The organism is Actinoplanes subglobosus (genome assembly GCF_042650585.1).
Taxonomy (GTDB): domain Bacteria; phylum Actinomycetota; class Actinomycetes; order Mycobacteriales; family Micromonosporaceae; genus Actinoplanes; species Actinoplanes subglobosus.
Map to the genome: position 1 here is coordinate 465,892 of NZ_JBHSBL010000020.1, position 55,909 is coordinate 521,800.

At 71.4% G+C, this 55,909-nt stretch carries 48 protein-coding genes (1 of these 48 cut by a window edge); 27 read left to right on the forward strand and 21 right to left on the reverse strand.

What is annotated here, in order from left to right:
• From ACFO0C_RS31330 to ACFO0C_RS31365, 8 genes are all read left to right on the forward strand, one after another.
• A protein-coding gene (locus ACFO0C_RS31330; protein ID WP_378070319.1) for an MFS transporter crosses the window boundary here: on the forward strand, positions 1–669 show its end. 705 nt of this gene lie to the left of the window's left edge; only the last 669 of its 1,374 coding nucleotides appear in the window; its start codon lies beyond the left edge, outside the window; its stop codon occupies positions 667–669.
• Between the two features lie 112 nt (positions 670–781).
• Positions 782–2,365 carry an ABC transporter ATP-binding protein gene (locus ACFO0C_RS31335; protein WP_378070498.1) on the forward strand — a complete coding sequence of 528 codons (1,584 nt, stop codon included), beginning with the start codon at positions 782–784 and terminating at the stop codon, positions 2,363–2,365.
• A gap of 168 nt (positions 2,366–2,533) precedes the next feature.
• Positions 2,534–4,264 (forward strand): ABC transporter ATP-binding protein, encoded by a 1,731-nt coding sequence (locus ACFO0C_RS31340; protein WP_378070320.1) that lies wholly within the window; start codon positions 2,534–2,536, stop codon positions 4,262–4,264.
• 1,636 nt (positions 4,265–5,900) lie between these two features.
• Positions 5,901–7,931 carry a bifunctional aldolase/short-chain dehydrogenase gene (locus tag ACFO0C_RS31345; RefSeq protein WP_378070321.1) on the forward strand — a complete coding sequence of 677 codons (2,031 nt, stop codon included), beginning with the start codon at positions 5,901–5,903 and terminating at the stop codon, positions 7,929–7,931.
• Positions 7,928–9,307 carry a rhamnulokinase gene (locus ACFO0C_RS31350; RefSeq protein WP_378070322.1) on the forward strand — a complete coding sequence of 460 codons (1,380 nt, stop codon included), beginning with the start codon at positions 7,928–7,930 and terminating at the stop codon, positions 9,305–9,307. Before ACFO0C_RS31345 ends, ACFO0C_RS31350 begins: the two co-directional genes overlap by 4 nt.
• A 2-nt stretch (positions 9,308–9,309) precedes the next feature.
• A complete protein-coding gene (locus ACFO0C_RS31355) occupies positions 9,310–10,044 on the forward strand; it encodes a (Fe-S)-binding protein (RefSeq protein WP_378070323.1) in 735 nt (244 codons plus the stop codon).
• A complete protein-coding gene (locus tag ACFO0C_RS31360) occupies positions 10,041–11,519 on the forward strand; it encodes a lactate utilization protein B (protein ID WP_378070324.1) in 1,479 nt (492 codons plus the stop codon). The genes ACFO0C_RS31355 and ACFO0C_RS31360 overlap by 4 nt, the downstream gene beginning before the upstream one ends.
• The gene (locus ACFO0C_RS31365) at positions 11,516–12,115 is read left to right on the forward strand and encodes a LutC/YkgG family protein (RefSeq protein ID WP_378070325.1); all 600 of its coding nucleotides are present in this window, start codon (positions 11,516–11,518) and stop codon (positions 12,113–12,115) included. Before ACFO0C_RS31360 ends, ACFO0C_RS31365 begins: the two co-directional genes overlap by 4 nt.
• Before the next feature lie 36 nt (positions 12,116–12,151).
• Here ACFO0C_RS31365 and ACFO0C_RS31370 read toward each other — a convergent pair whose 3' ends face one another.
• Both ACFO0C_RS31370 and ACFO0C_RS31375 read right to left on the reverse strand, forming a co-directional pair.
• The gene (locus ACFO0C_RS31370) at positions 12,152–12,961 is read right to left on the reverse strand and encodes an inositol monophosphatase family protein (RefSeq protein ID WP_378070326.1); all 810 of its coding nucleotides are present in this window, start codon (positions 12,959–12,961) and stop codon (positions 12,152–12,154) included.
• Between the two features lie 83 nt (positions 12,962–13,044).
• Complete coding sequence (locus ACFO0C_RS31375) at positions 13,045–13,419, reverse strand: response regulator transcription factor (RefSeq protein ID WP_378070327.1); 375 nt, start codon at positions 13,417–13,419, stop codon at positions 13,045–13,047.
• 53 nt (positions 13,420–13,472) lie between these two features.
• Between ACFO0C_RS31375 and ACFO0C_RS31380 the strand changes: the two genes are divergently transcribed.
• The 7 genes from ACFO0C_RS31380 to ACFO0C_RS31410 all read left to right on the forward strand — a co-directional run bounded on the left by ACFO0C_RS31380 (position 13,473) and on the right by ACFO0C_RS31410 (position 21,340).
• Complete coding sequence (locus tag ACFO0C_RS31380; RefSeq protein WP_378070328.1) at positions 13,473–15,782, forward strand: histidine kinase dimerization/phospho-acceptor domain-containing protein; 2,310 nt, start codon at positions 13,473–13,475, stop codon at positions 15,780–15,782.
• A 115-nt stretch (positions 15,783–15,897) separates the two neighbouring features.
• Positions 15,898–17,007, forward strand: coding sequence for an efflux RND transporter periplasmic adaptor subunit (locus ACFO0C_RS31385; RefSeq protein ID WP_378070329.1), 1,110 nt, complete (start codon positions 15,898–15,900; stop codon positions 17,005–17,007).
• A gap of 57 nt (positions 17,008–17,064) precedes the next feature.
• Positions 17,065–18,204, forward strand: coding sequence for an efflux RND transporter periplasmic adaptor subunit (locus ACFO0C_RS31390; protein WP_378070330.1), 1,140 nt, complete (start codon positions 17,065–17,067; stop codon positions 18,202–18,204).
• 2 nt (positions 18,205–18,206) lie between these two features.
• Positions 18,207–18,926 (forward strand): ABC transporter ATP-binding protein, encoded by a 720-nt coding sequence (locus ACFO0C_RS31395; RefSeq protein WP_378070331.1) that lies wholly within the window; start codon positions 18,207–18,209, stop codon positions 18,924–18,926.
• 1 nt (position 18,927) lies between these two features.
• On the forward strand, positions 18,928–20,100 hold the full coding sequence (locus ACFO0C_RS31400) for an ABC transporter permease (protein ID WP_378070332.1): 1,173 nt from the start codon (positions 18,928–18,930) through the stop codon (positions 20,098–20,100).
• 26 nt (positions 20,101–20,126) lie between these two features.
• A complete protein-coding gene (locus ACFO0C_RS31405) occupies positions 20,127–20,672 on the forward strand; it encodes a hypothetical protein (RefSeq protein WP_378070333.1) in 546 nt (181 codons plus the stop codon).
• A 140-nt stretch (positions 20,673–20,812) separates the two neighbouring features.
• Entirely contained in the window at positions 20,813–21,340 is a 528-nt protein-coding gene (locus tag ACFO0C_RS31410; RefSeq protein WP_378070334.1) for a hypothetical protein, read from the forward strand.
• Between the two features lie 51 nt (positions 21,341–21,391).
• Here the strand turns inward: ACFO0C_RS31410 and ACFO0C_RS31415 are convergent, their stop codons facing one another.
• Positions 21,392–21,652, reverse strand: coding sequence for a DUF3040 domain-containing protein (locus ACFO0C_RS31415; RefSeq protein WP_378070335.1), 261 nt, complete (start codon positions 21,650–21,652; stop codon positions 21,392–21,394).
• A gap of 85 nt (positions 21,653–21,737) precedes the next feature.
• Between ACFO0C_RS31415 and ACFO0C_RS31420 the strand changes: the two genes are divergently transcribed.
• Positions 21,738–21,917 carry a hypothetical protein gene (locus ACFO0C_RS31420; protein ID WP_378070336.1) on the forward strand — a complete coding sequence of 60 codons (180 nt, stop codon included), beginning with the start codon at positions 21,738–21,740 and terminating at the stop codon, positions 21,915–21,917.
• Here ACFO0C_RS31420 and ACFO0C_RS31425 read toward each other — a convergent pair.
• Positions 21,883–22,983 carry a M20/M25/M40 family metallo-hydrolase gene (locus ACFO0C_RS31425; protein ID WP_378070337.1) on the reverse strand — a complete coding sequence of 367 codons (1,101 nt, stop codon included), beginning with the start codon at positions 22,981–22,983 and terminating at the stop codon, positions 21,883–21,885. The genes ACFO0C_RS31420 and ACFO0C_RS31425 overlap by 35 nt on opposite strands.
• A gap of 96 nt (positions 22,984–23,079) precedes the next feature.
• On the opposite strand from ACFO0C_RS31425, the gene ACFO0C_RS31430 reads away from it, so the two are divergent.
• From ACFO0C_RS31430 to menC, 3 genes are read left to right on the forward strand one after another with little or no spacing between them, the layout of a single operon-like run.
• A complete protein-coding gene (locus ACFO0C_RS31430; protein WP_378070338.1) occupies positions 23,080–23,718 on the forward strand; it encodes a GNAT family N-acetyltransferase in 639 nt (212 codons plus the stop codon).
• A complete protein-coding gene (locus ACFO0C_RS31435; RefSeq protein ID WP_378070339.1) occupies positions 23,715–24,359 on the forward strand; it encodes a MurR/RpiR family transcriptional regulator in 645 nt (214 codons plus the stop codon). Before ACFO0C_RS31430 ends, ACFO0C_RS31435 begins: the two co-directional genes overlap by 4 nt.
• 4 nt (positions 24,360–24,363) lie before the next feature.
• Positions 24,364–25,455: an o-succinylbenzoate synthase gene (menC, locus tag ACFO0C_RS31440; RefSeq protein ID WP_378070340.1), complete on the forward strand. Its 1,092-nt coding sequence runs from the start codon at positions 24,364–24,366 to the stop codon at positions 25,453–25,455.
• Positions 25,456–25,532: 77 nt separating this feature from the next.
• On the opposite strand, the gene ACFO0C_RS31445 is transcribed toward menC, so the two are convergent.
• Complete coding sequence (locus ACFO0C_RS31445; RefSeq protein ID WP_378070341.1) at positions 25,533–26,387, reverse strand: isocitrate lyase/PEP mutase family protein; 855 nt, start codon at positions 26,385–26,387, stop codon at positions 25,533–25,535.
• 18 nt (positions 26,388–26,405) lie between these two features.
• Here ACFO0C_RS31445 and ACFO0C_RS31450 point away from each other — a divergent pair, with 18 nt between their 5' ends.
• Positions 26,406–26,915 (forward strand): NUDIX hydrolase, encoded by a 510-nt coding sequence (locus ACFO0C_RS31450; RefSeq protein WP_378070342.1) that lies wholly within the window; start codon positions 26,406–26,408, stop codon positions 26,913–26,915.
• Between the two features lie 16 nt (positions 26,916–26,931).
• Here ACFO0C_RS31450 and ACFO0C_RS31455 read toward each other — a convergent pair whose 3' ends face one another.
• Positions 26,932–27,585 (reverse strand): NAD(P)-dependent oxidoreductase, encoded by a 654-nt coding sequence (locus ACFO0C_RS31455; RefSeq protein WP_378070343.1) that lies wholly within the window; start codon positions 27,583–27,585, stop codon positions 26,932–26,934.
• 63 nt (positions 27,586–27,648) lie between these two features.
• Here ACFO0C_RS31455 and ACFO0C_RS31460 point away from each other — a divergent pair, with 63 nt between their 5' ends.
• Positions 27,649–28,008 carry a winged helix-turn-helix transcriptional regulator gene (locus tag ACFO0C_RS31460; protein ID WP_378070344.1) on the forward strand — a complete coding sequence of 120 codons (360 nt, stop codon included), beginning with the start codon at positions 27,649–27,651 and terminating at the stop codon, positions 28,006–28,008.
• Here ACFO0C_RS31460 and ACFO0C_RS31465 read toward each other — a convergent pair.
• From ACFO0C_RS31465 to ACFO0C_RS31485, 5 genes are all read right to left on the reverse strand, one after another.
• Positions 27,996–29,345 (reverse strand): transaminase, encoded by a 1,350-nt coding sequence (locus tag ACFO0C_RS31465; RefSeq protein WP_378070345.1) that lies wholly within the window; start codon positions 29,343–29,345, stop codon positions 27,996–27,998. The two genes, ACFO0C_RS31460 and ACFO0C_RS31465, sit on opposite strands and share 13 nt — an antisense overlap.
• 23 nt (positions 29,346–29,368) lie before the next feature.
• Positions 29,369–34,075 carry a beta-propeller fold lactonase family protein gene (locus tag ACFO0C_RS31470; RefSeq protein WP_378070346.1) on the reverse strand — a complete coding sequence of 1,569 codons (4,707 nt, stop codon included), beginning with the start codon at positions 34,073–34,075 and terminating at the stop codon, positions 29,369–29,371.
• A 691-nt stretch (positions 34,076–34,766) separates the two neighbouring features.
• Positions 34,767–35,009 carry a hypothetical protein gene (locus ACFO0C_RS31475; protein ID WP_378070347.1) on the reverse strand — a complete coding sequence of 81 codons (243 nt, stop codon included), beginning with the start codon at positions 35,007–35,009 and terminating at the stop codon, positions 34,767–34,769.
• Positions 35,010–35,890: 881 nt separating this feature from the next.
• Positions 35,891–37,231, reverse strand: a complete 1,341-nt coding sequence (locus tag ACFO0C_RS31480; protein ID WP_378070348.1) for a helix-hairpin-helix domain-containing protein — start codon at positions 37,229–37,231, stop codon at positions 35,891–35,893.
• Between the two features lie 170 nt (positions 37,232–37,401).
• The gene (locus ACFO0C_RS31485) at positions 37,402–38,772 is read right to left on the reverse strand and encodes an APC family permease (RefSeq protein WP_378070349.1); all 1,371 of its coding nucleotides are present in this window, start codon (positions 38,770–38,772) and stop codon (positions 37,402–37,404) included.
• 60 nt (positions 38,773–38,832) lie between these two features.
• Between ACFO0C_RS31485 and ACFO0C_RS31490 the strand changes: the two genes are divergently transcribed.
• A complete protein-coding gene (locus ACFO0C_RS31490) occupies positions 38,833–39,249 on the forward strand; it encodes a universal stress protein (protein ID WP_378070350.1) in 417 nt (138 codons plus the stop codon).
• A 13-nt stretch (positions 39,250–39,262) separates the two neighbouring features.
• Here ACFO0C_RS31490 and ACFO0C_RS31495 read toward each other — a convergent pair whose 3' ends face one another.
• From ACFO0C_RS31495 to ACFO0C_RS31505, 3 genes are all read right to left on the reverse strand, one after another.
• Entirely contained in the window at positions 39,263–41,125 is a 1,863-nt protein-coding gene (locus tag ACFO0C_RS31495) for an adenylyl cyclase (protein ID WP_378070351.1), read from the reverse strand.
• 191 nt (positions 41,126–41,316) lie between these two features.
• Positions 41,317–41,997 carry a class F sortase gene (locus ACFO0C_RS31500; protein ID WP_378070352.1) on the reverse strand — a complete coding sequence of 227 codons (681 nt, stop codon included), beginning with the start codon at positions 41,995–41,997 and terminating at the stop codon, positions 41,317–41,319.
• Positions 41,957–42,424, reverse strand: a complete 468-nt coding sequence (locus tag ACFO0C_RS31505) for a hypothetical protein (protein ID WP_378070353.1) — start codon at positions 42,422–42,424, stop codon at positions 41,957–41,959. Before ACFO0C_RS31505 ends, ACFO0C_RS31500 begins: the two co-directional genes overlap by 41 nt.
• 221 nt (positions 42,425–42,645) lie before the next feature.
• Between ACFO0C_RS31505 and ACFO0C_RS31510 the strand changes: the two genes are divergently transcribed.
• Both ACFO0C_RS31510 and ACFO0C_RS31515 read left to right on the forward strand, forming a co-directional pair.
• Positions 42,646–43,518 carry an ABC transporter ATP-binding protein gene (locus ACFO0C_RS31510; protein WP_378070354.1) on the forward strand — a complete coding sequence of 291 codons (873 nt, stop codon included), beginning with the start codon at positions 42,646–42,648 and terminating at the stop codon, positions 43,516–43,518.
• On the forward strand, positions 43,515–44,117 hold the full coding sequence (locus ACFO0C_RS31515) for a hypothetical protein (RefSeq protein WP_378070355.1): 603 nt from the start codon (positions 43,515–43,517) through the stop codon (positions 44,115–44,117). The genes ACFO0C_RS31510 and ACFO0C_RS31515 overlap by 4 nt, the downstream gene beginning before the upstream one ends.
• Before the next feature lie 33 nt (positions 44,118–44,150).
• Here the strand turns inward: ACFO0C_RS31515 and ACFO0C_RS31520 are convergent, their stop codons facing one another.
• Together ACFO0C_RS31520 and ACFO0C_RS31525 are read right to left on the reverse strand one after the other, a co-directional pair.
• Positions 44,151–44,618 (reverse strand): DUF2510 domain-containing protein, encoded by a 468-nt coding sequence (locus ACFO0C_RS31520; protein ID WP_378070356.1) that lies wholly within the window; start codon positions 44,616–44,618, stop codon positions 44,151–44,153.
• A gap of 113 nt (positions 44,619–44,731) precedes the next feature.
• A complete protein-coding gene (locus tag ACFO0C_RS31525; protein ID WP_378070499.1) occupies positions 44,732–46,222 on the reverse strand; it encodes a M28 family metallopeptidase in 1,491 nt (496 codons plus the stop codon).
• Between the two features lie 230 nt (positions 46,223–46,452).
• Between ACFO0C_RS31525 and ACFO0C_RS31530 the strand changes: the two genes are divergently transcribed.
• On the forward strand, positions 46,453–48,045 hold the full coding sequence (locus tag ACFO0C_RS31530; protein ID WP_378070357.1) for an alpha/beta hydrolase: 1,593 nt from the start codon (positions 46,453–46,455) through the stop codon (positions 48,043–48,045).
• 66 nt (positions 48,046–48,111) lie between these two features.
• Here ACFO0C_RS31530 and ACFO0C_RS31535 read toward each other — a convergent pair whose 3' ends face one another.
• From ACFO0C_RS31535 to ACFO0C_RS31550, 4 genes are read right to left on the reverse strand one after another with little or no spacing between them, the layout of a single operon-like run.
• On the reverse strand, positions 48,112–48,888 hold the full coding sequence (locus ACFO0C_RS31535) for an ABC transporter ATP-binding protein (protein ID WP_378070358.1): 777 nt from the start codon (positions 48,886–48,888) through the stop codon (positions 48,112–48,114).
• 11 nt (positions 48,889–48,899) lie between these two features.
• Positions 48,900–49,676, reverse strand: a complete 777-nt coding sequence (locus ACFO0C_RS31540) for an ABC transporter permease (protein WP_378070359.1) — start codon at positions 49,674–49,676, stop codon at positions 48,900–48,902.
• The gene (locus tag ACFO0C_RS31545) at positions 49,673–50,476 is read right to left on the reverse strand and encodes an ABC transporter permease (protein ID WP_378070360.1); all 804 of its coding nucleotides are present in this window, start codon (positions 50,474–50,476) and stop codon (positions 49,673–49,675) included. Before ACFO0C_RS31545 ends, ACFO0C_RS31540 begins: the two co-directional genes overlap by 4 nt.
• On the reverse strand, positions 50,473–51,432 hold the full coding sequence (locus ACFO0C_RS31550) for an ABC transporter substrate-binding protein (protein WP_378070361.1): 960 nt from the start codon (positions 51,430–51,432) through the stop codon (positions 50,473–50,475). Before ACFO0C_RS31550 ends, ACFO0C_RS31545 begins: the two co-directional genes overlap by 4 nt.
• Before the next feature lie 100 nt (positions 51,433–51,532).
• Here ACFO0C_RS31550 and ACFO0C_RS31555 point away from each other — a divergent pair, with 100 nt between their 5' ends.
• Positions 51,533–52,306 (forward strand): IclR family transcriptional regulator domain-containing protein, encoded by a 774-nt coding sequence (locus ACFO0C_RS31555; RefSeq protein ID WP_378070362.1) that lies wholly within the window; start codon positions 51,533–51,535, stop codon positions 52,304–52,306.
• Positions 52,307–52,402: 96 nt separating this feature from the next.
• On the opposite strand, the gene ACFO0C_RS31560 is transcribed toward ACFO0C_RS31555, so the two are convergent.
• On the reverse strand, positions 52,403–54,121 hold the full coding sequence (locus ACFO0C_RS31560) for a diguanylate cyclase domain-containing protein (protein ID WP_378070363.1): 1,719 nt from the start codon (positions 54,119–54,121) through the stop codon (positions 52,403–52,405).
• A gap of 306 nt (positions 54,122–54,427) precedes the next feature.
• Here ACFO0C_RS31560 and ACFO0C_RS31565 point away from each other — a divergent pair.
• Positions 54,428–55,909 (forward strand): diguanylate cyclase domain-containing protein (locus tag ACFO0C_RS31565; protein WP_378070364.1); only part of this gene is annotated, 1,482 nt, incomplete at its 3' end.

Sequence of the window (55,909 nt, forward strand, 5' to 3'; positions counted from 1 at the left end):
CTGTTCGTCGCCGTCGAACGCCGCTCCGCCGCACCGATGCTGGACCTCGCGCTGTTCCGGCGACCCGGGTTCACCGGGCTGATCATCGCCGCGTTCCTGTGCCAGGCGGCCGCGTTCGCCTACCTGCCGTTCACCACGATCTGGCTGCAGCGGGTCCTCGGGCACGGGCCGGTCGACGCCGGACTCCTCGGCGCCCTCCCACTGAGCGGCGCCGCGCTGCTGGTCGGGGCGCTCGCCGGACGGTTCCTCCAGCAGGCCCGGCCGTGGATCACGATCGGAGCGGGGCTGCTGCTGGTCGCGGCCGGCGACCTCGCCCAGTCGGCCGTCGGCGCGGACAGCGGCGGCGCGGTCCTCATCCCCGGGCTGATCCTGGTCGGGCTCGGCGTCGGCGTGGTGCTGCCGGTCCTGTCGTCGGCGGTGCTGAACGAGGTGCCGCACGAGCGCAGCGGCATGGCCGGCGGGGCACTCAACACGTTCCGCCAGCTCGGGTTCGCGTTCGGTGTTGCGATCTTCGGCACAGTCTTCGCCGACGTCTCCCCTCAGCAGAACGTGTACGCCGGCGGGCTGAGTGACGCGGTCGTCATGGCCGCCGGGTTCGCCCTGGTAGCGGCCCTGACAGTGGTGCTGCTGGCCCGTCCGAGGGCGGAACAGCCGGTGAAAATCGGGTGACACGCCCCAGCGGCGGTGCGGCAGCATGGCCGTCGTGGTGGAGACGCGGGGACCCGTTCGATATCTGTGGTGGCTGGCCCGGCAGGTGAAAGGCTGGGTGGCGCGCGGGGCGATGTTCGGGTCGCTCTGGTTCGTCAGTCTGGCCGTCACGCCGTACCTCATCTCCCAGGCGATCGACCGCGGCCTCGCGCCGCGCCGCGCCGGCGTCCTCTTCGCCTGGGCCGCGGTGATCCTGATCGTCGGCGCGGCCAGCGCGGGGCTCGGCATCATGCGGCACCGCAGCATGACCAAGCTCCGGCTGGCCGCCGCACTGAAGACCGCCGACCTGGTGATGACCCACGCCACCCGGCTCGGCGCGGCCCTGCCCCGCCGGGTCACCGCCGGCGAGGTCGTCACCATCGGCATCTCCGACGTCTGGACCGTCGGCCGCGCCATGAACGCCGGTGGCGTCGGCGTCGCCGCGGTCATCGCCTTCTGCGTCGTCGCGTTCCTGCTCGAACAGATCTCCGGCCTGCTCGCCGCGGTCGTCCTGATCGGCGTGCCGGTGCTGGCCCTGATCATCGCGCCCCTGCTGCGCCGCACCCAGCGGGCCGCCGGACGGTACCGCCACCACCAGGGCGAACTCAACGGCAGGCTGGTCGACGTGATCGGCGGCCTGCGCGTGCTCAACGGGCTCGGCGGCAAGGAGGCCCACCTGGAGCGCTACCGGCGTGAGTCGGCGAGACTGCGCGACCAGGGCTACCGGGTCGGCGGCCCGTCCAGCTGGATCGGCGCGCTCGGCGACGGCCTGCCGGTGGTGTTCCTCGCCGTGGTGATCTGGCTGGCCGCCCGGCTCGCCGTCGACGGCGACCTCACCGCCGGACAGCTCGTCGCGGTCTACGGCTACACCGCGATGCTGGTCATCCCGGTCAACGTGATGATCTTCGTCGGGTTCGACGTCACCCGGGGCATCGTCGCCGCCCGCCGCATCACCGACTTTCTGCGCCTGCCCGAGGACGACCCGGCCGGCGAGCCCGCCCCCGACGGCCCGGCCGCCCTGTACGACCCCGGGTCCGGGGTGCGCGCCGAACCCGGCCGGTTCACCGCCCTCGCCGGCGACCGGCCCGCCGACGCCGCCGAGATCCTCGACCGGCTCGGCCGCTACCGGCCCAGCGACGCCACCTGGGGCGGGCGGCCACTCGCCGGGATCGCCCAGCCCGACATCAGATCCCGCATCCTCGTCGCCACCCACGACGCCGACCTGTTCGCCGGACCACTGCGGTCGGTCGTCGCCGGCGCGGCCGACCCCGACGACGACCGCGTCCGCCGGGCCCTGGACACCGCCGTCGCCCACGACGTCGGCGACGACCTGGACCGGCCCGTCGACTGGGGCGGGCGCAACCTGTCCGGCGGGCAGCGGCAGCGGGTCCGGCTGGCCCGGGCCGTCTACACCGACCCGGAGATGCTGCTCGCCGCCGAACCCACCTCGGCCGTCGACGCGCACACCGAGGCCGCCATCGCCGATCGGCTCAGCGTCGCGCGTACCGGCCGCGGCACCGTCCTGGCCACCACCTCGCCGGTGCTGCTCGACCGCGCCGACACCGTCCACTACCTGGTCGGCGGCCGGGTCGCCGCCACCGGCACCCACCGGGAACTGCTCGCCGCCGTCCCCGGGTACCGCGCCCTCGTGGCCCGCGCGTTCGGAGACGACCTGTGACCGCCCCGCTCCCCGCCGTCGGTTCCCGTTCCGTCCGTGACCGCCGCGTTCCCCGTCGGTTCCCGCTCCGGAGGTCGTCTGTGACCACGCTGCTTCTCGTCGGTTCCGGCTTCGGAGGTCGTCTGTGACCACGCTGCTTCTCGTCGGTTCCGGCTTCGGAGGTCGTCTGTGACCACGCTGCTTCCCGTCGCCAGTCCTCGCGAGGTCGTTCTCGCCGCCCGCCGGCTGATCGCCGCCGACGGCCGGGCCGTCACCGGGATGCTGGTCCTCAGTTCGCTGGCCGCCGCGGCCGGGCTCGGCGGGCCGTGGCTGCTCGGCCGGATCATCGACACCGTCGCCGCCGGAGGCCGGGTCGGCGACGTCGACCGGCTCGCCCTCGCCGTCCTGCTCTGCGCCGTCGCACAGACCCTGCTGTCGCGCTACGCGCTGTCCGCCGCCTACCGGTTCGGCGAACGCACCGCCGCCCGCATCCGCGAGATCTTCCTCGACCGGGTGCTCGGCCTGCCCGCCTCCGTCGTCGAACGCACCCCCGCCGGTGACCTCGCCGCCCGCGGCAGCACCGACGTCGACGGCGTCGCCACCGCGCTGCGCGACTTCCTGCCACCGATCTTCGTCGGCGTAGTGCAGATGGTGTTCCTCATCGTCGCCGTGATCGTCCTCGACCCGCTGCTCGGCAGCGTCGGCGTCATCGGCTTCTCCGGCATCTGGTTCATCACCCGCTGGTACCTCCGCCGCGCCCGCAACGCCTACCTCACCGAAGGCGCAGCGACCTCCCAGCTCGCCGACGAACTCGCCGCCACCACCGACGGCGCCCGCACCGTCGAGGCGTTCGGCCTGCAGGAACGCCGCATCACCGCCGGCGGCGCGGCCCTCACCGAGACCCGGCGCACCCGGCTCGTCACGCTCGGCCTGCGCAGCGTGTTCTTCCCGCTCGCCGAAACCTCCTACGCGGTGCCGGCCGTCCTCGGGCTCGTCCTCGGCGGCCTGCTGCACCTCGACGGCCGGGTCAGCGTCGGCACCGTCGCCGCAGCCGTCCTCTACCTGCGGCAACTGGTCAGCCCGCTGGACACCATCCTGATCTTCCTCGACCAGATCCAGGCCGGCGGGGCATCCTTCGCCCGCGTCGAGGGCCTCGGCGCCGTCCCCAACCCGGGCCCCGTCTCCAACCTGACACCCGCCGACGAGCGCATCGAGGTACGGGGCGTCCGCTACGCCTACGACGAAGGCCGCGACGTGCTCCACGACGTCGAACTCACCGTCCGCCCCGGCGAACGCCTCGCCATCGTCGGCCTGTCCGGCGCCGGCAAATCCACCCTCGGACGGCTCGTCGCCGGCGTCGAACGGCCCACCGCCGGCACCGTCACCGTCGGCGGCGTCGCCATCGCCGAACTGCCACCCGACCAGCTGCGCCGCCACGTCGTCCTGGTCACCCAGGAACACCATGTGTTCCGGGAGACCCTGCGGGAGAACCTCATGGTCGCCGCACCCGACGCCGAACTCGAGGCCGCCCTGCACACCGTCGGCGCCGACTGGGCCGACGACCTCGACCGCGACCTCGGCGAACACCCCCTCGACGGCGCGCAGGCCCAGCAGCTCGCCCTCGCCCGGGTGGTCCTCGCCGACCCGCACACCGTCATCCTCGACGAGGCGACCGCCCTGCTCGACCCGACCGCGGCCCGGGCCGCGGAACGCTCGCTGGCGGCGGTACTGCACTCCCGGACCGTCATCGCCATCGCGCACCGTCTCCAGACCGCACACGACGCCGACCGCGTCGCCGTCATGGACGCCGGGCGCATCATCGAGCTCGGCACCCACGACGAACTCGTCGCCGCCGACGGACCCTATGCGGCGCTGTGGCGCTCATGGCACGGAGGCGAGAGCATGCCCGCCACCGCCTGATCCGGGGTGGCCGCCCACTTCCCTGCGGCGGCTTCCCCGCGGCGGCCTTTCGCGGCGGCTCCTCCGTGGCGGCCTCCCTGCGGCGGCCTTTCGCGGCGGCTCCTCTGCGGCGTCGCCCTGTGTCGGCGTTTCGCGGCGGCTCCTCTGCGGCGTCGCCCTGTGTCGGCGTTTCGCGGCGGCTCCTCTGCGGCGTCCGGCCTGCGGACCCGGGACCAGCCGACTTCCGGGCTCGGATAGACTCGACGCCGCAGCCGAACCCGGCGACCCGAAAGTGCCAGGGTGGTATGCCGAAGCGAGTTCGCATCGAGCGCCCGACCTCCCGTCAGCGCCAGCTATCACCCGCCGGCATCGCTGAGGCACGCGGGCGTGGGCGTGTTCCCGGACGTCACGCTCTGTCTGTCGGCTCCGCCTGAAAACCGACCACGTGCCCCCTCGGGCGGTGCCGTGTGTCCGCGCGGGCGGTGCTGTGTGTCCGCGCTGCCGGCACCTTCAAAATCGTCCCTCGCATGTCTCATGCCGCCCGGAACGTCGTTCAGCTTCCCGGTCTTCGGCGGCCATCGTGACAGTGACGGTGAGTTCACACAGCCCTGATCGTGCGACCTGGTGTCGTGGTTGGCGGCGCTGGGTGTGCCCGGTGGTTGTTTGGGGTTTTGTCTCGTCTTGTTTGGCGGGCGTTAGGCGTGCCCGGTTGTTGTTTGGGCGTTTCTGCCGTCGTGGTTGGTGGTGGTCGATTTGTTGATGGGGTTGGTGTTGGTGGGCGGCGGTTTTGCCCGGTGGGGTTGCTGGGTGGGGGTGCCGTCCTGGGTGGGGCGGTGGGGGCGCCCGGCGTGTGCCTGGGTGTAGGTGCTGGCTTGTGTGGGTGGGGTGGTGGTGGATTTGTTGATGGGGTTGGCGTTGGTGGGCGGCAGTTTTGCCCGGTGGGGTCGCTGGGTGCGGGTGCCGCCCTGGGCGGGGCGGTGGGGGCGCCCGGCGTGTGCCTGGGTGGGGGTGCCGTCCTGGGTGGGGCGGTGGGGGCGCCCGGCGTGTGCCTGGGTGTAGGCGCTGGCTTGTGTGGGTGGGTGGTGGTGGTGGTGGTGGTCGATTTGTTGTTGGGGTTGGTGTTGGTGGGCGGCGGTTTTGCCCGGTGGGGTTGCTGGGTGGGGGTGCCGTCCTGGGTGGGGCGGTGGGGGCGCCCGGCGTGTGCCTGGGTGTAGGCGCTGGCTTGTGTGGGTGGTGGTGGTGGTGGTGGTGGTCGATTTGTTGTTGGGGTTGGCGTTGGTGGGCGGCGGTTTTGCCCGGTGGGGTCGCTGGGTGCGGGTGCCGGCCTGCGTGGGGCGGTGGGGGCGCCCGGCGTGTGCCTGGGTGTAGGCGCCCGCTCGTGTGGGTGTGGTGGGCCTGTGGGTGTGGTGGCCCTGGTGGGCTGTGGGCGTTGTGGTGGGCCTGTGGCTGTGGTGGCGGTGGGCCTGGTGGCTGGGCGTGATGGCTGTGGGCGTTGTGGCGGCCGTGGTGGGTGTGGGCGTGATGGTGAGTGTGGTGGGTGGTCGGAGTGGGTCGGGGATGGGCCTTGACCCGGGTGAGCGGCCGCACGTAATCTACCGGTAACTCTGAAACGTTTCACGATTTGAACGCCGAACACGACGAAGAAGAGCGGATCTCCATGACCAACCCCGTAGTCTCCGAGCTCATCGCCCGCTCCAACCGCCTCGGGGCGGATCCGCGGACGACCAACTACGCCGGCGGCAACACCTCTGCCAAGGGGGCCGACATCGACCCGGTGACCGGGGACTCGGTCGACCTGGTGTGGGTCAAGGGCTCCGGCGGTGACCTCGGCACCCTCACCGGGAAGGGGCTGGCCGTGCTCCGCCTGGACCGGCTGCGGGCGCTCACCGGTGTCTACCCGGGCGTCGAGCGTGAGGACGAGATGGTCGCCGCTTTCGACTACTGCCTGCACGGGCGCGGGGGCGCGGCGCCGAGCATCGACACCGCGATGCACGGGCTGGTCGACGCGCCGCACGTGGACCACCTGCACCCGGATGCCGGGATCGCGATCGCGACGGCCGCCGACGGGCCGGCGCTAACCAAGGAGATCTTCGGCGACCGGGTGCTGTGGGTGGACTGGCGGCGGCCGGGCTTCCAGCTGGGGCTGGACATCGCCGCCGCGTACCGGGCGAACCCGCAGGCGATCGGCGTCATCCTGGGCGGGCACGGGATCACCGCGTGGGGTGCGACCAGTGACGAGTGCGAGGCGAACTCCAACGAGATCATCGATACGGCGGCGGCCTACATCGAGGAGCACGGCCGTGCCGAGCCGTTCGGCGCGACAGTGGTGACGGCACTGGAGCAGAACCGGCGACACGAGCGCGCCGCCGCCCTCTTCCCGGTGATCCGGGGGCTGGCCTCCACCGACCGTCCCCAGGTGGGCCACTACAACGACAGCGACGTGGTCCTGGAGTTCGTGGGCAGCGAGCGCCTGGCCGAGCTGGGCGCTCTCGGCACCTCCTGCCCGGACCACTTCCTGCGCACCAAGGTCAAGCCACTGGTCGTGGACACCGCCCCGGATGCGCCCCTCGACGACGTGGTCGCCCGGCTCACGGAGCTGCACGAGGCCTACCGGGAGGACTACCGCGGCTACTACGAGCGGCACGCCACCGCGGACAGCCCGGCGATCCGGGGCGCCGACCCGGCGATCGTGCTGGTCCCGGGCGTGGGCATGTTCTCGTTCGGCGCCAACAAGCAGACCGCGCGGGTGGCCGGCGAGTTCTACGTCAACGCGATCAACGTAATGCGCGGGGCCGAGGCGATCTCCCGGTATGCGCCGATCGACGAGTCGGAGAAGTTCCGCATCGAGTACTGGGCGCTCGAGGAGGCGAAACTTCAGCGCATGCCGAAGCCGAAGGCCCTCGCCACCCGGGTCGCCCTGGTCACCGGCGCCGGTTCGGGGATCGGCCGGGCGATCGCGCTGCGCCTGGCCGCCGAGGGCGCGTGCGTCGTGGTCAGCGATCGCGACACCGGGGCGGCGGCGGCCGTGGCCGCGGAGATCGGTGGGACGGATGTCGCCGTGGCGGTGAGCCTCGACGTCACCGACGAGAACGCCGTGGCTGCTGCCGTACAGCAAGGGGTGTTGGCCTTTGGCGGGGTTGATCTGGTCGTCAACAACGCCGGCCTGTCGCTGTCGAAGTCGCTGCTCGACACCACCGCCCGGGACTGGGACCTGCAGCACGACGTGATGGCCAAGGGCTCGTTCCTGGTGTCGCGGGAGACCGCGCGGGTGCTGATCGCGCAGCGCATGGGCGGCGACATCATCTACATCTCCAGCAAGAACTCGATCTTCGCGGGGCCCAACAACGTCGCCTACGGCGCCGCCAAGGCCGACCAGGCCCACCAGGTCCGTCTGCTGGCCGCGGAGCTCGGCCCGCACGGCGTCAGGGTCAACGGCATCAACCCCGATGGCGTGGTACGGGGTTCCGGCATCTTCGCCGGGGGATGGGGCGCCGACCGTGCGGCCGTGTACGGGGTGCCCGAGGAGAAGCTGGGTGAGTTCTACGCGCAGCGCACCCTGCTCAAGCGGGAGGTCCTGCCCGAGCACATCGCCAACGCGGTCTTCGCGATCACCGGTGGCGACCTGACCCACACCACCGGCCTGCACGTTCCCGTCGACGCGGGTGTCGCAGCGGCGTTCCTGCGATGAGCGAGGCGTTCGCGGCGGTGGATCTCGGCGCGTCCAGTGGGCGCGTCGTGGTCGGCCGCTTCCACGACGGCACCCTCGACCTGGAGGTCGTGCACCGGTTCGCCAACGAGCCGGTCCGTGTCGGCGGCACCCTGCACTGGGACATCCTGTCGCTGTACCGGGGGGTGCTCGACGGGCTGGCCAAGGCTGGTCCGGTGCGGAGCATCGGCATCGACTCGTGGGCCGTCGACTACGGGCTGATCGACGCCGACGGGGCGCTGCTCGGCAACCCGGTGCACTACCGGGACTCGCGGACCGACGGGATCGCCGAGCGGGTCAAGGACCTCTACAGCGTCTGCGGGTTGCAGAGACTTCCGTTCAACACGGTCTACCAGCTGCTGGCGGCCGAGCCGACGGCACAGTACGCGGCGGCCGAACGGCTCCTGATGATCCCGGACCTGCTCGCCTACTGGCTGACCGGGGAGATCGGGGCGGAGTACACCAACGCCTCGACGACCGGGCTGCTCGATGTCCGTACCCGCGAATGGTCCCTGCCGTTGATCTCCGAATTGGGCTTGCGGGCCAGGCTGTTGCCACCGGTGCGGCAACCCGGCGACCGGATCGGCCTCTTCGGCGGGACGCCGGTGATCGCCGTCGGGTCGCATGACACCGCCAGCGCCGTGGTGGCCGTGCCCGCGACCGGTGACGACTTCGCCTACATCTCGTGCGGCACCTGGTCGCTCGTCGGCCTGGAACTCGGCGAGCCGGTGCTGAGCGAGGCGTCCCGCGAGGCGAACTTCACCAACGAGGGCGGTGTCGACGGCACCATCCGCTATCTGCGCAACGTCATGGGCCTGTGGCCGCTACAGGAGTGCCTGCGCGAATGGGGCTCGCCCGGCCTGCCCGAACTCCTGCTCGCCGCGGCGGCCGAACCGGGTCTGGCGCACGTCGTCGACCTGGACGACCCGGTCTTCATGCCGCCCGGCGACATGGCGGGCCGGCTGCGCAAACTGGCCGGCCTGCCCGCCGACGCGAGCCGCGCCACCATCGTGCGATGCATCCTGGACAGCCTGGCGCTCGCGCAACGGCGCGCGGTGCGCCAGGCCCAGGAACTCGCCGGCCGGCACGTCGGCGTGGTGCACCTGGTCGGCGGCGGCGCGCTCAACGGACTGCTCTGCCAGCTGACCGCCGACGCCTGCGGGCTGCCGGTGCTGGCCGGGCCGGTCGAGGCCACCGCCATCGGCAACCTGCTCGTCCAGGCCCGCGCCGCCGGCGTCGTCGAGGGCGGGCTGGATGCGATGCGGGCGCTGGTGCGCGAGACTCAACAGATCGTGCTCTACACACCGGGCGGCTCGGCCGCCGACTGGGACGCCGCGGCCGCACGAGCAGGGAGGTGACCGTGCGGATCGCGTTCTTCGCCACCTGCCTGGCCGACACCCTCTTCCCGGAGGCGGCCAAGGCCACGGTGCGGCTGCTGGAACGGCTCGGGCACGAGGTCGTGTTCCCGTTCGAGCAGACCTGCTGCGGGCAGATGCACATCAACACCGGGTATCAGAAGGAGGCGTTACCCCTGGTCAGACGGTACGCCTCGGTCTTCGACCGGTACGACGTGATCGTGGTGCCGTCCGGGTCGTGCGCCGGGTCGATCCGGCACCAGCACGGCATTGTCGCCGCCACCCACGGCGAAGCCGGGCTCGCCGCCCGCAGCGCCTCGGTCGCCGCCCGTACCTACGAGTTGTCCGAGCTGCTCATCGACGTGCTCCAGATCGAGGACGTGGGGGCCTACTACCCGCACCGGGTCACCTACCACCCCACCTGCCACAGCCTGCGGATGACCCGGGTCGGCGACAAACCGCTGCGCCTGCTGCGGCGGGTGCGCGGGCTCGACCTGGTCGAACTGCCGGCAGCCGAGCAGTGCTGCGGGTTCGGCGGCACCTTCGCGATCAAGAACGCGGAGACGTCGACAGCGATGCTCGCCGACAAGATGACGAACATCGTGTCCACCGGCGCCGACGTCTGCACCGCCGGGGACAGTTCCTGCCTGATGCACATCGGTGGCGGCCTGTCCCGGCTGAGGACCGGCGTGCGGACCGTCCACCTAGCCGAGATCCTGGCCTCGACGGAGTACGCGTGACCACCTTCCTGGGGATGCCCGTGACGGCGCCGCGCGGCGTCGGTCACCTGCGCGGCGACCAGACGTTCCCCCGGGCGGCCCGGGACGCTCTGCAGAACTCGCAGCTGCGGCGCAACCTGCGACACGCCACCACGACGATCCGTGGCAAATCGGGCCGGGTGATCGCCGAGCTGCCCGACTGGCAGTCGCTGCGGGACGCCGGTTCGGGCATCAAGGCCGACGTCATGTCCCGGCTCCCCGAACTCCTGGTGCGGCTCGAGGAGCGGGTCGTCGCCGCCGGTGGCGTGGTGCACTGGGCGGCCGACGCCAACGAGGCCAACGCCATCGTCACCGAGCTGGTGAAAGCCACCGGCTCGGAACGGGTCATCAAGGTCAAGTCGATGGCCACCCAGGAGATCGGGCTCAACGAAGCCCTGGAAGCGGCCGGGATCACCCCCGTCGAGACCGACCTCGCCGAACTCATCGTGCAGCTCGGCGACGACAAACCCAGCCACATCCTGGTGCCGGCCATCCACCGGAACCGGTCCGAGATCCGGGAGATCTTCCTGCGGGCCATGCCCGGGGTCGACCCCGCCCTGACCGACGACCCGCCGGTCCTCGCCGCGGCCGCCCGGCGCTACCTGCGGGAGACGTTCCTGTCGACGAGGGTGGCGGTCTCCGGGGCGAACTTCGCCATCGCCGAGACCGGCACGCTCGGTGTCGTCGAGTCCGAGGGCAACGGGCGGATGTGCCTCACCCTGCCGGACACCCTGATCACCGTGATGGGCATCGAGAAGGTGCTGCCCACCTGGCGCGACCTGGAAGTCTTCCTGCAACTGCTGCCCCGGGCGTCGACCGGGGAACGGATGAACCCCTACACCACCATGTGGACCGGGGTGACACCCGGAGACGGGCCGCAGAACTTCCACCTCGTGCTGCTCGACAACGGGCGCAGCGCCGTCCTCGCCGACACCGTGGGACGGTCGGCGCTGCACTGCATCCGGTGCTCGGCCTGCCTCAACGTGTGTCCCGTCTACGAGCGGACCGGCGGGCACTCGTACGGGTCGGTCTATCCGGGGCCGATCGGGGCGGTACTGTCGCCGCAGCTCACCGGGGTGGCCGACAACGCCTCGCTGCCGTTCGCGTCGTCGCTCTGCGGGGCCTGCTTCGACGCCTGCCCTGTCAAGATCGATATTCCGTCGCTGCTGGTGCATCTGCGGGACAAGGCACCCCATCCGGTGGCCGAGAGAGCGGCCATGGCGGCCGCCGCACGGATCATGGATCGCCCCCGGTGGTACGCGTCCGCGCAGCGCGCCGCCAAGATGGCCCGTATCGCCGGGCGGCGGGGACGAGGGCTGCCACCGCCGTTGTCGGGGTGGACGGCGGGGCGCGATCTGCCGGAGTTCCCACAACAGACGTTCCGCGACTGGTGGGCCCAGCGACCAGCCGTCCCACCCGCGGGTGAGCCCTCCTCGGGTTCGGAGGAGGGACGGTGAGCTCACGTGACCTCATTCTCGGGCGGGTGCGGGCCGCGCTGCGTGACGCGCCCGTGGTACCGGAGGTGCCCCGTGGCTATCGGCCCGCCGGGAGGGACACGGCCGACCTCGAAGTGCTCGTCGACCGGCTCGTCGACTACAAGGCCGAGGTGTATCGGGTGACGTCCGCCGAGGTGGCCGCCACCGTCGCCGGCCTGGTCGGGAAGGGTGGGGCGGTGCTCGTACCCCCTGGTCTGCCCGAGGAGTGGCGCCCGGAGGGTGCCTTCGCCGACGACGACCTCGCGCCGGATCGCATCGCCGCCGCCGACGCCGTGCTCACCGCGGCGGCCGTCGCCGTCGCCGAGACCGGGACGATCGTGCTGGACGCCTCACCCGACCAGGGGCGGCGGATCATCACGCTGCTGCCGGACGTACATGTCTGCGTCCTGCGGCCGTCGCAGGTGGTCGCCTCGGTACCGGACGCGATCGCCCGCCTCGACGCCACCCGGCCGTTGACGTGGATCAGTGGGCCGTCGGCCACCAGCGACATCGAACTCAACCGGGTCGAGGGCGTCCACGGCCCGCGCCACCTGCACGTCCTGCTCCTGACCGACTGATCCGCCATCCGCGCCCGATCCACGGCGCGGGTGTGGTCAGTGGCTCCGGCCGGCGATCATGGCCAGCAGGTCGGCGTGGGTCGACGGGTCCGCGGCGGCGACCAGGCCGCCCCGGCCGCTGTGCGGCGGGTGGCCGTCGAGGTCGGTGACGATGCAGCCGGCCGCCTGGCACAGGGCGATCCCGGCGGCGAAGTGGACGCTGTCGCTCAAGTCGCCGTCGGTGACGTAGGCGGCCCGCCGCCCGGCCGCGACCCAGGCGACGGCGAGCGTGGTGGAGACGACCCGGGGGCGGAACCGGTCGATGAAGGCGTCGTCCGACAGCAACGCGGCTGCCAGGAAGTCCGGGCGGTTCGGGAACGGCGGATCCAGGTTCAGGTCGACCAGGCGTGACGCGCCGGACGGGGTGAGCGGCCGGTCCACGCCGCTGTGCCGGAGCCGGGCCGTGTCGCCGTCCGTCCAGAGGATCTCGTTGTTGAACGGGTCGGCGACGGCCGCCACGATGGTCCGGCCGTTGTCGCGCAGGGCCACGTTCACCGCGGTCAGCATGGTGTTGGCGGCGTAGTTGAGGGTTCCGCAGAGAGGGTCCACCAGCCACATCCGGGTGGTGTCGCCGATGCCGGTCCGGCCGGACTCCTCGCCGAGGATCGTGTCGCCGGGGCGGGCGGTGCGAAGGACGTCCAGGATCGCCTTCTCCGCCTCGATGTCGGCGACCGTCGCGAAATCGTCGCCGTCCTTGGCGAACCGTGCCAGCGCGGAACCGGCCAGCGAGGACTCGTAGCGGGCGCGGACGACGGCGGCGCCCGCGGATGCCGCCGCGATGGCCAGGTCCCGGTCAGTGATCGACATGCATGCACCCTACAAACGACCCGACGACGGCGACCCGGCGCGCTTTCGACGGGAATCGGGGCGGTGAACGCGAACCCTCGGCGTCACCGGGTCAGGGCCTCGACGTGGCGGACGAGGTCCTGGGCGGTGAACGGTTTGGTCAGGTAGTCGTCGGCTCCGGCGTCGAAGGCGGCGGCTACCTCCAGCCAGCGGCCCCGCTCGGTGATCAGCAGAATAGGCACGTCGGCGGTGTCCTCGGCGGACCGCAACGCCTGGCACAGGGCGGTGGCCGTCATGTCGTGGCCGGCCGCGTCGAGGGAGGCGTCCAGGACCGCGCAGTCCGGCGGGTGGGCGTGTGCGGCTCGGAGGGCGGACTGCCCGGAGTTGCGGGACGACACCTCCAGGCCGGCCGAGGTGAGGACCGTCTCGATGATGCGCAACAGTGTCGGATCGTCGTCGACCACGAGAACCGAAGCCACCCTCACCCCCAAAGCGCCCACGACGTCGTTGATCACTCCATACAGTAGGGGCCGTGCCGGAGATCGGGGACCGGATCTGGACCGTGGGACGGCTGCTGCGCGCCGGTGTGCTGCTCACGCTGGCCGTCGTCGTCGCCGTGGCGGCCACCGGGTTCGTGCGCAACAGCGAGAGCCTGCGGGCCTACGACGAGTTGCGGCGCTCCGGCGAGATCATGGAACGGATCATCCTGCTGCGGGCGGCGGTCGAGGACATGGTCGCGCCGGCCGCGCCGGCCGCGCCGGTGGGCGTTCCGGTCACGGTGCCGACCGGCGTGCCGGACGCGGCCGATCCGGAGGGGCCCACGAACCCGGTGGACCCCGTCGATCCGGCTGACGTGGCTGATCCGGTCGGTGCCGCGGCCGCCAATCCCGGACCGCTGAACACCGCCGACCTGGCGGGCGCGTCCCCCGTGGCGCCGTCCGCGCCGGCCGACATCCTCCGGTTCCGGGCGGCCGAGGTGGGGCGGCTGGCCGGGTCCGACCCGGTGCACCGTGAACTCCTCCAGCGGATCGACCCGGCCGCCGACATCACCGTCCTCCGCGCCGCCACCGACGAGATGCTCGGCCACGAGGAGACCCTGCTGGACCGGCGGATCGGCGACACCGGGGCGGTCGCCCGCAACAGCCGCTGGATGATCGTCTGGATCGCCGTGCTGGCCATCGGTCTCGTTCTGATCGCCGGCCACCTGCTGGAACGCCGCTTCACCCGGGCGGCCGCCGGACTGACCGGAGCCGTCCGCCGCGCCCGCGACGGTGACCTGTCCCGTCCCGCGGAGGTGCACGGCCCGCGCGAACTGGCCGAGCTGACAGCCGCGTTCAACGAGGGCATGGCGGGGCTGGCGCACGCCCGCGACGAGGCGAACGCCGCGACCGCGGCCGGTTCGGCGTTCCTGGACGCGATGAGCCACGAGGTCCGCACCCCGATGACCGCGGTGACCGGCATGACCGGGATGCTCCTGGAGACCGGCCTCGACGACCGGCAGCGCGAACTCGTCACCACCGTCCACGCCAGCGGCACGACACTGCTCACCGTCGTCGACGACCTGCTGGACCTGGCCCGGATCGAGGTCGGCGACCTGTCCCTGGACCGGCGGGCGTTCTCGCTGCGTGGGTGCGTGCGCCGGGCGATGGATCCGGTGGCGTCCGCGGCTGAGGCGAAGGGCCTGCATCTGGCCGCGCACCTGGCGGCCGGCTGCCCGGAGCGGGTCCGCGGCGACGACGTGCGGGTGGGCCGCATCCTGACCGCCCTGCTGCGGCGGGCCGTGGAGGACACCGAGCACGGGGCGGTCACGGTGAGTGTCTCCGCGCATTCCCATCCGGATGGTCTGGAGGTGCACTTCTCGGTCCGGGACACCGGGCTCGGCGTTCCGTCGGACCGCCGTCCCGACCCGGGTGTCCTCCTGGCCCGGCGGCTCGCCACGTCGATGGGCGGCGGTGTCGCCACCGAGAACCGGCCCGGCCAGGGCACGACGGTCACCGTCACGGTGCGGCTGGACGAGGCGCCACAGCCGGACCGGACCGGGCGCTCCCCGGTGGACGGCCGCAAGCGGCAACTGCTGGTGCTGGTCGCCGAGGACGATCCGGTGGACCAGCGTCTGACCCGGCGGCTCCTGGAACGCCGCGGCCATCGGGTGATCACGGTGGCCGACGGGGAGGCCGCGGTCGAGGCGGTTCAGCGTGACCGGTACGACCTGGTGCTCCTCGGGTCCGGTCTGCTGGTGCTGGACGGTGCCACGGCGGCGAGGCTGATCCACGCCGACCCGCCGCCGCACGGGGCGCCCCGGATCGTCGCGATCTGCTCCGACCCGGAGGAGAGGGGCGACTTCGTGACCGCCGGCGTGGACGGGATCCTGGCCCGGCCGGTGGACGTGGCCGAACTCGACGTGGTCCTGGCGACGGCTGCGGCGTACGCCGATGTCCGTCTCGCCGGTCTCGGACCGCTGCCCGGACCGGACGACGGTGAGCCCGCGATGATCCGTGCCTGTGCCGACGTGATCGCCGGACCGGGCGCCGAGCCGGAGGACCGCCGCCGTCTCGCCGAGATCCTGCACAACTTCGCCGACCGCCTGCCCGGCCTGCTGGACCGGATGGACGAGGCCGCGGCCAGCGGTGACACCCGCAACCTGGCCCGTCTCGCGCACAGCCTGAGGGCCTCGTCGGCGACGCTGGGCGCGAACCGTTTCGCCGCGCTCTGCGCCGATCTCGAGGCCCGGGCCGGCCGTGTCCCGGAGACCGCCGACGTGCTTCACGACCTGCACGAACGGGCCCGCGAGGTCAGTGACACGATGGAGACGATCTCCCGGCAGCTCACCCGGGCGTCCTGATCCGGCTTGATCCGCAATCCTGGCCGCGATCTCGGTAGTAACAGCGACAATCACCATCGTGAGCGAAAAAACAGGGCAAAACGCGAGTAAGCGTCGTATCCGGTGGATCGGTGCCGTGATCGTCGTCAGCGGGGCCGTGGCCGGTGGCGTGATCGGGGCCCTCAACCGGGACGGCGGTGACAAACCGGCGGCGATCGTCGTGGCCGTCGCCGACCGGGGCGCGGTCACCCTCGACGTGGCCACCACCGGCACCGTCGAGCCGGCGACCACGCGCAGCCTGTCGTTCGCCGTCGCCGGCACCGTCGAATCGGTGCAGGTGCGGGCCGGCAACAAGGTCAGCAAGGGGCAGAAACTCGCCGCCCTGGACGACACCGAGGCGGCCGACGACGTCAGTGACGCCGAGACCAGTCTCGCCGAGGCCCGCGACCGGCTCGGTGACGCCGAGACCGTCGGCGCCCGGGCCACCGCGAGCGCCACCACCTGCGCCCGGACCGGGCCGACCGTCGCACCGGCGGCCGTCGGGCCGGCGGCGGCACCGGCGGTGGGGATCCGGGCGGCCGTCGAGGGCCGCGTCGCGAGCCCGTGCGTCACCCGCGGCTACCCCGACACCGGCAGCGACCAGGTGCTCACCGCGCAACAACAGGTCAACCGGGCGGCCCGGGCGGTCGAGGCCGCCGAGAAGGCCCTCGACGGTACGGGCATCGTCGCGCCGATCGCCGGGACCGTCGTCTCCGTCGGGGGCAAGGTCGGCGATCAGGTCCGGGGCGGGTCGACGTTCATCAGCCTGGCCGACACGTACTCCATGCAGGTCCGCGCCGATTTCCCGGAGGCCGACGCGGGCGCGCTGGCCGCCGGGCAGACCGCGACGATCAGCCTGGCCGACTCCGACGACGTCTACGAGGCCGAGGTGGTCCAGGTGGACCCGGCCGGCACCTCCGACGGCACGCTGGTCCGCTACGGGGTGGTGCTGTCCTTCGCCGACTCGCCGGCCGACCTGCTCGTCGGCCAGAGTGCCCAGGTCAAGGTGCGTACCGGCGCGGTCACCAACGTGCTGCGGGTGCCGTCGACCGCGGTCCACGACGTGTCCGGCGGATCGGGCACCGTGCTGGTCCGTGCCGCCAACCGGTCGGAGGAACGCGTTGTGGCCGTCGGGCTCCGCGGGGACCAATACACCGAGATAACCGGCGGACTGGAGCAGGGCGACCAGGTGGTGCGTTCCTGGTAGCGGAGGGATTGCCGGAAGACAGCACGCCACGAACCGGCCGGAAGGCATGATGACGGTGTGAATGCGCTGCGTCGTCCCAGCACGGCCGTGAACGCCCTGCTGGCCCTCCTGATCGTCGGTGCCGGGTTCTGGGGCTGGGCCCTGCTGCGGGACACCTCGCAGACGACCCGGGCCAGCGCGGCCGGCGTCCGGACCGTCACCGCCACCCAGGGCACCGTCACCCGGACCGTGTCCGCCGACGGCGCCGTGGCCAGCGCGTCCACCGCCACCGCCACGTTCACCACGTCGGGCACGGTCACCGAGATCCCGGTCAAGGTCGGTCAGACGGTCGGCTCCGGCGCTCTGCTGGCCAAGGTCGACGCCACCGACGCCAAGCGCGACCTGGAGCTGGCGCAGGCCAACCTGGAGGCGGCCGAGGACGCGCTCGACCGGGCCGAGAGCGCGGGCACCGACACCGACAACGCGTCGAACGCGGTGACCGAGGCCGAACTGGCCGTCGACGAGGCGGAGGCGGCGGTCGCCGGCACCCGGCTGACCGCCCCGATGGCCGGCACCGTGGTCGCCGTCAACGGCACCCTCGGCGGATCGTCGAGCGTCGGCTCGTCGGCCTCCGGGGCGAGCGGCAGCTCGACCGGCGGGTTCGTGGACATCGCGGACCTCGGCAAGCTGCAGATCACCGCGGCCTTCTCCGAGGCGGACGCCACCGAGCTCAAGGAGGGCCAGAGCGCGACCATCGTCTGGAACGCGCTCCAGAACGCCGAGACCACCGGCGAGGTGGTGGCCGTCGACCCGACCGCGACCAGCGAGAACAGCGTCGTGACGTACGGCGTGACGGTCAGCCTGCCGAACCCGCCGGACGGCGCCAAACCCGGCCAGACCGTGACCGTGTCGGTGGTGACCGGCAGCGTGGAGAACGCCGTCATGGTCAACGCGGTGGCGGTCACCACCATCGGAAACCGGCGCACCGTGACCGTGCTGGACGCGGCCGGCAAGCAGGAGGTCCGCCAGGTGCAGGTCGGCCTGGAGGGTGACGACGCCGCCCAGATCACCTCGGGTCTGGCCTCCGGCGAGCGGGTGGTCATCCCGACCACCACGACGACGACCACGACCACCACCAACATGCGCGGTGGCGGTGCGGGCGGCTTCGCCGGTGTCGGCGGAGCGCCTCCGGGCGGCGGCGGGAACGGCGGGCGCTGATCATGGGCCGGCCGGTTCTGGACGTACGGGAGCTCACCAAGATCTACGGCGAGGGCGACACCGAGATCCGTGCCCTCGACGGCGTGAGCCTGCAGGTGGAGCGGGGCGACTACGTGGCCGTCATGGGCTCGTCCGGGTCCGGCAAGTCGACCCTGATGAACATCCTGGGCTGCCTGGACGTCCCGACGACGGGCACGTACCTGCTCGACGGGGTGGATGTCAGCTCGCTCAGTGACGGGCAACTGGCCCTGGCCAGGAACCGGCTGATCGGGTTCGTCTTCCAGGCGTTCAATCTCATCCCGCGGACCAGCGCCGTCGCCAACGTGGAACTGCCGCTGGCGTACTCCGGGATGAAGGCCGCCGAACGGCGCCGCCGCGCCATGTTCTCCCTGGACCTGGTGGGTCTCGCCGACCGGGCCGACCACGAGCCCAACCAGCTCTCCGGTGGCCAGCAGCAGCGGGTCGCGGTGGCCCGCGCGCTGGTCACCGAGCCGGCGCTGCTGCTGGCCGATGAGCCGACCGGCAACCTGGACAGTCACGCCACCGAGGAGGTGCTCGCCGTGTTCGACGATCTGAACGCGGTCGGTCGCACCATCGTGCTGATCACGCACGAGGAGGAGGTGGGTGCCCGGGCCGACCGGCTGATCAAGCTCTTCGACGGCCGGATCACCACCGACGCACGGCAGGAGCCGTCCGGACGGCACGCAGCTGCGGGAGTTTAGGGTGAATTTTACTGAAATTTTGAGATTTGCTCTTCGGGGGATCGGCGCGAACAAGCTGCGCTCGGTCCTCACCATGCTCGGCATCCTGATCGGTGTCGCGGCCGTGATCCTGCTGGTCGCGGTCGGCAACGGCTCGGCCCAGTCGATCGCCTCACGGATCGAGGCCCTCGGCACCAACACGCTGACCGTGATGAGCACCAGCCGGGGCAGCGGCGGCCTCACCATGCGGATCGCCGACTCGCTCGACGACCCGATGATCGCCCCCGACGTCCGCTCGGTCTCGCCCGTGGTCAGCACCTCGGCCACCCTCACCTACGAGGGCACCGAACACGAGATCAGCTCGTTCGTCGGCACCACACCCAGCTGGTTCGCCGCCTCCAACTTCCCGGTCGAGACCGGCGCGATCTTCACCGCCGACGACGAGGCGCAGGCCCGCCGGGTCGTGGTGATCGGGCAGACCGTGGCCGAGGAGCTGTTCCCCGGCGTCGATCCGGTCGGCCAGCAGGTCACCGTCGGCGGCGCCCTGTTCACCGTGACCGGTGTACTGGAGGAGAAGAGCTCGTCCGGCTTCCAGGATTCCAACGACACCGCGGTCGCCCCGATCAGCGCGGTCCGGCAGGTGCTCGCCGGCTACGGCTCGCTCAGCTCGGTGCTGGTGGAGGCCGCGGACCCGTCGATGGTCGACACCGTCCAGTCCGAGATCAGCACGATCCTCGACCGGAAACTGGACTCCGACGCCTACCGGGTGCAGAACGCCTCCCAGCTACTGGAGACGCAGACCGAGACCGCCGACACGTTCACCACCCTGCTCGGCGCGGTCGCCGCGATCAGCCTGCTCGTCGGCGGCATCGGCATCACCAACATCATGCTGGTGACGGTCACCGAACGGACCCGGGAGATCGGCATCCGCAAGGCCCTCGGCGCGCCCCGCCGGGTGATCCTCTCCCAGTTCCTGATCGAGGCCACCCTGCTCAGCGTCATCGGCGGCGGCCTGGGCGTCGCCGCGGCCGTGATCGGCAGCCGCTTCGAGATCGTCGGCGTGCAACCGGTGATCGTGCCCAGCTCGGTCGCGCTCGCCCTGGGCGTGTCCGTGCTGATCGGCCTCTTCTTCGGCGGCCTGCCCGCCGCCCGCGCCGCCCGCCTGCGGCCGATCGACGCCCTCCGCTACGAATGAGCCCCGCTACCGATGAGGAACACCCCGTGACTCCCACGAACCACGACACCGAGGTCCTGCCCCGCCCGTCCGGCACCCACTCGGAGCTGAACGAGGCCCTGGCCGCGGCCGCCCCACGCCGCTGGTGGAACCGCACCACGCTGGCCCTGCTCGGCGCGGCCCTGCTGGCCGGCGGATTCCTCGGCGGCGTCCAGGCACACGAACGCTGGGGGAGCACCGACAACCAGGCCGGGACGGGAGGTTTCCCCGGCGGCGCGGGCCTGCCCAGCGGCTTCGCCGGCGGACCGGGCAACGGTGCCTCCCGCGGCCCGGCAGAGGGCCCGACCGGCGGCGCCCAGCCGGCCATGGCGGCCGGCGGGACGAGCGGCACGGTCAAGATGGTCGACGGCACCACCCTCTACGTGCAGACCGCCTCCGGCGAGACCATCACGGTACGGACCAGCGACAAGACCACCGTGAAGGTCAGCCAGACGGCCAGTCTGGAGAGCATCACGTCGGGTGTGCCGGTGATCGTCGAGGGCGTGCCCGACTCCGAGGGCATCGTCACCGCGGTCGCGGTGACCGCCGGCTGACCGGCGCGGAGCCGGTCAGTTCCGGCCCGTCGCCAAGGCGGTGGCCAAGAAGCCGGCAGGAAGTCACAGGACTCCGGGCCGCCCGCCGATGTCTCCTGCCACGCGGGGGAACCCCTCCCGCCCGGACAGGGAAGACATCCATGACCACCATCAGCGGCGTCACCGCCTCGACCGGCTCCTACTCCTACTACTGGTCGCCGGCCATGCAGCGCCGGGAGAACCCGTTGGCCAGGGTCGCCGAGACACTGGGCCTCAGCACCGGCGAACTGAAGTCGCGGCTCGACACCGGCCGGAGCCTCAGCGACATCGCGACCGAGAAGGGCGTGACCCACGACGAACTGATCAGCGCGATCAAGGCCGGGATGCCGTCCGGGACGGCCGCGGCCGGTGATCCCGACGCCCTCGCCGAGAAGATCGCCGAGAGGACCCAGGGGAGCACGCCCCCGTCGCCACCGCCGCCCGGCGGCCCTCGTGGCGAGAACGCCGGCCTGCGCGACGAGACCAAACTCGCCGAGGTCGGCAAGCTGCTCCGGATGGACACCGGCGAGGTCACCGCGGCCGCGACCAGCGCCGCCGGCCTGGTCGCGCTCCTGCGGGACAAGGGTGTCGACCTGGGTTCGCTACGCGACGTCCTGACCAGCGGCGACCTGCTGGACGTCAGCGTCTGACCGTCGCGGCGCCCACCAGTTCGCCCGGCCCATCAGCGCCATGAGAACGGCTCAGCGGCGCAGGTAGCGGCGCACCAGGGCGACCGTGACACCGGCCAGGAACAGGTCGATCACCACGACCAGGCCCGGCCACCCGAACAGCAGCATCGCCGGTGGGACGGCGATGAACAGGGCGGCACCGAGCACGGCACCGACCGGGAACGGAGCGTCGGCGATCGGTGTGCCGTTCATCCGCGCGGCGAACTCGGGGTCGCTCATGTGGACGCAGCGCTCCAGCTCCGCGATCGTGCGCCGGTCGTCATCGTTCAACATCGATGCCCCTCCCGGAGAGTGCAGGCAGGCCTGGTACCCGGAGATTGGCGAGTCTAAACGACTCCGCAGGGGGAAATCTGTCCTCATGACGAAAGAGCCGACGAAAGACCCGACCGATCAGCAGCTCACGGTGGAGAGCCTGCCACGGCATCCGGCGGCGCGGGCCCGGGCCGAGGCGGACCGGGAACTCGTGCCGCCCGACGCCGATCTCGACGAGGAGCCGCCCGCCGTCACCCGGCAACCAGGCCGGTCAGGAGGGCGGTGAGCAGGGCGGTCCGTTCGGCGATGCCGGAGACGGAGACCCATTCGGTACGGGCGTGAGCCCCACCACCACGAGGAGCGAGGCCGTCGACCGTCGGGTGCCCCAGCGCACCCGTCGTGTTGGTGTCGGCGGCCCCGTCGGCGGGCCGCCCGTCGACCCGCTGGCCGATGCCGGCGGCGATCTCCTGGATCCGGTCCAGCAACGCGTCGCCGGGCGGGCCGGGGCGCCAGGTGGGGCGGTGCGACAGCAGCCGCGCCGCCACACCGGCCCGCGCCCGGATCGGCCGCAACCGGCGGAGCTCGCCGAGCACCGCCTCCTCGTCGGCCGGGTCGGAGAAGCGCAGCCCCAGGTCGGCGTGGGCGGCCCCGGCCACCACGTTGGTCCGGCCGCCGCCGGCGATCGTCCCGGTGTTCAGCAGGACCGGCCGGGCCGCGACCGCCGACCGGACCAGGAGCAGCTGGTCGACCAGTTCGTCGATGGCGCTGGCGCCGGCGTCCGGGTCGAGGGCGGCGTGCGCCTCCACCCCGGTCACCTCGATCCGGGCCCGGGTGCTGCCGCGACGGCCGGTCTTCAGATCGCCGCCGGGGTGTGGCGGCTCCAGGCCGAGCACCGCGCGGGCCCGTCCGGCCTCGGCGCGGACCAGGTCACCGGCGCTCGGGGAGCCGATCTCCTCGTCGGCGACGACGATCACCCGTACCTCCGGATGATGGTGATGGTCGATCTCGCCCGCCGCCGAGAGGAGGGCGGCGAGGCCCGCCTTGGTGTCGTAGACGCCCGGCCCGCGGATGACGTCGCCCTCGGCCGACCACGGCATGGTGGCCAGGGTGCCCACCGGCCACACCGTGTCGTAGTGGCTGAGCAGCAGGATCGGGCCGCCGGTCACCCCGCGGGCGGGCAGTGTCCAGATCAGGTGGTCGCCGGTCGGGTGCGTCTCGCGGGCGGTGTGGAATCCGGCCCGGGCCGCGTCGGCGTCGAGGATCTCGGCCAGGGCGGCCAGTGAGCGCGAGTCTCCGGTGGGTGACTCGCACAGCGTGTAACGGTGCAGTGCATCGAGCGCGGCAGTCGACATATGCGAAAGCTAAGTTGCGGCGATGGCGTTGTCAACGAGCGATGATGTTGCCAGGATGACGGTTATACGTTTCGTATCTTCTCCTCGGGAGGCGCTGTGGAGCTTGTCGTGCGGGAGCTGTACGGGCAGGCCGAACTGACCGAGGCCGCCCGTCTCTACCGTCGCGTGTTCGGCTACGACCAGCCGGAGCACGGCGTCAGCCCGCGCCTGCTCGCCGCCCTCCGGGAGAACTCCGGATCGGTCATCGGGGCGCTCGACGGTGACGGCACGATGATCGGTTTCTGCTACGGGTTCACCGGGGTCGAGTCCGGCGAGCTCTACCACTACTCACAGGCCGCGGTGGTCGCCGCCGAGGCGCAGGGCCACGGCGTCGGGCGCCTGCTGAAACAGGCGCAGGCCCGGATCGCGCGCGGCACCGGGGCGCGGACCATGCGATGGACCTTCGATCCGTACGCGGTGCGCAACGCCCATTTCAATCTCAACGTGCTGGGCGCCACCGGAGTCAGGTTCCTGCCCGACTACTACGGCGGCGACACCGACCGTGTCCTGGTCAGCTGGGACCTGTGGCACGCCCGCAAACCCGGCGCCCCGGCCGGCGCGGTGCGCTCCCCGGCCACCGACCGGGCCCGTCTCCGCGCCGGGCTGGAACGGCACTTCGCCGCCGGAGCCCGCTGGACCGGAGTCACCCGCGACGCCGGCGAGGTCACCTACACGTTCGAGAGTGACGAGTCGTGACGACACCCCGCTCCACCCCGTCCGAGCGGTTCGACCGCAACGTCCAGCGCCGCTCCGCGCAGGTCCTCAAACAGCGGGTCCTCGAACAGCAGCGCGAAGAGTTCGAGAAAGCCCTGGCCTGGGCGGCCGAGCAGGACGCGATCGAGCGGGCCGCCGCCCTGATCGTCTCGGCCCGGCGGAGATACCTGCTGGGGTACGGGAAGTCGCTCGCCTTCGCGTCGATGCTGGCCACCGACCTCAGCGCCGGCCTGTCCGGGGTGCACCTGGTCGGCGACGGCTCGCTACGGGCCCTCGACGTGCTCAGCGACATCCGGCAGGGTGACCTGCTCATCGCCGTGTCGATGTCCCGTTACCGCCGCGAGACCGTCGACGTCGCCTCCGCCTACGTGCGCCGCGGCGGCGAACTGGTCCTCGTCACCGACGCCGACGACGGCCCGCTCGCCGGCGTCGCCAGCACCAGCATCGTCATCGGCACCGAGAGCGCCTCCTACGCCAACTCGCCCACCTCGGTCGTGCTCGCCCTGCACCTGCTCGCCACCCTGACCATCGCCAGCTCCAAAGGCGCCGGCCGCCGCCTGCACCAGCGCGACGAACTGGCCGCCGAGCTCGGACTGTATGCGGAGACCAATGATCAAGATTGACCGCGTGGAGCTGCGCCGTGTCCGGCTCCCGCTCGTGCACCAGTTCCGGACCAGCTCCCACGCCAAACGCGGACTCGAACACATCCTCGTCACCCTGACCAGCACCGACGGCGCCGTCGGCTGGGGCGAGATCGCCTCACCGTCCGGGCCGTACTACTCGGCCGAGACCGTCGACAGCTGCTGGGCCGTCGCCGGGTCGTTCCTCGCCCCGCTCACGCTCGCCACCGGCTGGGAACACCCGTCCGAGCTCGCGGCCGCCCTCGCCAAGGTCCGCGGCAACCACTTCGCCCGCGCCGGATTCGACATGGCGGCCTGGGCACTCTGGTCCGGGACGTCCGGCGTGCCACTCGCCAAAGCACTCGGCGGCGACCGGTCCCGGGTCGAGGCCGGCGTGTCCCTCGGCATCGAACCCACCGTCGACGACCTGCTCGAACAGGTCGCCCTCCGGGTCGCCGACGGATACCGGCGGGTCAAACTCAAGATCGCACCGGGCTGGGACGTCACTCCGGTCCGCGCCGTCCGGACCGCGTTCCCCGACGTGCCGGTGCACGTCGACGCCAACGGCGCCTATCCGGTCGACGAGGTCGCCGTCTTCCGGCAGCTCGACCACCTCGGGCTCCTCATGATCGAGCAGCCGTACGCGCCACGCGCCCTCGTCGACCACGCCGCCCTCCAGGCCGTCCTGGCCACCCCGATCTGCCTCGACGAATCGATCGAGGAACTCGACGACCTGGTCACCGCGCTGCGCCTACGGGCCGGGCGGATCGTCAACGTCAAGGTGTCCCGGATGGGTGGCCTCACCCAGGCGGTCCGCGCCCACGACCTGGCCCTCGCCCACGGGGTACCGGTGTGGTGCGGCGGCATGCACGAGTTCGGCATCGGGCGGGCGGCGAACGTGGCGTTGAGCTCGCTACCGGGGTTCACACTGCCGTCGGACGTGTCGGGGTCCGCCAAGTACTACGCCCGCGACATCACCACCGAACCGATCGTCTGCTCGGCGGGCTGGGTCGACGTCCCTGTCGCCCCGGGCCTCGGCCGAGACCCGGACCTGCCCTTCATCTCGGCGAACACGCTCGCCCACCACGCCACCCCCTGACCGGTCGAGGTCCGGCAGAGCGGCCCGGTGGCATCACCGATGAGCCGAGCGCGGCCGGCTCGGGTGGATGGCCGGGCTCAGGGGCCGAAGACGGCTTTCACGTCGGCTGAGGTCAGGCCGCGGTCCCGGTAGGTGGTGGTGCCCGACTCCAGGAGCTCGCGGGCCGCGTCACGCAGCGCTCCGTAGGCCGCCCACGCCAGCGAACCGCCCGTCGACACCCGGCGCACGCCCAGGGCGGACAGCTCCGGGACGCTCGGTGTGCCGGGTAGCGCCAGCACGTTGACCGGGGCGTCCACGGCCACGACCACCCGCGCGATGTCGCCGGGGGTGGTCAGGCCGGGGGCGAACAGCACGTCCGCCCCGGCTTTCCGGTAGGCGACCAGACGGGCGATGGTGTCGTCGAGGTCGGCATGGCCGTACAGCAGATTCTCGGCTCTCGCGGTCAGGACCAAGTCGTGGCGCCGCGCCGCCTCGGCTGCCGCGCCCACCCGGTCGGCGCTGAGCGGCAGCGGCTGGACGCTGCCGGCGACCGGGTGGTAGTCCTCGATCGAGAGACCGGCCGCGCCCGCTTCGGCCAGCAGCCGGACGGTCTCGGCGATGCCCTCCGCGGTGTCGGCGAAGAGCCACTCCGAGTCGACACTGACCGGCACGTCGACGGCAGCGGCGACCGCGGTCACGTGCGCGACCAGCTCGTCCCGGGTGACCTGCTGGTCCAGCTTGCCGAGACTGGCCGCCAGCCCCGACGACGTGGTCGCGACCGCCGCGAAACCGGCCTGCCGCAGAACCCGGGCCGAGCCCACGTCCCACGCGTTCGGCATCACGAACGTCCCGGCCGCGTGCAACTCCCGAAAGCGTTTCCGCGCCGCATCCATGCCCCCACCCTGCCACATCCCGGTGCCGCCGCCGTGCCGGCCGGAAGTGCCGATCGACATGCCCTCTAGGGTTCGGGGGTGGCTGTTTCTGAGTACATCAAGCGGATGCGGGCTTCGATCGGGCACGAACTGCTCATGCTGCCGGGCGCGAGCGCGGTGGTGACCGATGACGACGGTCGGGTGCTGCTGGCGCGGCGTTCGGACAACGGGCGCTGGTCGGTGCCGGCCGGCGTGGTGGATCCCGGCGAGCAGCCGGCCGACACCGCGGTGCGGGAGGTCTTCGAGGAGACCGGGGTGCGTGCGGAGATCGTGCGGCTCGCCGGGGTCGCGTCGCATCCGGTGGTCTATCCGAACGGGGACCGGTGCGAGTATCTGAACGTGTGGTTCCGCTGCCGGGCCGTCGGTGGCGAGGCCGGCACGACCGACGACGAGTCCCTCGAGGTGGGCTGGTTCGCGCCGGACGAGCTGCCGGAGCTGGACGAGTGGTCCCGCCTGCGGATCGCGACGGCGCTGGACCCGGACGGCCCCACCTGGTTCGCGACAGCAGACGAGAAGCACCCGGCCCTGAACCGTCCCGACGCCCTCTGACCCGGCCGGGACGAGGTCAGTCGAAGACGGAGATGCGGGTGCGGTGGTGGCTCGGGCTCTCGATCTCGTCGATCACCGCGACCGCCAGGTCGGCGTAGGAGAGGGTGACGCCGCCCCCGGTCTCCCCGCCGGTGCGGTAGGTACCCCGCCGGGGCCCCTGTGGATCGAACTGGGCCGGCGGCGTCACCATCAGCCAGTCGACGGCGGTCCCGGCGGCCCGCAGCCGGTCCAGCCCCGCGGTGTGCGCGACCGCGAAGTCCCGGAACTCGGCGGGCAGCACCGACGGGTCGTCGTACAGTGGCTTCCCACCGCCGTCCACCAGGTTCGCGAAGAGTCCGATGACGATCAGCCGCAGGACCCCGGCGGCGGCGAGCCCGTCGAGGAGCGTGTCGGTGGCGGTGATGTAGAACTTACCGTCCAGGGCGCCGAGGGCCTTGAGGGCTTCCGGGTCGGAGGCGGGCGAGACGGCGTTCACGACGGCGTCGTGGCCGGTCACGAGGGCGGCGACCGATCCGGCGTCGAGGATGTCGCCCCGCACGACCCGGCCGGAGAGCTGATGCTTGGCGGGGTCACGGACGACGGAGGTCACCTGGAGGCCGCGGCGCTCGGCCTCGGCGGACACGGCCCGGCCGGCCCGGCCGCCGGCTCCGAAGATCACGATGCTGGTCATGGGGCGGACGCTAGCCGGGCAGGGCCTGGTTACCGCAACGATACCGGCGCTACGGTGGGCCTCGTGGAGACGCTGAACCCGGAGATGTTCGCGCCGGAGTGCCCGAACCGGCTGATGCCGATGCAGGTCGGTGACAAGTGGACGGCGATGGTCGTGATCTGCCTGGAGGCGGGGCCACGCCGGTTCGGCGAGTTGCTCGTCCCGTTGCGGTCGATCACCAAGAAGGTGCTGGCCGAGACGCTACGGGCGATGGAGCGCGACGGCATGGTCACCCGCCGCGAGTTCCCGGCCAACCCACCCCACGTGGAGTATGAGCTGACCCCGCTGGGGCGGAGCCTGCTCACCCTCATCGACGCCGCCCGCAACTGGTGCCACGAGCACCTGCCCGAGCTGATCGAGGCCCGCCGGGCTCACTCCGGCTGAAGCTCCTTGAGCGCCGCGTCGAAGATCTCGTGGTGCCGCGCCACGTCGGCCAGTGACGTCTCCGGGCACATCAGCGCCATGTTGTGGAAGGGGGTCAGCAGCACCCCACGGTTCGCCAGGTAGAGGTGGAGGAAGTCCTCCAGTTCACCGTTCGCGTTGGCGGCCGACTCGGTGCCGTTGCGCGGGGCGGGGCTGGCGAAGCGGTACTCGACCCGGGCGCCCAGACGGGAGACGGACCACGGCAGGCCGTACCCCTCGATGATTTTGATCAGTCCGTCGGCGAACGCCGACGCCGTCTCGATCATGGTGGCGAACGCGGCGTCGGTGAGGACCTCCTGCAGCGTGGCGCGGGTCGCGGCCATCGAGACCGGGTTTCCGGCGAGCGTGCCGCCGACACCGCCCATGTCGACCAGGTCCAGGTCGCCGCGGCCGCTCAGCGCGTCGGCGAGTTCGGCGCTGAGGCCGTACGCCCCGACCGGCACCCCGCCTCCGATGGCCTTGCCGATCGTCAGCACGTCGGGTTCGAGCCCCCAGAACGCGGTCGCCCCGCCCGGCCCCGCCGAGAACGTGTGCGTCTCGTCGTTGATCAGGTAGGTCCCGTGCCGCCGGGTCAGCTCCCGCACCCCGGCCAGGTAGCCGTCCTCGGGCAGCACGATCCCGATGTTCGTCAGCGCCGGCTCCATCAGCACCGCCGCCACGTCGCCGTGCGCCAGCTCCCGCTCCAGGCCGGCCAGGTCGTTGAACTCGGCGACCCGGCTGGTGAGCGTGACGTCGACCGGCGCGCCGACGTTGCCCTCCCGGCTCGTGCCGCGCCCGTCGGGACCGACGACGATCAGCGACTCGTCGACCGAACCGTGGTAGCAGTAGCTGTTGACCAGGATCTTCGGCCGGCCGGTGACGGCGCGCAGCAGACGGATCGCCCACCGGTTCGCGTCGGTGGCGGTCAGCGCGAAACTCCAGGCCGGCAGCCCGAACCGGCGGGCCAGCTCGGCACCGGCGATCGCGGCGTCCTCGGTCGGCATCATCGTCGCCAGACCACGCTGGACACGCTCGGTGACCGCGGCGACGACCGGCGCGGGGGAGTGGCCGGCCATCGCGCCGGTGTCGCCGAGAGCGAAGTCGACGAACGTGTTGCCGTCGACGTCGACGATCCGATTACCCTGCGCCTTCTCCAGGTAGATCGGGAAATCCCCGGCGGTCTTGTTCATCCACGTCATCGGGACACGACCGAAGAGATGATCCGACCGGGTGTACGCGGCCCGCGAACCCGGATGACGGTCGGCAAAGGTGGAGCGCTCCCGCGCCATGAGCGACTGCAAACGTGAATCCGTCGACATGGCGCGACGCTACCAGGGAATCATCACTCCTCGGTCGTTCTCAGCACGGTAACCGTCTTCCCTCGCCCATCCGTCACATACAGCCGGCGCCCGTCCGGAGAGATCGCGTTCACCCGTGGACTGTCACCGACAGCAACCGTCGACACCACCTTGCCATCACCGAGCGCGATGACCGACAGGTTGTCCGAACCCTCGTTGACGATGTACGCGTGCTTCCCGTCCGCGGAGATCATCACCGCCTGCGGTTCCTTACCCACGTTGACCTTGTGGACCAGGCGCTGATCGCGGGTGTCGTACACCTCCACCGTGTCGAGGTCGTAGTTCGTCACCACCAGCCGGGTGCCGTCCGGGGTGACCGCCAGCGCATGCGGCGACCGGCCGACCTTGAAGTTCTTCAGCACCAGCCGGTCCGCCGCGTTCACCACCGAGATCTGACTCGACTCGTGGTTCGCGGTGAACGCGGTCCGCCCGTCCGGGGTGAACACGATCCAGTGCGGGTTCGGCGGCACCGAGATCCGCGCCGCCTCGGTCAGCGACTGCGGATCGTAGATCTCCACCCGCGCCCCGTTGTGAATCGGCACCCACACCGTCCCGTCCGGCGCCACCGCCGGCTCGAACGGCCGCGGCCCGGTCCGGATCGTCTTCACCAGCGACTGCTTCGCCGTGTCGATCACCGCCAGCCCGTTCCCGGTGAAGTTGTTCTCGAACAACGTCACGTACAGCCGGCTGCCGTCCGCCGACAGCGCCAGGAACCGGGGCGTGTTCGGCACCTTCACCACGCCGACCTTCTTGGACGCCACATCCACGAAGTGGACGTCCTTCGAGTCCTGGTCGGCCACGTAGATCGTCTTGTTGTCCGGCGAGACCGCCACGCCCTCCGGCTCCCGCCCGAGACCGATCCTGTCCACCACCACCGGTTTCGTCAGACTCGGCGGCGCCGGAACCTCGGTCCCCGCCGGATCCGTCGCCGGCACACTCGTCCCGGCACCTGGCTGCGCGTCGGTCGTCTGCCCCTGCGTGGGCGTCGTCTGCGGCGCCGCCTCCGTCCGGTTGTCGGCCAGCGCGAACCGCACCCCGGCATACGTCCCACCGGCGAGCAGCGCGACCACCACGACGGCACCGGCGATCAGCGCGCCCTTCCGCCGCGTCTTCTTCCCTTCCGGTGGGTACGGGGGACCGCCCGCCCCCGGCGGATACCCCGTCCCGCCCGACCCGGCCCCCGAGTCGTACCCGTTCCCGACCGGGCCACCCGCATAGCCACCCTGGTAACCGGCCGGATACCCGGTCCGAGGCTGCTGCCGCGCCCCTTGATACCCGCCGCCGCTCTGCCCGCTTCCGCTCTGCCCGCCGCCGGGGTAGCCGGTGCCCGGCTGGCCGCTGACCGGCTGAGCCGGGTAGGTCGTGCCGTGACCCTGTGCGGCCGACCACGAGTCCGTTCCCGGCCACGCCGAAGCGGGAGACGTCGGCCAGCCGCTCCCCGGCGAAGTGGGCCACGATCCGCCGCCGGCCGGACCCGGCGCTTCCGGCCCGTTCGCGCCGGGCCACTGCTCACCGGGCCATTGCCGCGCCCCTTCGGGAACGACCGGTGTGGTCGCATCCGGGTCCTGACCGTCGGGCGCCGTTGTGGCCGTCCCCGTCGTCCCGGCTGTCCCGGCCGTTGTGGCTGTCCCGGCCGTTGTGGCTGTCCCGGCCGTTGTGGCTGTCCCGGCCGTTGTGGCCGTCCCCGTCGTTCCGGCCGGCTCCGCCGGTCCCGTCGTCTCAGGGGCGCGCGGTGACGGCACGTTGTGGACCGGATCGGCCGCCGCCGGGGCAGACACCGGCCATGGAACGCCCGAGGTCGGCGCAGCGTCATGCTCTCCCGGCCAGGCCGGGGCGGGCGTAGCTCCGGCAGGCCCACCGTTCCCGTTCTCCACCCTTGCGGGCGAGGCCCCCCACGGACTCGCCGACACCGGATGCTCGGCCCCACTCCACCCGGGAGCCGCCGCGGACCCGACGCCCGCCTCGACGGATCCCGCCGGCGTCGGACTGGTCTGGGCCGGCTCCTTCACCCACGGCGCGCTCGCATCGGCGGGCTGCCGGGGACCGGGAATCGCCACGCCCGACGCTTCGCTGCCGCTGGCTTCGCTGCCGCTGGCTTCGCTGCCGCTGGCTTCGCTGCCGCTGGCTTCGCTGCCGGTGGGGCCGGCTCCGGCGGGGTCGAGGTCAGACGCGTCGCCGGTCGTGGACCTCGGCGGATCGCCGGCAGGATCGTCCGGGGTATCCGCGGATGCGGGCGGTTCCTCCTCCGAGGCGGCAGCCTGTCCCGAGGCGGCAGCCTGTCCCGGCTTGCGCCCTGCCGAAGGCCAGACCCCATCCGGATCCGACCGCCCCCACACACCGGAACTCCCGCCCGGCCATGTCATGGCCCCAGCCGCCATACCGCTCCCGGCCGCTGCATCGCTCCCGGCCGCCGCACCGCTTCCAGCCGCCGCACTGCTCCCGGCCGCCCCGCCGTCCTCCGGCGTACTGCTCGTGTCGCCGGCGTCTTCCTGTTCGCTCGCCGCTTCCCCCGACGCGTCGTCGACGGTGCCGACCGATTCAGTGCCCTGGAGTGCGGCTTCGTCGCCGGTCGTCTCGGTGGCCGTCACCGGGTCACCCGCTGCTGAACCACCCCCGTCGATCCCTCCACCAGTGGTGGGACCTTCCGCGGAGGGCTGCGGCAACGCGTCGCCCGGCTGGTCGGTGTCGAGGGCATCCTGACCGGTTGTGGCGGCGGCGGGTTCCGGCCAGACCCCGGTCGGCTCGGCCGCCTCCGGCCGAACCCCCGAATCCTGGATGGCTGCGGCTCCGGTTCCGGTTCCGAACTCCGGCTCGGGATCCTCGCCCGGCCCGGTGGGTGCCACCACCGGGAACGAGCCCCGAACCGTCGCTTTCGGTGCGACGAGCGGCGATTCCTCCGACACCGACGGAACAGTTGACGGAACCGCCGACGGAGAAGTAGACGGAACAGCCGACGGAACCGCCGACGGCGGGTCAGCGGCGGCCGACGGCGCGGCGAGCCCTTCGCGAGCGCCCGAACCCCACGCGGTACCCGTCTCCGGCTGACCACCACTCGGGTGACGCTGCGACCAGCCTCCCGGCGACGGCGGCCCGCTGATCGGAGCCCACGGTGAGACCCCGCGAACCGGACCGGCCGGAGGCGGCGCACTGGACGGAGCCGGACCGGTCGACCCGGCCGGACCGGTCGACCCGGTTCGCTCCGGCCCACTCCCCGAAACATCACTCACCGGATGCCGGACATCACCACCCGCGGGCACACCGGGCGCGCCCGAGACCGGGATTCCTGGAGGTAGCGCTGCCCCGCCCGTACCGGAAGAAGGGTCTGCAGCGGAAACCGGATCGCCTGCCGGAAGCGCCGGCCAACCGGCACCGTCCGCGGACTCCCCGGGCCATGCGGTCTCAGGGCCGACGACGGCCCAGGTCGCACCCCACCCGACGGTCCCGCCGGCGGGCGGCCCGGACGGCACAGCGACGGGAGACCCGGGCGGCCCGGACGGCCCGGACGGCACAGCGACGGGAGACCCGGGCGGCCCGGACGGCCCGGACGGCACAGCGACGGGAGACCCGGGCGGCCCGGCCGGCGGACCGCTGGTGCCCGGCTCTTCGGACACCTCACCCGTGACCGCGAGCCGAGCCCCACCCGCCGGCCCTTCCAGAGTGATCACCCCGTCGAGCCGCCCCACCGTCGGGAACCACGAAACCCGCAGCACATTGCCTTCGAGCCGAGCGTGGAGCCCGTCGACGGTGCTCGACACGACCGAGGCGGCGGCCAGCGGCGGCCCCTGAACCTCGACCTCCGCGCCGAACTGCCGGCTCCCGGGGGCGACGCGGCCGAAGTCGAGGGACGGTTCGGTGATGCGGATCGAGGTGCGGCGCAGCGCGGCGGTCGCGGCGGCGGCGACCCGGCCCTCGCCGGTGGCTAGACGACGCAGCGCCTCGCGTGCCTCGACCGCGCGGGACAGGTCGTGGCCGGCGGCGGCCACCGCGAGCTGCGCGATGAGGGCCATCTGGTCACTGCCGGCCCGGCGGATCCGGGCCAGCCACGGCTGCCGCCCCGACCCGAACACCCACTGCCGCACGCTGGGGTCACGTTCGCGCAGGTGATCGTAGAGTTCGCTGATGCCGATCCAGCCGTCGCGGTCCCGGTCGGCGGCGCCGCCGGTGACCCCCTCGGCGATGAGTCCGGCGAACGTCGGTGGCTCCGGCCGCGGCGTGGCGGCGATGACGACACGACTCTGCCACTCGGCGGAACGTGCCGCCCGGAAGTGGTGCCCGGCGTCGACCGGCCCACCGGTCCGCCCGTCGAGCAGCACCACGGCCTGCCCGGCACGGCTGCGCTGCATGAGCGCGGCGACCTGGGCGACGTCGACGGCGGTCTCCGCCGGCCGGCCCATCACGGTGTCGGCGGCCGCCAGATAGAGTCCGCCACCCGGCCCGGTCAGCATCACGCCACGGAAGTAGACGAGGACACAATCCTCCTGGTCACGCCCCTCGAACAGGGATTTGACCCGCCCGTACGCCTCCCGCGCCCCCGGATCCCGCAGATGCGCCGTCTCGAACCCGCCGAGCGCCGGATCCCCGAGCACCTCCACGAGCGCCGGAACATCGGCCGAGGGCACCGAGAATCGACGCAACACGGGATCGTCGTGCTGCTCGACGCTGATGACTACCGCAAGTCGTCGCGCGTTCATCGAATGCATCACCCGTCATCCATGGTGCGATGCCGAGGCCGGACACGAAACCCCGAGAAGATTACGAACCGCGATTTCTCCACCGCGCAGCGTTCTTGATCTCGGTATTCGACGGTGCATTCATGATCGGTCAATGACTAACGCAGTTGTCGATCCACCTGCGGTGATGTTGATGAGGCGACAGCATGGACGGGCCTCTTCCCATGGTGTTCCGGGCCGGGCGCGCAGTCACCAAAAATTTCCGGAATTCACCGGATCCGGTGGGCTGACGTGGGCGGACATCAATGTGACCGATATGCGTCAGGTCAAACCCTTGCGCCACCGAAGGCAGCCGATTCTGTCCGACTCAGATCAAGACCATGCGATGGTACGGACGTCGCCCTCCCACAACCGCATTCCACCCGTCCCGGACTACCCCGCAAGCCAGGCCTCCCCTCACGGCCAAATCGCGCCCGCCGGGCTGACCGCGTCCCTCACCGCTCCACCCCGCCCTCTGACCGCATCCGATCACCCACCCATCCTCGCGCCCTGACAGCGTCAGGTCATCCAGCCACCCACGCTCCCTGACCGTGTCAGATCACCCACTCACCCACCCCGCTCCCTGACTGCATCACCCACCCAGCAGCCGCCGCCCCCGGACAGTCACGAGGGGCCCCGGCCGAACGTGTCCGCTCGGCCGGTCCCGGGCTCCTCAGGCGTACACGTCGAGGAACCGCCCGCTGCGCTGGAAGTTGGCCACCGCCGTAGCGCGAGCCGCCTCGATCCGGGCCACCTCACCCTCCGCGTGGACGACGGCGGCCCGGTCCGCGGTGACGACGGCAGGCGCCGCAGCCGTAGGAATCTGATCCCGGACGAGCTTGGCCCGAGCACTCTGCAACCGGCCGTAGGCGGCCGAGCTGTCGTAGTCCGAGGGGGAAGCGGCGTTGACCTTCATCGTGGCTCCTCCGTTGCTCTCCGGTTGCGATCCCTCGCTGGCAGCCGGTTACATCGTCCACCCCGCTCCCGACTTGCAACTTCTCCCAGTGACCTGAGCAACAACCGCCCTGCAACCATCCGCACCATCGTCCCGGTCCCGGTCCCGGTCCCGGGTCTCGGTCTCGGTCTCGGTCTCGGTTCCGGTCGCGGTCTCGGTCTCGGTTCCGGTCGCGGTTCCGGTCGCGGTCTCGGTTCCGGTCGCGGTCTCGGTCTCGGTTCCGGTCTCGGTCTCGTTTCCGGTCGCGGTCTCGGTTCCGGTCGCGGTCTCGGTTCCGGTCTCGGTTCCGGTCGCGGTCGCGGTCCCGGTCGCGGTCCTGGTCCCGGTCCCGGTCCCGGTCCCGGTCCCGGTTTCGGTCCCCGTCCCGGTTTCGGTCCCCGTCCCGGGACCGGTCTCGGTGTCCGGTCCCGGTTCGTCGGTCCTACGCCGCGTTCGCCGGTGTTTGCCCCATACCGCGTTCGCCCTGCGTTCGCCCCGCCCTCTGCTTACGTCGCGCCCCGCCGCCCGCCCGCCGGATCTTGACCGATTCACCACCGGATCCGGTGGCAAATCGATCAAGATCGGCCAGGTTCGGCGCGGGAGTGCTGGGGAGACGAGGGGTCATGGCGCGGGAGCGCCGGGAGGTGAGGGGTCATGGTGTGGGGGTGGTGGAGGCGGTCATGGCGCGCGGGAGCACCGTGAGGTGAGGGGTCATGGTGCGGGATTGTGGGGAGGCGAGGTCTGGGGGCGGGAACGGTGCGGAAGCGTGCTGGGACGGCGAAGGGCGTGGCCCGGTGCCTCTCGGTGCACCGGGCCACGCCCTGTCCGTGTGCCGGGTGCTCGGTGAGCGTCCGGCCGGGAATTCAGCTCTTGGCGCCGACCCGCTCGCGGGCGCTGTCCGGCCAGGTGGCGAGGCTTGCGGAACCGCGCATGCCGGCCGCGTTGATCGCCTGCTTGAGGCTGGCCACGTCAGAGTCGGCGAGCTTCGCGTAGGTGGTGATGCCGGCAGCGGCCAGAGCGATCGCCACCTTCGGGCCGATGCCGGGGATCTTCGTCAGGTCGTCGGGCTCGGCGACGGGGGCGGGGATGCCCACGAGGTCCGGCTCGGCGGTGATGACGGCCTGTGCCGGGATGACCGGCTCGGGCGCGACAACCGGCTCTGGTGCGGCAATCGGCTCGGGAGCGGCAACGGGCTCGGCAGCGGCGACCGGCTCCGGTGCGGCGACCGGCTCGACGACCGCCACGGTGGGCTCGGCAACGGCCGGCGCGGCGTCGGCGGCCGCGATGGGTTCAGCGACTTCGGCGGGCGCGTCGACTGCGGTCGGCTCGGCGACCGCGGTCGGCTCAGCGACCGCGTTCGGCTCAGCGGCGGCGGCCGGGGTTACCTCGTCCACGGAAGCCCGTCCGGTCGCGAGCTTCACGGTCGGCTCGTCGCCGTCCGTCGGGCTCTCCGTGCCGGCCGCGACGACCGGCTCATCAACGGCGGTGGGTTCGGCGGTGACCGGCTCGGCGTCGGTGGAAGCGGAGGAGTCCGCGGCAACCGGGTCGGCGTCCGCGGCATCCGGGTCGGCATCGGTGGCGGAGTCGGGGGTGACCGGCTCGGCGGCGGGGGTGTCCGCGACCGGCTCGGCGAGGGCGAGGGTCTCGGGCTCCGCGCTCTCGGCCTTCGCGGACTCCTCCGACGACGGCTCCTCAGCCGCGATGATCGACTCGGTAGCGGTCGACCCGGACAAGACCGACTCGGAGGCCGGCTCCGACTCGGCCGAATCCGGAGCAGCGACGGTCGAGTCCGAGACGGCGGCGGACTCCGACGCGGCAGAGGGCGAGACGGCGGCGGACTCCGGCGTGGCAGAGGGCGCGTCAGAGGGCGAGACTGCGGCGGACTCCGGCGCGGCAGAGGGCGCGTCAGAGGGCGAGACGGCGGCGGACTCCGGCGTGGCAGAGGGCGCGGCGGGGGACGCGGCGGCGGGGGTGACCGGCGCGGCGTCGGAAGTGAGGGGTGCCGCCACGGCGTCGTTGTCGTCGGCGGCAGGGGAGTCGGCGGCAGGGGCGGGGGAGCTCTCGGCGACGGCCGGGGCGGCGACCGCCGCGGGGGCCGGGCTGGCTACGGGGGCCGTGGTGGCGCCGGAACGGCGTCCCCAGACCAGCCAACCGCCTATCGCGCCGATCACGAGCCCGGCAACAAAGTAGAGGAATGATGCCATATCGGGCCTCCGGACAGGAGAGGAGGGTGCTTGTGGTAGCGGGCAGCTTTGCACATCCCGATGAGCTGTGACGACGTGGGTGTCGACCAACGTCGAACAGCTACCACCTGCGACGTCCGGGGGTTTTACACCAAAGGCACGGGACAACGGTCAAACGACCGGTCACCCGATCAGGTACGGGAGATCGTGCCCGGAATGAACCGGTTGGACAGATAGGTGATCAGCCACAGCACCACGCCGATGAGCAGCAGCACCCCGGCGACCCGATAGTCGGCGGTGGCCCGCCCGGACAGGGGGCTGGCGAGGAACGCGCAGGCGACCGCCCCGATGACCGGGATCACGGTGGGTGCCCGGAAGTGCTTGTGCGACACCGGGTCCCGCCGCAGCACCAGGACGGCGACGTTGACCACGGTGAAGACGCAGAGCAGCAGCAGTGCCGTGGTTCCGCCGAGCGCGGTGAGGTCGGCGAACCAGATCAGCCCGAACGCGATGACCGTGGTGAACACGATGCCCACCCACGGGGTGCGGCGGGTGCGGTGGACCTTGCCGAGGACGGTGGGGAGGACCCGTTCGTTGGCCATCCCGTACAGGAGCCGGCTCGCCATCATCATGTTGATCAGCGCCGAGTTGGCGACCGCGAACATCGTGATGAACGCGAAGACCGACAGCGGGAACCCGGGTGCCCCGGCCGACACGACCTTGAGCAGCGGCGTGTCGCCGGAGCCGAGTTCGGACGGCGGGACGAGCGCGACGGCCGAGACGGCGACGAGCACGTAGATCGCCCCGGTGACGCAGAGCCCGATGAGCATCACCTTGGGGAAGATCCGCACCGGGTCGCGGGTCTCCTCGGCCATGTTCACCGAGTCCTCGAAGCCGACCATGGCGAAGAAGGCGAGCGCGGTTCCGGCGGTGACCGACAGCAGCACGCTCTCCCCGGGCGGGGTGTTGAACTCGGTGAGCCGGGACAGGTCGCCGTTCCCGCCGCCGAGTGCCCACGCGCCGACCCCGATGACGATCAGCAGACCGGTCAGCTCGACGCAGGTGAGCACCACGTTGGCCTTGACGCTCTCGCCGACACCCCGGAAGTTGATCAGCGCGACGAGGACGATGAAGCCGAGGGCGACCGCCGTCACCGCGAAGCCGGAGGAGGGGCCCAGCGAAAGGTCGAACGCCGAACCGAAGTTGCCGGCGAAGGCCTTGGACGCACTGGACGCCGAGGTCAGCCCGGAGCACATCACCGCGAAGGTGACCATGAACGTGAGGAAGTGCAGCCCGAACGCCTTGTGCGTGTAGAGGGCCGCCCCGGCCGCACGTGGATACTTGGTGACCAGCTCCAGGTAGCTGAACGCGGTGAGCAGCGCGACCACGAACGCCAGCAGGAACGGCAGCCACACCGCGCCGCCGACCTCGTTGGCGACCTTGCCGGTCAGCGCGTAGACGCCGGTGCCGAGGATGTCGCCCACCACGAAGAGCAGCAGGAGGGCCGGGCCGATGACACGGTTGAGTTCCGGCTGCTGGGTAGCCGGTGCCACATCCGCCATGAGTGCTCCCCGAGAAAAGGTCCACTGCGGATAAGTGACGTTACGCGTACCTTGAGTGACATGCATATCGTGCTCGCCGCAAACCCCGAGACGGAGCAACCGTGGGTGACCGATGCGGTCGCCGATCTGGTGCGGCAGACCGGCGCGTCGGTGGCGGTGGTCGCGGTGGACGAGCTGGAGAGTGAGCATCTCGCGCCGATGCCACGCAGTGTCTACACCGAGCGGGCGCGGAAGGCGGCGGAGGCGGCCACGTCGCGGTTGGCGGCGGCCGGCATCGAGGCGACGCACACGGTCCTGCCGGGCCGCCCGGCCGAGCAGATCATCAGGTTCGCGGGGGACCAGCGGGCCGACCTGATCGTGGCCGGGTCGAGCGTACGCCCGGTGATGGCGCAGCGGCTGCTGGGAAGTGTGCCGTTGACCCTGATCGAGAAGGCGGGCCGTCCGGTACTGGTGGTCACCCGCCCCGTGTCCGGGTGACCACCAGCGTGCCTTACGGGACTGCGGGGTAGTTCGTCACGAAGACCGGCTGGCCGACCTTCGTGGTGTCGGCCGCCTCACCGACGCCGTTGACCACGTGGTCGATGACACCGGCGCTGAGGTTGACGGTCATGATGTGCTTCAGCTTCACACCGGGCGTGTTCGGCACCTCGAACCCGTTGGCCGTGTGGATGGACGGGTTGTTCTGGTTGAAGACGTAGACGCCTCCGCCGTACAGCTGGTGCTTCTTGACCTTGCTTCCGACCTTGTAACCGGCGTAGCCCTGGACCTTGCCGTTCATCCAGTCGGCCTGCGTCGGCGGGTCGTACGGCAGCTCGTTCTGGTAGAGAACGGTGGTGCCGCGCTCGCCGTTCCAGACGGTGTTGTACTTCTGGAAGTGCTCGACGAACAGGCCGGTCGCGGTGACGTCGTCACCGTTGATGACCGCGCCGTACCGTCCGGTGTTGGTCTTCCACCGGTCGGTGTCGCCGTTCACGCCGTTGGTGAAGCCCTCGACGCCGTGGTCGCCGCGCCACACCCAGGTGTGGTCGATCAGCACGTCGTCGCTGTTCACCTCGAGCGCGATGTTCGTCTTGCCGATGTGCGGGCCACCGACGCGGAAGTACACGTCGTTCAGCGTGGTCGGGTTGGCCGCGGAGCTGAAGCCGAGACCGTGCTGACGGCCGACGCGCAGCAGGACCGGGGACTCCTTGGTGCCGGCGTCGATGGTGACGCCGGCGACGATCACGCCGGGGACGTCGGCGACGTCCAGCGGGATCGAGCCGTTGACCGCGGTGAGCGTGGCGTGGCCGAGGCCGAGCACCACGGTGTTCGGGCGGAACACGTGGATGCTCTGGGCGATGTCGTAGACGCCCGGGGTGAGCAGCAGGTTCTTGCCGAGGGCCAGCTGCAGGTTGATCTTCGCGACCGAGTCACCGGGCTTCGCGACGTAGAAGTCGGAGAGCGCGATGGTACGGCCGGAGGTGTCGTCCCACGAGGAGCCGGCCGTGTTGCGCTTGGCCGCGGGTACCCGGACCTGGTACTTGCCCTTGGCGTCGACGAACAGGAACGGCTTCTCCCGGCTGACCGGGGTGGTGGGCAGCGTGGTGTACGGCGGGTTCGGGAACGCCGAGTCGTCGGGCGCTCCGGTGACGCCGGCGAAGACCTGGTTCCACACGGCGTTGGACCAGCTCTCCACCTCGCTGTTGCGGGTGAGCCACTGCTGCTGCGAACCGTTGACCGTGGTCGGCAGCTTGGAGTTGGCGATGAAACCACCGGAGGCGTACTGCGGGCCGGCGGTGCAGTAGTCCATCAGCGACAGGGTGCCGCCGGTGAACTGGGTGCGGCGCAGCGAGACGGCCTGCGACACGGCCCAGAAGTTGGCCGTCTGGCGGCAGCCGTCCTGGCCGGCGCCGTTGATGTTGACGGTCAGGTTGGACAGGGTGCGCCAGAAGTTGACCAGCGCGATGCAGTTCGGGTTCGCCGGGTCGGAGCCGAGGCAGCGGTTGTACGCCTCGACCTTGCCGTTGATCACCACGTCCCCGGGGTTGGCCCCGAGACCGGAGATCTCCGTGTAGTAGCCGACCTTGATCTGGAGCGGCTGTTCGGCGGTGCCGTAGGTGCCCGGCTTGAACAGGTACGCGTACCGGGCCGTACCCATCTCGTTGTCGACCTGCTTGGCGTAGGTCGCGTCCAGGGTGGCCTGGATCTGGCTGACCGGCGTGCTCGGGTCGAAGACGGTGACGTTGGGGCCGAGGTCCTGGACGCCGGCGGTCCAACCGTGCGCGGACGCCGGCAGGGCCGGTGCCACGCTGAGGGCGAGCCCGAGGGTGAGCGCCACCGCGGCGGCGCGACGGATCGGGCGGGGTCTCGTCATGCGGAGGGATTCCTTCCGAAACAAGATCGCAATGATGCCCGTCACAGAACCAATCGTCGAAGCTCCATGTCAAGCAGGCTGATCCGGCATACCACCTTGATCGGTATGAACCTGGCGAGTTCCGGAACCAAGCTGACCGAAAAGACGGGTGGAACCGGTCCCGGAAGCGGTTTCGGACCCCTGTGGACCCCTCATCGGGCAGCGTCGGCGAACACCACCACATTGCTCCGATAGCTGCCCTCGCTCCGGTCGAAAGCGCCCCCGCACGTGATCAGGCGGAGCCCCGGACGATCGATCGGCGCGTACACCTCGGCGGTCGGGAAGTCGCGCTTCGCATACAGCGCGACCCGCGACACGCGGAACGTCGCCACGGTGCCGTCGTCACGCCGTACCGCGATCGGGTCTCCGCTCTTGAGCTCGCGCAACCGGAAGAAGACCGCCGGGCCGTCCCGCGCGGTGTCCACGTGCCCGGCGAGCACCGAAGCGCCGGTCTCGCCCGGCGACGGTGAGTCCCGGTACCAGCCGGCGGGTGCGTCGCCGCGCAGCGGAGGCACCTCCAGGGAACCGTCCCGCTGGAGCCCCAGCTGCATGATCGCGGTGTCCACACCGATCGCCGGGATCCGCAGCCGCACCGGGACCGCCGGTGCCAGAGCCTTCTCCGGAGACCGGGGCGAGGGCGCGGCCGAGGGCGGGGCGGGGGCCGCGGGAGCCGGCGGCGGTGGCAGGCCGTCCTCGGTACGCAGTCCGAGAGCGACGGTCAGGGCGCCGAGCAGCGCCAGGACGCCGGCGAAAACCGCCGCCCGGCGGTCACGGATCTCCGGCATGTCCAGGTCAGCGGTGGTGCAGAGGGCGACGGACGGCGTACGCCCCACTCGCGGCCGCCGCCACGAGAAGGAATCCACCGGTCACGAGAAGGGCGAGCCGGCGCCCCGAGACGACACCGCCGCCACCCGCGTCCACACCACCCTCCGGTGTCGTCGCGTCCTCCGGATCATCGGAAGGCTCCGCCGAGGGGTCGTCGGTGGGCCCGCCGGTGGGTTCTCCGGTGGCTGATCCGGTGGGATCCGTCGTGCCCCCGCTGGGCAGAATCGCGGCCGAACCGCCGTCCCCCGGCGAGGCGGAGACCGAGGAGCCGGGGCCCGGTGAGCCGGCGCCCGGTAAGGCCGAGACCGAGGCGCCCGGGTCGGCGGTCGTCGACGCCGGATCGTCCGGATTGGTGCAGAGCGCCAGCACCGCGAAGAGCAGGATCAGCAACAGCAGCAGCCCCGCGCCGACCGCGATCAGCCGGTTGCGCTGCACCGAGCTCGGCGCACGATGTGCTGGCGAACCGTTTCCGGACATACGGTCCTTCCGCCGAAGAGCTGGGACTGACCGAACCACGTGCTGGGGACGCTATCCCCCGTTCCCGGCAATCGCATCCGTCAATCCATGATCGGTCACTTCGGACCTTGACGACTCCCGATCACAGTGACCGAACAGTTACCGTCCGAGTCTTGACAGGAGCCGCGAGAATACGCCGCATGATCGAGATCCGGGATCTGACGAAGACGTACGGGAAGGTGGACGCGGTCCGTGACGTGACGTTCACCGCCGCGCCCGGCCGCGTCACCGGCCTGCTCGGGCTGAACGGCTCCGGCAAGAGCACCACGCTGCGGATCCTGCTCGGCCTGGCCCGGCCGACGAGAGGCGCCGCGCTGATCAACGGAAGCCGCTACCGGGAGCTCGACCACCCGGTGCGGCACGTCGGCGCGGTCATCGAGCAGGGCCTGAGCCACCCGGGCCAGTCCGGGTACGCCCACCTGCGCACCCAGGCCCTGCTCGGCGGCTTCCCCCGCTCGCGGGTCGGACCGCTGCTGGAGTACGTGGGCCTGGAGGACGCCGCCACGAAACGGACCGGCGACTACTCGCTGGGCATGCGGCAGCGGCTGGCGGTGGCGACGGCCCTGCTCGGCGAGCCGTCGGTGCTGGTGCTGGACGAGCCGGCGAACGGCCTGGACCCGCCGGGCATGGCCTGGCTGCGGGAGCTCCTGCTGGCGCACACGGCGGGCGGCGGCACCGTGCTGATCTCCAGCCATCTGCTGGCCGAGTTGGAGCACTTCGTCGACGACGTGGTGATCATCGGCGAGGGCCGGATCCTGGCGTCCGGAACGCTCGCCGAGCTGACCGGGACCGCCCGCCTGCGGGTGCGCGGCGCCGATCCGGAACGGCTGGCGAAGTCCTTCGAGCAGCACGGCGCGACGGTCGTACCGGACGGGCCGTTCCTGTTCGTCTCCGGTCTCGGCCCGGAGCAGGCCGGCGACATCGCGCTCGCCGCCCAGGTCGCGATCTACGAGCTGGTGGCCGAGGCCCAGCACCTGGAGGACATCTTCATGAGCGTGGCGGAGGCCCGATGATCGCCGTCGTGCGCAGCGAGCTGTACCGCAGCGTCAGCATCATGTCGTCGTGGCTGGCGATGATCGGGTTCGCCTTCATGGCCGCCCTGTTCGGCTGGTTCAGCAAGGAGGCCTGGTCGCTCTTCGCCGGGCTCGGCGCCTTCGGCATCGCGGTGACCGTGACCGCGCAGCACTACCAGCACCGGACCATCGTGCAGGTGCTCCTCAACCAGCCGCACCGCTGGCGGGTCCTGATCGCGCAGTGCTTCTCGGCGGCGGTGCTGGGCACGGCGCTGACCGCGGTCAGCGGCGTGGCGGTGCTGCTCGGCGAGAGTGCCGCGCACTACCGCTCGACGGTGCTGGTGGCGCCGGTGATGGCGGTGTTCGGCACGCTCTGCACGGTCGTGGTGCGGCACCCGATGTGGCTGCTCGGCGGGGTGTTCGCCTGGCTGCTGTTCGCCGAGGGCCTGATCAACCGGATGGCGATCGGGCTGCCGTTCGCCTCGTTCGCGATGGCCTCGGCCGGTAACACCAAGGCCCTGCTGGTCCTGCTGGCCTGGACGGCCGCGGCGGTCCCGGTGGCGGTCTGGGCGATCCACCGGGACGTCGCCGCCGACTGACACCGGGAAGCCGAGCCGGCCGCATGAAGCTGATCAGCCCAGCAGGATGATGGCGACCAGGGCCAGGACGATCGCGGCGATCAGGCCGAGAGCGATCGGCCCGGCCATCCGCCGCCACCCGGCCGGCACCGGCTGCGGCGCGGCGGACGGCGACGAGGCGACCGGGATGGCGTCCACCGGATGCATCGCGTACGGCGCGGTGGGCACCTCGGGATGCGGCGGCGGAACGGCGGCCGGTGACGAGGCGACGGTCGGCAGGCCGCCGTACTGGGCCCCGGCCTGCTGGGCGGCGTAGAGCGGTGTCTGCTCCGGGTTCTCCGGCGCGACCGTGTGCGCGCCCGGTGCGGCCGGGCCGCTGGGCGGGATCGGCGGGAAGTAGCCGTTCGGCGGTGGCATCGGCGTGCCGCCGGGCTGGACGTGGTCGGTCCACTGACTGCCGTCCCACCAGCGTCGCGCCGGCAGGCCGCTCGGATCGGCATACCATCCGGCGGGCTGCGTCATGGGTGGTGCTCCTTCTCGGGCCGGGGCAGGGGCTGAGGTACCTGATCGGCCGGGAGCACGCGGGGTTGAGGACTTCCGCCCGCCGGATGGGCCGGCGGGCGGAACTCATCGGGTCAGGCCTTGGTGATGACGAGGTTGTCGACGGCCGCCTCGACGAGCGACGCGGTGCCGGCGTCGGCCGCCTCGACCTGGATGCGGATCGTCTGTCCGGCGTACGACGAGAGGTTCGCCGTGGCGGTCGTCCAGGCCGCCGCCTTGTTCGCCGCCGCCGCGGTCTGGCTGAGCACGGTGGTCGTGGTCGTGCCCGAGACCACGCGGATCCGCAGGTAGTCGGCGCTGGTCGCGTTGTTCAGGTAGGCCAGGTACCAGGACAGGCTGAGCGTCAGGGTGCCGGTCGGCAGGGTGATCGCCGGGGAGGTGATCGTGGTGATTCCGCCGTCGAGGTCGTTGGCGCCCGCGCTGGCCCCGGCGGTCGCCCCGGTGACCAGGGCGAAGCTGCCCTCGGCGGTGGCGTTCAGCTGGGTGGCGACACCGGAGCTGGTGGTGGCCTCCGGGTTGCCGCGCTCCAGCCGGCCGGCCGTGGCGGTGTCGGTCGTGCCCTGGGTCCAGCCGGTGGCGGTCTCCAGGCCGTCGGACCAGACCGTGGTGCCGGGCGGGGTGGTGGTGCCGCCGTCGGCGAGCGTCCACACCGCGTACGCGATGGCGTCGGAGTTGCGGTCCAGCGCGGTGTCGTTGATGTTCGACGTGGTGTCGCACGACGCGTGGTAGCAGGGGTCGAAGCGGCCGGTGGTGCCGCCCCAGAGGGTGACCTGCGCGGACGTCTTGCTGCCCTCGGCGCCGGTGAAGATGCCACCGGCCGGGATGCCGGCCGCGATGAACGGGCCGTAGTCGCTGCGCCCGTCGAAGTCGGTGCCCCGGGTCGGCACACCGATCGAGGTGAAGTACGCGGCGAGGGTGGCTTCGATCTGTGCCGAGCCGGCCGGGCCGGGGCCGGATCCGGTGCCGTCGGAGTTGTCACCGTCGTAGAGGAAGTACCCGGGGTTCGGCGAACCGATCATGTCGAAGTTCAGGTACCCCGTGATCGCCGCCTTCTGGGCCGTGGTCAGCGAGTTGACGTACGCCGTCGACCCTCGCAGTCCCAGCTCCTCCGCACCCCACCAGGCGAAACGCAGGTGCCGGTCGGGCTGGAAGCCGGACCGGGAGACCTGCAGCGCCACCTCGAGGATGCCCGCCGAGCCGGACCCGTTGTCGTTGATGCCGGGGCCCGCGGTGACGCTGTCCAGGTGGCCGCCGATCATCAGGGTGTCGGACGTGTCGCCGCCCGGCCAGTCGGCGATGAGGTTGTAGCCGGTCGCCCCGTTGTAGGTGAACGACTGCTGCGTGGTGGTGAACCCGGCCGCGTCCAGCAGGTTCTTCACGTAGGTGACCGAGGCCAGGTATCCGGGCCGGCCGTGGGCGCGGTTGCCGCCGTTGGCGGTGGCGATGCTCTGGAGCTGGGTGAGGTGGGCCTTCACGTTGGCGACCGGGATGTCCGGCGCGGCGAGGGCGGCCTGTGCCGGGGTGGTGACGGCGATGCCCGAGGCGATCAGCCCGGCAACGCCCACGATGGAGAGTGCTCGCACGGGGTTGTCCTCCGTGTACTGAGGGGAACGGTCAGAGCCCGAAGCATCGCACCGGAGAGCGCTCAGCCGTTCATACCAATCGATACCTACCGTGGCATGAGCTCATGCCCATGTCTGCATGTGGGCGCATGCCCATGTCTCTATGGCTAAGCTGCGGGAACCGCCCCGGGCCGGATCGGCCGGGCGGGCGGCTCGACAACGGAAGGCAAGGGATGCGCAAAATCCTGGCGGCCACCATCGCCGCCTCCGTCGGTCTCCTGATCGGCGCCGGCACGATTCCGGTCGCGGCCACGGCGACGGCCAAGACCGGCGGCTACAACCCACCAGCCATCGACTGGGGTACGTGTACGCGTCCCAGTCTGCAGGCGCGTGGCGCGCAGTGCGGGTTCCTGGTGGTCCCGCTCGACTACCGCAAGCCGAACGGCACCAAGATCAAGATCGCGGTGTCGCGGATCAAGCACAAGTCCGCTGACAGCGCCTACCAGGGCGTCATGCTCACGAACCCGGGCGGCCCCGGCGGCTCCGGTCTCGGCCTGGCGGTGCTCGGCGAGTACGTGCCGAACGGCGCCGGCGAGTTCTACGACTGGATCGGCTTCGACCCGCGCGGCGTCGGCTCGAGCGTCCCGTCGCTGACCTGCGACCCGAACTACGCCGGTTACAACCGGCCGTTCTACGTCCCGGTCAACCGGCAGCTGGAGAAGACCTGGCAGGCCAAGGCCAAGGGGTACGCGAAGGCGTGCGACGTGGCCGGCGGTGCCCTGCTCGACCACCTGAAGACCACCGACACGGTCGCCGACATGGAGAGCCTGCGCAAGGCCCTCGGACAGTCGAAGATCAACTACTACGGCTTCTCGTACGGCACGTACCTGGGCCAGGTCTACGCCACGCAGCACCCGGACCGGGTCCGCCGGTTCGTCTTCGACGGCGTGGTCAACCCCGAGCGGGTCTGGTACGACGCGAACCTCGACCAGGACATCCAGTTCGACAAGAACATGGACGTCTTCTTCGGCTGGGTCGCGAAGAACGACGCCACCTACCACCTGGGCACGACTGCCAAGGCGGTGAAGCAGAAGTACTACTCCACGCTGTACTCGCTGATCAAGAACCCGGCCGCCGGCAAGATCGGCCCGGACGAGTGGAACGACATCTTCGTCTCGGCCGGCTACTACGTCTTCGGCTGGCAGGACGTCGCCTCGGCGTTCGCCGCGTGGGTGAACGACAAGGACCCGGCTCCGCTGCTCGACGCGTACGCCGAGCCCGGCGCGGCCGGATCCGACAACGGTTACGCCGTCTACCTCGGCGTCCAGTGCACCGACGTGCAGTGGCCGACGAAGTGGTCCAAGTGGCAGCGGGACAACTGGAAGATCCACTCCAAGTACCCGTTCATCACCTGGAACAACGCCTGGTACAACGCGCCCTGCATCAACTGGGGTGCCAAGGCCGGCAAGTCGGTCGACATCAACGGCAAGAAGGTTCCGCCGGTGCTGCTGATCGCCGAGACCAACGACGCGGCCACGCCGTACTCGGGGGCTCTCGAGGTCCGCAGGCAGTTCCCGCGCTCGGTCCTCATCGAGGGCGTCGGCGGCACCACCCACTCCGGTTCGCTGAACGGGATCGCCTGCACCGACGACACCATCGCCGCCTACCTGGCCACCGGCGAACTGCCGGACCGCGTCCGCGGCAACCGCTCCGACAAGCAGTGCGACCCGATTCCGCAGCCGGACCCGACCGCACTGACCACCTTCGGTTTCACCACCACCGACGATGCGCGGGCTGAGGTTCGCGACGCGATCGGCGTCCGCTGACCCCCTTTTAAAAGCAACGAGCCCGGTCATCTCGTACGGATGACCGGGCTCGTTGTTTCTGCCGTCTTATTGTCCGGCGTTCTTCTTCGCCGCCTGGATCTGCTCGTAGACCCTGGTCCGCATCGCGATGAACGCCGGGTCGGCCCGGGTCGTCAGCTGGTCGCGCTCGGCCGGCAGGTCGATGATCAGCTCGTCCTGCACCACTGTGGGTGACGACGACAGCATCACCACCCGCTGACCGAGGTAGACCGACTCGTCGATGTCGTGGGTGACGAACAGGATGGTCACGCCGAGCCGCTTCCACAGCCGGCGAACCAGGTCCTCCAGGTCGGCGCGGGTCTGCGCGTCGACCGCCGCGAACGGCTCGTCCATGAGCAGCGTCTGCGGCTCGTAGGCGACCGCCCGCGCGATGGCCACTCGCTGTTGCATGCCGCCGGAGAGCTGCCAGGGGTACGCCGACTCCGAGCCGGACAGGCCGACCGCGTCCAGCGACTGCTCCACCAGCTCGGCCCGGCGCTTCTTCTCGACCCGCTTCTGTTTGAGCGGCAACTCCACGTTGTCCCGCACGCTCATCCAGGGGAACAGGCTGCGCCCGTACTCCTGGAAGACCACCGCCATGCCCTCCGGCGGGCCGTCGACCGCCTTGCCGTTGACGCGGACATCCCCGGCGGTCGGGTCGAGCAGGCCGGAGATGCAGCGCAGCAGCGTCGTCTTGCCGCAGCCGGACGGGCCGACCAGGCAGACCAGGTCACCGTTGTCCACCGTGAACGTCAGGTCACGAAGCGCTTCGACCTCGCGGCTCCCGGACCGGTAGACCTTCCGCAATCCCTTGACTTCGAGCATCGTCGCTCCTCCTAGCCGGCGCGCTGCGCCGCGCGCAGGCCCTCGTACCACCGCAACGCCCGCCGCTCGGCGAGCCGGAAAAGCAGCGACAGCACGAAACCGAGCAGGCCGAGCAGGATGATCCCGCTCCACATCTCGGGGATCGCGAAGCTGCGCTGGAACTGCACGATGGTGAAGCCGAGACCGTTGCTCGCGGCGAACATCTCGCTGATCACCATCAGGATGATCGCGATGGACAGCGCCTGGCGCAGTCCGGCCGCGATCTGCGGGGCGGCCGACGGCAGCACCACGTGCGTGATCCGGGCGGACCCGTTCACCCCGTACGAGCGTGCGGTGTCGAGGACCACGCTGTCCACCGCACGGACCCCCTCCACCGTGTTCAGCAGGATCGGCCAGATGCACCCGAACACGATGACGGTCACCTTCATGCCGTTCCCGATGCCCGCGAACAGCATGATCACCGGCACCAGCACCGGTGGCGGGATGGCCCGGAAGAACTCCAGGACCGGCTCCAGCGTGGCGCGCAACCGGCGGTTCAGGCCGATCGCCACGCCGAGACCGACACCGATCAGGGCGGCCAGCAGGTATCCGGCGAACAGGCGCAACAGGCTCGGCAGGACGTCGGCCTTCAGACGCTCGGCCTGCCAGGTGTCGCCGAACGCGGTCAGGATCTCGGACAGCGGCGGGGCGTAGAAGTTCGTGCTGCCGGCGCTGAACACGTACCAGCCCACGAACAGGACCAGCGGCAACGCGACCGCCAGCCCGACCTTCTTGAGGATGTCGTTCACACGGCCACCTCTCCCCGTACGGACTGGTGCCAGGCGAGCAGGCGGCGCTCGCCGGTACGAGCCAGCAGGTTGATCAGGACACCGAGGAGGCCGGTGACGACGACCAGGGCGTACATGGTGGGTACGGCGTCCGACGCCTGCGCGACGGCGATCTCCTTGCCCAGGCCGGGCGAGCCGATCACCAGCTCGGCCGTGATCGCCAGGACCAGGGCCACCGAGGCGGCCAGCCGGACACCGGTGAAAACGTAGGGCAGGGCGGTCGGCCAGAGCACGTACCGGACCCGGGCCCACGCCGAGAACCGGAAACTCTTCGCCGTCTCGAACGCGATCGGGTCCACGTCGGCGACCCCGTACAGCACCTGGACCAGAACCTGCCAGAACGAGGCGTAGCAGACCAGCAGCAGGGTCGAGCCCAGGTCGGTGCCGTACATCAGCACGGCCAGGGGGATGAGTGCCACCGAGGGGATCGGCCGGAGGAACTCGACCGTCGACGCGGTCAGCGCCCGCAGCGCCGGCACCGACCCGATCACCAGGCCGGCCAGGACGCCGCCGGCGACCGCGAGGGCCAGGCCGATCGCCCACGCGACCATGGTGTCGGACAGCGCCGTCCAGAACGCGGGGTCCGACGCTTCGTCGACCAGGGCGCCGGCGATCGTGCTGGCCGGCGGCAGGAACCGCTCGTCGACCAGGCCGACACGCGGCGCCGACTCCATGACGAGGAGCAACCCGGCCAGGCCGGCAACCCCGAGCAGAGCGGGGTTGCCGGACCGGACCGGGTTGGCCGGGCGGGCCGTCGTCACGGGAGGAGCTTCGCCAGGTCCGGGGTGCCGGTGAAGATCCCGTCCTTCTCGCCGAGGCCGGCGAGGGTCTGCACCGAGGCCTCGTTGATCTGGGTCGGCCACTTCGGCAGCACCAGCGACGCGCGGAGCTTCTCGTCGATCTTGGTGTAGCTGGCCAGGATCCCGCGGACCTCGTCCGGGTGCGAGTCGGCGTAGGTCAGCGACTCGTTGACCGCCTCGGTGAAGCGCTTGACCAGGTCGGCGTTCTCAGCGATCAGCTTCTGCGAGGTGAAGTACGCGGCCACCGTCAGGTTCGGGGCGGCGTCGACGAAGGTCGAGGCGATCTCCCGGCCACCGGCCGCCTTGATCGTCGACAGCTGGGGCTCGACCACCCAGGCCGCGTCGACCTCGCCCTTCTCCAGGGCCGCCGGCATGGTCGGGAACGCCATCTCGACGAAGTTCAGCGTCGTCGCGTCGCCGCCGGCCTTGCGGACCGACTCGCGGGTGACGGTGTCGCCGATGTTCTTCAGCGTGTTCACCGAGATCTTCTTGCCGGCCAGGTCCTTGGCGGTCTTGATCGGGCTGTCCGCCTTCACGACCACGGCACCGAAGTCCTTGCCGGCCTCCCCGGTCGACGAAACACCGGCGGCGACCGCCTTGATGGGCAGACCCTTGGTCTGGGCGATCATCAGGGAGGTCAGGTTGCTGAAGCCGAACTGGGTCTGGTTGTTCACCACACCCGGCACGATCGCGGCGCCGCCCTGACCGGCCTCCAGGGTGAGCTCGATGTTCCGGCTCTTGAAGAAGCCCTTCTGCTGGCCCAGGTAGATCGGGGCCACGTCGATGATCGGGATGACGCCGACCTTGACCTGGTCGACACCGCCCTCGGTCTTGGTGCCACCGCTGGAATCGGTGCCACAGGCCACCAGGGAGCCGGCGAGCGCAGCCGCCGCGAGCCCCGCGAGAAGTCGCCGCATATTTACTCCTTCGAAATGTGTGCGCATGACGAACGTGAGTTCTCATGGAGAACGCTATGATGTGCCCCGTGTCACGTCAACGATTCGGGTCGATCATCTGATGCCGCGCGAACCGTACTACGTTCAGTCGCTGGAGCGGGGCCTCGCGGTGATCCGCGCGTTCGACGCTCAGCACGCCGAGCTCACGCTCAGTGACGTCGCCCGGGTCTGTGGTCTCACCCGCGCCGCCGCCCGGCGGTTCCTGCTCACCCTGACCGACCTCGGATACGTCCGCACCGACGGCCGGCTGTTCTCGCTGGCCCCGCGGGTCCTCGAGCTCGGGTACTCGTACCTCTCCAGCATCTCGCTGCCCGAGGTCGCCGAACCGCACCTCGAACGCCTCGTCGCCGAGGTCCGCGAATCGTCCTCGATGTCGGTGCTCGACGGTGACGATATCGTCTATGTGGCCCGTGTCCCGACAAGTAGGATCATGCGGGTCGCCATCAGTGTGGGCACCCGATTCCCGGCATACGCCACATCGATGGGCCGGGTGATCCTCGCCGGTCTCCCCGCCGCCGAGCTGGAGGCCTACCTCGGCCGGGCCAAACTGGAGGCCCTCACCGACCGGACCATCCACACGGCAGACGCGTTGCGTGCCGAGCTGGCCCAGGTCCGCAGGCAGGGCCACTCGATCGTCGACCAGGAACTCGAAGAGGGCCTGCGGGCGATCGCCGCCCCCATCCGCGACCGCTCGGGAACGGTGACCGGAGCCGTCAACGTCTCCATCCACGCCGCCCGCGCGACGGTCGACGACATCCGCGAGCGCATCCTGCCACCGTTGCTGGCCGCGGCGGCAGCCATCGAAGCCGACCTGAAGATCGCCGCCCGCCGCTGACACGCGGCGCCCTCCGAGCCGTGGCGGACCACGTCGCCGTCGCTCTCGTACAGCGTGATGATGTGCGGCTGGACGTGGCTCGGCGCGTGTGATGTTTTAGGCCGCGACGGCGCTGTCATTGTCGTGGATGAGGTAGGCGGAACCCGGTACACGTTTGGCGGCATACATCGCGTCGTCCGCCCGGCGCAGCACCTCCGCCGCGTCGTCACCGGCCCGGCCCGCGGCGATGCCGATGCTCGCGCAGATGTACAACTCCTGCCCCGCCACCAGGACCGGATCCTGCAGCCCGTCCAGTGCCCGGTCCACCAGCGCGGCCGCCTCGGCACCGGTCGTCCCCGGCAGTACCAGCACGAACTCGTCCCCACCGAGCCGCGCCGCCGTGTCCCCGGGCCGGATAGCCGCGGTCAGCGCCGACGCCACCCGGGTCAGCAGAAGATCCCCCGCCTCATGCCCGAACGTGTCGTTGATCTCCTTGAACCGGTCCAGATCGAGCAGCGCCACATGCACCGTCCCGCCGCTGCCGCTGCCGCTGCCGCTGCCGCTACTGCCGCTGCCGCTACTGCCGCTGCCGCTACTGCCGCTGCCGCGCCCGCCGCCTGCGGTCTGCTCGCCAGCGGCGCCAGCCGCCACCTCTGGCCTGCTCAGCTGCGGCGTGGCGGTGGCCCGGCTGTTCTGCGGCGTGGCGGTGGCCCGGCTGTTCTGCGGCGTGGCGGTGGCCGGGTTGTCCTGCGGCGTGGCGGTGGCCGGGTTGTCCTGCGGCGTGGCGGTGGCCCGGCTGTCCTCCAGTGCGGCGGTGAGCCGGCGCTGGAAGAGCGCCCGGTTCGCGAGACCGGTCAGAGCGTCGTGCGAGGCCGCATGATCGAGCCGTGCGACGAGGCGGCTGTTCTCCCGGAGCGCCGTCATCTGCCGGTAGGCGACGACCGCCGTCAACGCGACCGCGGTGAACGCCACCGCCACCATGTCGTCGGAGCCCTGCCAGGCGGCGACCAGCAGCAGGCCGTCGACCGCCGCCACCGCCGCGTAGGGCAGCACGCTGTAGGGACGCCGGCGGTACTTGACCCGCGGACCCTCCGACCGCCACTGCTCCTCGGCGGCCCGGGCGGCCAACCACAGAACCAGCGGAATCTGCACCTGCGCCACGAACAGCCGATCACCGGCGGCGGCGACGAGCGGCTGGAGCATCGGCGCGAGCGCCCCGAGCACCGTCCCCGCGGCGAGTAGCCGCAACCCGCGCCCGTCGATCGCCGAATAGTCCGACATCACCGCTTTGGCCAGGGCGAACACCGTCAGCACGGCGAGCACCGTCAGCACCAGCGACACCAGCACATCGGAGGTCATCCCGGCGTGCAGTGCCTGCCGGGTGCCGAAGTGCCAGCTGAACACCGCCGCGGCCAGAGCGACGGTCCCGGCGTCCAGCGCCACCAGCAGGGCGCCGCCTGCCCGGTTCGCCCCGACCGGTAGCCGGCCCAGCGCATGGACCAGGGTGAGAAGGGCAAGACCGCTGAAGATCAACATCAAGGTCCCGGTGTACGACGTACGCCCACCCGGATGCGTCAGCACATCCACGGCCTGCGCCATCTGCCCCGCAGCGGTCAGCGCCGGAGCGGGGGCCAGGTGCCGCCAGAACCGGCGGGTCGGCCCCGGCAGCCCGGGGTTGCGTGACACCGACCCGAACGCCGCCGAGGCCAGCAACCCCGCCGGCGCGATGGCTGCCCACAACAGCCACGACGGTCCGACCGGCCGCACCATGGTGACGGCGAACCAGACGGCCGCCACCGTGAAGAGCGCCAGACACACCCGGCTGTACTTGATCAAGACTGCCTACTCCCCGCGAATTCGAGCAGGAAGCCCATCGGCGGCCGGCCAAGGAACTTGAGCGCTCAACCTCTGTCGGACCCACCCCGTCGGGTGGCGGCTGCCGCGGGTGTGGCGGGGCTGCTGGGACCAGACCTTGTTGGGGCCGGTGGGGCCCGTGCTGGGGCCGGTGGGGGCCGTGCTGGGGCCGGTGTGGCCCTTACTGGGGCCGGTGGGGCCAGACCTTGCTGAAGATCAGGAACGCGGCGACGGTGTCCGGATCGGGGAGCACTCAGAATCGGGGGGTTTTGACCGAAGTTAACCGGCGTGCCGAGAGTCTCGCGTGTTCCCGGGTGGCTGATCTGGCTGATCTGCGGGCTGGGTGCAGCCGCGGCCTACACCACATTGCCCTACGGGTGGGTCTCCCTCGCTCTCTCGACCGCCATCTCGGTCGTCTCGTGTGCCCTCATGGTCCGCGGCGCCCGCCGGCACCGCCCGGCCGCCGAGCGCAACTGGTACCTCTTCGCCGCCGGCGTCGCCACCTGGGTCCTGGGCGACCTCGTCTACGCCGCGCAGATCCTCATCGGCGGCGAAGCGACATTCCCCTCCTGGGCGGATGCGCTCTACCTCGGCGCCTACCCCCTGCTGACGATCGCCCTCTTCCGCCTCACCCGGGAACGCCCCAGCGGCGGCGGCTTCCTCAGCGGCAACCTCATCGACTCCGCGATCATCGGAGTCGGGGTCGGCATCGTCTACTGGACCTTCATGATCGAGCCGGTCCTCGCCGACTCCACGCTGCCCGTCCTCACCCGGGTCGTCACCGCCGGATACCCCACCGTCGGAGTCCTGCTGTGCGCGGTCGTCACCCCGCTCGTGCTGCGCCGCGGCCCGCGTAGCCCCAGCCTGTGGCTGCTCACCGCCGGTAGTGCGATCACCCTGGCCGGCAACATCCTTTACACCCTCGTGCCCGGCATCGTCGACGCCGTCCATCTCTACGCCGGATACCTCGCCGCCTACACCTGCTGGGCCGCCGCGGCCGCCCACCCGTCGATGGCCCGTCCGGTCACCGGCGACCGTGACGGCCTGGGCCGCAGCCGCCTGCTCGTCCTCACCGCCTCCACCCTCCTCGTCCCCGCCGTCCTCCTGGTCCAGGGCGAACACGGCGGCGGCCGGGTCAGTTGGGGCGCCGTGGCAGTCGGCTCGACGGCCCTTTTCGTCCTCGTCGCCACGCGCATGAACGGTTACATCTCGCGGGTCGACTCGCAGGCCCGCCAGCTGCGCGAACTGGCCATGCGGGACGACCTGACCGGCCTGCCCAACCGCCGCGCCTTCGAACAGCGGGCCGCTCACGCCGTGACCACCGCCCCCTGTCACATGATCATGATCGACCTCGCCGGATTCAAACACGTCAACGACAGGCTCGGCCGTGCGGTCGGAGACCAGGCGCTCATCGCGGTGGCCGACCTGCTGCGCCAGAGCATCCGTGACGGTGACATGGTCGCGCGGATGGGCGCCGACGAATTCGCCGTCCTCGTCCACGACACGCTCCCCGGCGATGGGCCCACCGTCGCCGGCCGTCTCGCCGAGGTGCTGCACCACCCGGTCCACGCCGGCGAACACGAACTGCTCCTCAACGCCCGCCTGGGTGTGGCGTCCACCGCCACCTTCGCTGTGCCGTCCACTGCTGGCTCCTCCCCGTACGCCTCCGACGCTCTCATCTCTTCTATCGCCGCCCGCGCAGGAAATGGTTCTGTTGCCACCGCATCTCTTTCCGGCGGAACGCCGGCCGGCGGTCTCGACGGGCGCGCC

Coding starts and splice junctions, on each gene's coding strand:
- ACFO0C_RS31425 (WP_378070337.1), bottom strand. CDS start 22,983: ATGTCGACTGCCGCGCTCGATGCACTGCACCGTTACACGCTGTGCGAG.
- ACFO0C_RS31510 (WP_378070354.1), top strand. CDS start 42,646: ATGATCGAGATCCGGGATCTGACGAAGACGTACGGGAAGGTGGACGCG.
- ACFO0C_RS31350 (WP_378070322.1), top strand. CDS start 7,928: ATGAGCGAGGCGTTCGCGGCGGTGGATCTCGGCGCGTCCAGTGGGCGC.
- ACFO0C_RS31535 (WP_378070358.1), bottom strand. CDS start 48,888: ATGCTCGAAGTCAAGGGATTGCGGAAGGTCTACCGGTCCGGGAGCCGC.
- ACFO0C_RS31475 (WP_378070347.1), bottom strand. CDS start 35,009: ATGAAGGTCAACGCCGCTTCCCCCTCGGACTACGACAGCTCGGCCGCC.
- ACFO0C_RS31335 (WP_378070498.1), top strand. CDS start 782: ATGTTCGGGTCGCTCTGGTTCGTCAGTCTGGCCGTCACGCCGTACCTC.
- ACFO0C_RS31485 (WP_378070349.1), bottom strand. CDS start 38,772: ATGGCGGATGTGGCACCGGCTACCCAGCAGCCGGAACTCAACCGTGTC.
- ACFO0C_RS31415 (WP_378070335.1), bottom strand. CDS start 21,652: ATGTTGAACGATGACGACCGGCGCACGATCGCGGAGCTGGAGCGCTGC.
- ACFO0C_RS31490 (WP_378070350.1), top strand. CDS start 38,833: ATGCATATCGTGCTCGCCGCAAACCCCGAGACGGAGCAACCGTGGGTG.
- ACFO0C_RS31445 (WP_378070341.1), bottom strand. CDS start 26,387: ATGTCGATCGGCACTTCCGGCCGGCACGGCGGCGGCACCGGGATGTGG.
- ACFO0C_RS31555 (WP_378070362.1), top strand. CDS start 51,533: ATGCCGCGCGAACCGTACTACGTTCAGTCGCTGGAGCGGGGCCTCGCG.
- ACFO0C_RS31395 (WP_378070331.1), top strand. CDS start 18,207: ATGGGCCGGCCGGTTCTGGACGTACGGGAGCTCACCAAGATCTACGGC.
- ACFO0C_RS31480 (WP_378070348.1), bottom strand. CDS start 37,231: ATGGCATCATTCCTCTACTTTGTTGCCGGGCTCGTGATCGGCGCGATA.
- ACFO0C_RS31520 (WP_378070356.1), bottom strand. CDS start 44,618: ATGACGCAGCCCGCCGGATGGTATGCCGATCCGAGCGGCCTGCCGGCG.
- ACFO0C_RS31345 (WP_378070321.1), top strand. CDS start 5,901: ATGACCAACCCCGTAGTCTCCGAGCTCATCGCCCGCTCCAACCGCCTC.
- ACFO0C_RS31470 (WP_378070346.1), bottom strand. CDS start 34,075: ATGAACGCGCGACGACTTGCGGTAGTCATCAGCGTCGAGCAGCACGAC.
- ACFO0C_RS31410 (WP_378070334.1), top strand. CDS start 20,813: ATGACCACCATCAGCGGCGTCACCGCCTCGACCGGCTCCTACTCCTAC.
- ACFO0C_RS31495 (WP_378070351.1), bottom strand. CDS start 41,125: ATGACGAGACCCCGCCCGATCCGTCGCGCCGCCGCGGTGGCGCTCACC.
- ACFO0C_RS31530 (WP_378070357.1), top strand. CDS start 46,453: ATGCGCAAAATCCTGGCGGCCACCATCGCCGCCTCCGTCGGTCTCCTG.
- ACFO0C_RS31515 (WP_378070355.1), top strand. CDS start 43,515: ATGATCGCCGTCGTGCGCAGCGAGCTGTACCGCAGCGTCAGCATCATG.
- ACFO0C_RS31370 (WP_378070326.1), bottom strand. CDS start 12,961: ATGTCGATCACTGACCGGGACCTGGCCATCGCGGCGGCATCCGCGGGC.
- ACFO0C_RS31465 (WP_378070345.1), bottom strand. CDS start 29,345: ATGTCGACGGATTCACGTTTGCAGTCGCTCATGGCGCGGGAGCGCTCC.
- ACFO0C_RS31455 (WP_378070343.1), bottom strand. CDS start 27,585: ATGACCAGCATCGTGATCTTCGGAGCCGGCGGCCGGGCCGGCCGGGCC.
- ACFO0C_RS31550 (WP_378070361.1), bottom strand. CDS start 51,432: ATGCGGCGACTTCTCGCGGGGCTCGCGGCGGCTGCGCTCGCCGGCTCC.
- ACFO0C_RS31420 (WP_378070336.1), top strand. CDS start 21,738: ATGACGAAAGAGCCGACGAAAGACCCGACCGATCAGCAGCTCACGGTG.